The organism is Streptomyces toxytricini (assembly GCF_014649915.1).
Classification (GTDB): Bacteria; Actinomycetota; Actinomycetes; order Streptomycetales; family Streptomycetaceae; genus Streptomyces; species Streptomyces toxytricini.
This window is the reverse complement of record NZ_BMTY01000021.1, coordinates 1-57,671: the sequence shown is the minus strand read 5'-3', so window position 1 is coordinate 57,671 and position 57,671 is coordinate 1. Positions and strand designations below refer to the sequence as shown.

Here is a 57,671-nt window from a genome sequence, read left to right as displayed (position 1 = left end):
ACGCCAGCACGTCGAGCGGCCAGTGGAACCCGCGCAGGACGAGCCCCGCGGCGGTGGCGGCCGTCAGCACCAGCGCCGCGAGAACCGGCCACGGCCTGCGGGTGTACGGGCGCAGCAGCAGGGCCGCGGCCCCGTAGGCGACGGCGGCGGTGGCCGTGTGTCCGGAGGGGAAGTAGCCGGCGGCCCAGGGCTCCAGCGGTCCGGGGCGGGCGGTCCACGCCTTCAGCGGGACCACCAGGGCCGGCACCAGGGCGACGGCGAGGACGGCCGCCTGGGCGCCGGACCGGTTGCCGCGGCGCAGGGCGTACGCCGCGGCCAGGACGAGGGCGGGCACGGCGACGGGCACGTTGCCCAGGTCGGAGAGCCGCTCGGTGACGGCGTCGGGGACCGTGCGCACGAGCGCGGCACTGATCCGCTCGTCCGGACCGAGCAGCGGGCCCGGGGCCAGCACCTGCCAGGTCGCCAGGGCGAGCCCCAGGAGGGCCCCTGCGAGGAGGAGGACGGAGCGGAGGGAGAAGGAGGAGGTGGCCGGCCGTCCCGGAACAGGGGGGATGGTTCCGGGACGGCCGCCCGGACCGGGTTGCCGGGCGCCCCGGGGGGTGTGGGGCGGTCGGCTGTCCGATCGGTGAGGAGTGTGCGCGAACGCAGGCCCGGTGCGGCGCTGGGGAAGCCCGGTACCGGTGTCGCCCCCGGAATCCCGGGAGCGGGGTGTCTCACTCATCTGCAGAAACCGTACGGCAGCGGAAAGGGGACCGACAGCAGGAACGCGGTCCTGCCATCGGCCCCCCACATCTTCTTCACAGCGCCCGACCGTTACCGGCGGTACCCTCGCGAGCGCGTGTTCGGACGTTCGCTCAGACGGCCGCTCGGACGGCCGCCCGGACGACCGCTCAGAGGGTCGCGAACGCGGCCTCGATGACGTCCAGGCCCTCGTTCAGCAGGTCCTCGCCGATGACCAGCGGCGGCAGGAAGCGGAGCACGTTGCCGTAGGTGCCGCAGGTGAGGACGATGACGCCCTCGGCGTGGCAGGCCTTGGCGAGCGCCGCGGCGGCCTCCGGGTTCGGCGTCTTGGACGCGGGGTCCTTGACCAGCTCGATGGCGATCATGGCGCCGCGGCCGCGGATGTCGCCGATGATCTCGTACTTCTCCTGCATCGCGGACAGCCGCGCCTTCATGAGGGACTCGATCTCCTTCGCCTTGGCGTTGAGGTCGAGCTCCTTCATGGTCTCGATGGAGCCGAGCGCGCCGGCGCAGGCCACTGGGTTGCCGCCGTACGTGCCGCCCAGGCCGCCCGCGTGAGGGGCGTCCATGATCTCGGCGCGCCCGGTCACCGCGGCGAGCGGCAGACCGCCGGCGATGCCCTTGGCGGTGGTGATCAGGTCCGGGACGATGCCCTCGTCCTCACAGGCGAACCACTGGCCGGTGCGGCAGAAGCCGGACTGGATCTCGTCCGCGACGAAGACGATGCCGTTGTCGTTGGCGAACTTCACGATCGCGGGCAGGAAGCCCTTCGCGGGCTCGATGAAGCCGCCCTCGCCGAGGACCGGCTCGATGATGATCGCGGCGACGTTCTCGGCGCCGATCTGCTTGGTGATCTGGTCGATCGCCTGGGCGGCGGCCTCGGGGCCGCAGTTCTCGGCGCCGGTGGGCCAGCGGTAGCCGTACGCGACCGGCACGCGGTAGACCTCGGGGGCGAACGGACCGAAGCCGTGCTTGTACGGCATGTTCTTCGCCGTCAGGGCCATGGTGAGGTTGGTGCGGCCGTGGTAGCCGTGGTCGAAGACGACGACGGCCTGGCGCTTGGTGTACGCACGCGCGATCTTGACGGCGTTCTCGACGGCCTCGGCGCCGGAGTTGAACAGCGCGGACTTCTTCGCGTGGTCGCCCGGGGTCAGCTCGGCCAGCGCCTCGCAGACCTCCACGTAGCCCTCGTACGGGGTGACCATGAAACAGGTGTGGGTGAAGTCGGCGAGCTGCGCGCCGGCGCGGCGCACGACGGCCTCGGCGGAGCCGCCGACCGAGGTCACGGCGATGCCGGAGCCGAAGTCGATCAGGCGGTTGCCGTCGACGTCCTCGAGGATGCCGCCGTCCAGGCGCTTGGTGAAGACGGGGAGCACCGAACCCACGCCGCCGGCCACCGCACCGAGGCGGCGGGCCTGAAGCTCCTGCGACTTCGGGCCGGGGATCGCGGTGACGAGCTTGCGCTCCTGCGGGACAGCGGTCATGGGGGCTCCTGGGGGTGTTTTCGGACGCACTTGTGTCTTTGTCCGCAGGCTAGGCCCGGGGGAGGGGGTAAAGCATGCTCCGTTCGGGAGTGGTCCGGCCGTGTCCTTGTCCGCGGCGGCCATAGGAGGGAGGCGGCGCGGCGCGCCGGAACCCCGCCGCGACACCGGCCGGTACCGGCCCGCAGCCGCCCCCGGGCAACTACATTGAGCGGCGCAGCGCAGGGAAACGGGCAGGGGGCAGGGGTTTCATGGACACCGACGGCACGCCGCACGGCACCGGCGAGGGACGGGCGCCGCACACCGGCCACGCCCCGGGCAGGCAGGTGCCCAGGCCCGCCGGCCCGCCCCCGGCGCCGCCCGCCGCCCCGCCCGCCGCGCCGCCCCGGCCCGCTCACGCCCCCGGCGGCGGCCCCGCCCTCGCCGACTGGCTGCGCACCCCGCGCGTCTTCGACGGGCCCGGGGTGTGGGCGTACGGGCACGTGCCCCGCCCCGCCGAGGAGCCGGAGCGCACCCCGACCCGCCAGCTCGTCTCCGGGGCCCTGATCTCCCTCCTCGCCGGACTGCTGCTGTGGTCCCTGCTGTGGAACGGCTATCTGGGCGGCTTCTGGCTCTGGCCGCTCTACATGTTCACGCCCGACTCCTGGGCCGGCACCATGCCGGCCGTCGTCGCCGCCTACACCTGGTACACCGCCGTCGCCCTGATGCTGGCCACCGGATTCGGCCGGCTCGGCCGCTGGCCCGAACTCGTCCGCCGCCTCCTCACCGGGGGCGCGGCCCGCGCCGCCCGAGCCGACCGGACCCGGCTGCCCGACCGGCCCGAACCCGGTGGCCCCGACGACCCCGCCGGCTGGCCGGAGCTGCGCCGGGCCGGCCTCGGGGACCTCGCCGACCTGCTCGCCGCCGAAACCGCCTCCGGCCGGATGAACGACGTCGACCACAGCCGCATCCGGCGCGCCTGGGACTCCGTACGCGCCGACCCCGCGCGCGCCACCGCCTTCGCCGGAGCCGTCCGCGGCAAGGGCGCCGCCGCCTGCCTGCACCCCTCCGGGGCCCGCGACCTGCCCGTGCGCGCCGCCCGCCACGACCTCCTCGCCCGGCAGGTCCTGCTCGGCACCGCCGACCCCGGCACCCGCAACCCGTACGCCCGCCGCGGCACGCGGCTCGCCCTCGACCCCGCCGTGCTCGGCACCTCGCTGCTCGCCGTCGGCCCCTCCGGCGCGGGGAAGACCGCCCTGCTCGTCCGGCCCGTAGTGGAGTCCCTCGCCCTCCAGGCCCTCGCCGGCCAGGCCGCCGTCGTCGCCGTCGCCGCCGCCGGCACCCGGCTCGGCCCCGACGACGGGTTCGACGTGGTCGTCCGCATCGGCGACCCCGCCTCCGTCCACGACCTCGACCTGTACGGGGGCACCACCGACCCCGACGAGGCCGCAGGGCTGCTCGCCGAGGCCTTCACCGGCGACGTCCCGGGCCTGGAGGTCCGCCGCGCCGCCACCGCCCTCGCCCAGCTCCTCGGCCCCTTCCGTACCGCGTACGGCCGCTTCCCGGCCGTGCCAGAGCTGCGCGAACTGCTCGACCGGGTGCCCGCCCGCCTCGACGCCCTGCGCTCCGCCCTCGAAGCCGCCGGAGCGTCCGCCATGCTCCGCGAGCTCGACGCCCGCGACCGCCAGCACGGCAGCCACGGCGACCCCGGCCCCGTCCTCGCCGACCGCGTGGCGCTGCTGGACCGGCCCGCATTCGACGGGTTCTTCGACACCAGCGGCCGCAGCCGGCCCTTCTCGCTGCGCAGCCTGGAGCACCCGCTGCGCGTCCGCATCGACCTCCCCGAACGCGGGCACGCCGACGCGTCCCGCATCCTCGCCCGCCTGGTCCTCGCCCAGTTCACCGCCTGCGCGGAGGCCCGCACCGACCGGTCGCTGTTCGCGTTCCTCGCCGTCGACGACGCCTCCCACACCCTGACCCCGCAGAGCGTGCGCAGCCTCCAGCGGCTGCGCACCGCCAACGCCGGCGTCCTGCTGGCGCTGCGCACCCTCGACGACGTCCCCGAGGCGCTGCGGACCCCGCTGCTCGGGGCCGTCGGCTGCCGGATGGCCTTCTCCGGCGTCACCACCTGGGACGGCAGGCGCTTCGCCGAGGCGTGGGGCACCGAGTGGGTGGAGGCCCGGGACGTCACCCACCGCACCGTCTTCGCCGACCAGCCGCTGACCCGGGCCGTGCACGCCTTCCGCAAGCTCGTCACCGGCAAGGCCGTGACGACGGACGCGGTCACCGTCCGGCAGGTGGAGCGGGAGCGCTGGTCCGCCTCCGACCTGGCGCACTCCGTCCCGCCCGGGCACGCCGTGCTCTCGCTGACCACGGTCCGCGGGGAGCGGGCGGCCCCGCTGCTGGTCCGGCTGGAGGGAACGGGCTGAGCGGACCCGTACGGGGTGGCAGAATCAGAAGGGCCGTTCATACGGCGCGGCGAAATCCCGCGCGCCCCCATCGGCCCCGCCCCGCGCCGGCGGCGCGGCCGCGTCCCCGCCACCCCCCACCGCCTGGAACCCGATGCCGCTCACCCTCGCCTCCCTCGTCCAGCACTCGGCGCTCAAGCTCGGCGTCCGGGCCGGGGAGGGGCGCTTGGACACGCCCGTGCGCTGGGCGCACGTCAGCGAGCTCGCCGACCCCGTCCCCTACATGGAGGGCGGGGAGCTGCTGCTGACCACGGCGATGAAGCTCGACGCGGCGGACCCGCAGGAGATGCGCCGATACGTGCGCCGCCTCGCCGCGGCCGGCGTCGTCGGCATCGGCTTCGCCGTGGGAGTGAACCACGAGGAGATCCCGCAGGCGCTCGTCGACGCCGCCCGCGCCGAGGACCTGCCGCTGCTGGAGGTGCCGCGCAGGACCCCGTTCCTCGCCATCAGCAAGGCCGTCTCCGCGGCCCTCGCCGCCGACCAGTACCGGGCCGTCACCGCCGGCTTCGAGGCGCAGCGCGAGCTGACCCGGGCCGCGCTCACCGCGGACGGGCCCGCCGAGCTGCTGGCCCGGCTCGCCGCGCACGTGCACGGCTGGGCCGCCCTCTACGACACCTCGGGCGCCGTCGTCGCCGCCGCACCCGAGTGGGCCGCCCGGCGGGCCGCCCGCCTCACCCCCGACGTGGAGCGGCTGCGCGAGCGCCCCGCCCCGGCCAGCGCCGTCGTGGGCGGCGCGGAGGACCGCGTCGAGCTCCAGTCCCTCGGCACGGGCCGCCGCGCCCGCGGGGCGCTGGCCGTCGGCACGGGCGCCCCACTGGGCACGGCCGAGCGGTACGCCGTCCACTCGGCGGTCGCCCTGCTGACCCTGACCACCGAGCGGTCCCGGTCCCTGCACGACGCCGAATCCCGGCTGGGCGCCGCCGTGCTGCGGATGCTGCTGGCCGGGGAGGCGGACCACGCCCGCGCCGTCGCCGGCGACCTGTACGGGACGCTGCTGGACGCGCCGTTCAGGATCGTCGTCGCCGAGCCCGCCCTGCCCGGCACCGCCCAGCCCGAGGGGCTGGCCCTCCTCGCCGACACCGTGGAGTCCGCGGCCGCCCGCGCCGGCGAGTCGCTGCTGCTGGTGCCCGAGCCCGGCCGCCTCACCGTCCTCGCCGCCGACGGCGGGGCCGCCGTACAGGCCTGCACCGGGCACGCCGAGGCGCTCGAAGCCCGGCGCGGCCGGGACGCCGCCGGGCCCGAACCCGACGAGCTGGTGGTCGGGCTGTCCGCGCCCGCCGGCGCCGCTGCCGTCGCGGCCGCCCTCAAGCAGGCCGACCAGGCGCTGGCCGTCGCCCGGCGGCGCGGCCGCCCCCTCGTGGAGCACGAGGACCTCGCGGCCGGGTCGGTGCTGCCGCTGCTCGCCGACGAAGCCGTACGGGCCTTCGCCGACGGCACCCTGCGGGCCCTGCGCGAACACGACGAGAAGGGCCGCGGCGACCTGGTCGCCTCCCTGCAGGCCTGGCTCTCCCGGCACGGGCAGTGGGACGCCGCCGCCGCCGACCTCGGCGTGCACCGGCACACCCTGCGCTACCGGATGCGGCGCGTCGAGGAGATCCTCGGCCGCTCCCTCGACGACCCGGACGTCCGCATGGAGCTGTGGCTCGCCCTCAAGGCCGGCTCCGCCCCCGCGTAGCACCGGCCGGCCTGAAAACCGACAAAGCGGCGTGCCGCGGCAGCCGGGTACTCCACGGCGGACAAGCCGCGGATCGGGCCCCGACACCTACGGTGGTGTGGACAAGGATCCGCACACATCCGAAGGGCCGGGATTCGCATGACTTCCACCCACGCCTTCTGGCTCGCCGGCCGCCAGGCCACCGGCGAGGACAGCTTCGACGTCCACAACCCGTGGGACGGCCGCCTCGTCGGCACCGTCAGCGTCCCCACCGACGCTCAGGTCGAAGAGGCCGTGGCCGCGGCGTACGCCGTGACGGCGGAGTTCTCCGCGACCCCCGCCCACGTCCGGGCCGCCGCCCTGGACCACGTCTCGAAGCGCCTCGCCGAGCGGACCGAGGAGATCGCCCAGCTGATCTCCGCCGAGAACGGCAAGCCCGTCAAGTGGGCCCGCGGCGAGGTCGGCCGTGCGGTATCCGTCTTCCGCTTCGCCGCCGAGGAAGCCCGCCGCTTCAACGGCGGCGAGGCCCAGCGCCTCGACACCGACGCCGGCGGCACCGGCCGACTGGCCCTGACCCGCCGCTTCGTCAAGGGCCCGGTCCTCGGCATCGCCCCGTTCAACTTCCCGCTGAACCTGTGCGCCCACAAGGTCGCCCCGGCCATCGCCGTCGGCGCGCCGATCATCCTCAAGCCGGCCCCGGCCACCCCGCTGTCCGGCCTGATCCTCGGCGAGCTCCTCGCCGAGACCGACCTGCCGGCCGGCTCCTGGTCCGTGCTGCCCGTCGCCAACGACAAGATGCCGGCCCTGGTCCAGGACGACCGCCTGCCCGTCATCTCCTTCACCGGCTCCGACAAGGTCGGCTACGCCATCCAGCAGTCCGTGCCGCACAAGCACTGCACCCTGGAGCTCGGCGGCAACGCCGCGGCCGTCGTCCTCGCCGACTGGTCCTCCGACGCCGACCTCGACTGGGCCGCGACCCGTATCGCGACCTTCTCGAACTACCAGGCCGGCCAGTCCTGCATCTCCGTGCAGCGCGTCATCGCCGACGCCTCCGTCTACGACCGCCTCGTCGAGAAGGTCGTCGCCCAGGTCCAGGCGCAGGTCACCGGCGACCCGTCCGACGACGCCACCGACGTCGGCCCGCTCGTCTCCGAGGACGCCGCCAAGCGCGTCGAGTCCTGGGTCGACGAGGCCGTCGCCGCCGGCGCCAAGCTGCTCACCGGCGGCAAGCGCGAGGGCGCCTCGTACGAGCCGACCGTCCTGGCCGACCTGCCCGACGGCGTGACCCTCGCCTGCGAGGAGGTCTTCGGCCCGGTCCTGACCCTGCACCGCGTCGAGAACACCGACGAGGCCTTCGCCAAGGTCAACGACTCGAAGTTCGGCCTCCAGACGGGCGTCTTCACCCGCGACGTCCAGACCGCCTTCCGCGCCCACCGCGAGCTGGAGGTCGGCGGCGTGGTCATCGGCGACGCCCCGTCCTACCGCGCCGACCAGATGCCGTACGGCGGCGTCAAGCAGTCCGGCGTCGGCCGCGAGGGCGTCCGCTACGCGATGGACGACTACACCTACGAGCGCGTCCTGGTCCTGACGAACCTGGCCCTCTGACGCACCCCGGAACCGACGGCCGGAGCCCACTGTGCGGGGGCTCCGGCCGTCCCCCTATCCCCCGTTCTCACCTGCGAGAACGGGGGATTTTGCTTTGTCCGGCCCAAGGGTGTGCTCCACCCGGCACCGGCCGACGGCCATCTGTCAAGCCCCGAAATGCAGCGGCGTGACGCGACTCGGCAGCCCGGGGCTTAATTGAGGCATGGGAACACGCAGATCAGGTAACCGTAGAAATCGCCCTCACCAGTACCCCTGACGGCGACTTCGACGGGACCGTGTCCCGCTTTCCAAGGCCTGCAAAGGGAAAAGGCCGCGCAGGAACCCATCGCCACATCTCCGGAGGAGAATTATCATGCGAAACATCACTCAGCCCCGACGTCTCGCCATGCTCACCGCCTCGGCTGCCATGGTTGCTGGAGGGGTGCTAGTTCCGACCAGCGCCTTTGCTGCCTCGACGCCGCAGACCGCCTCGATCGTCACCATGACGCCTGAGGGCAACGGCCACAACAAGGGTGGGAAGCACACCAAGGGCAAGAGCCGCGGCAAGAACGGCAAGATTATCGTCGTTATCAATAACAACAACAACAACAACGGCGGTGGCGCCAACAATAACAACAATAACAACAACAACAACAACGGTGGCGGCGGCGCCAACAACAACAATAACAACAACAACGGTGGCGGCGGCGCCAACAACAATAACAACAACAACAACAATGGCGGCGGCGCCAACAATAACAATAACAACAACAACGGTGGCGGGGGCGCCAACAACAACAATAACAACAACAACGGTGGCGGCGGCGCCAACAACAACAATAACAACAACAACTGAATTCACCGGTCTGGCTGGGTGGTTGGCGAGCGGCCGCCCAGCAAGACCCGCGTCATATGTCAGTGCACCGCCGCCGTCCGGGCGGTGGGAGGCGGCCGTTCGGCGGGGGCATTCGCCCGGGTGGACCGTCCCGGCTTTTCCGCGGGGGCTTGCGGGGGTACGACTCACAGGTAGCACCCACCGGTAGCGTCCCCACTTCGGCGGCGAGGTGAGCCCCCGCATGTCCGCAACACAGCCCGCACAGCCCAAGGTGACCGAGCGCGAGGCCAGGCAGGTCGCGGAGGCGGCCAGGGAACAGGACTGGCGCAAACCGAGCTTCGCCAAGGAGCTCTTCCTCGGCAGGTTCCGCCTCGACCTGATCCATCCGCATCCGCAGCCCGCCGACGAGGACGTCAGGCGCGGCGAGGCCTTCCTCGCCCGGCTGCGGACCTTCTGCGAGACCCGCATCGACGGCGCCCGCATCGAGCGCGAGGCGAAGATCCCCGACGAGACCGTGCGCGGCCTCAAGGAGCTCGGCGCCCTCGGCATGAAGATCGACCCCAAGTACGGGGGCCTCGGCCTGACCCAGGTGTACTACAACAAGGCCCTCGCCCTCGTCGGCACCGCCAGCCCCGCGATCGGCGCGCTGCTCTCCGCGCACCAGTCCATCGGCGTGCCCCAGCCGCTCAAGATGTTCGGCACCCAGGAGCAGAAGGACGCCTTCCTGCCGCGCTGCGCCACCACCGCGATCAGCGCGTTCCTCCTCACCGAGCCCGACGTCGGCTCCGACCCGGCGCGCCTGGCCACCACCGCCGTCCCGGACGGCGACGACGCGTACGTCCTCGACGGCGTGAAGCTGTGGACCACCAACGGCGTCGTCGCCGACCTCCTGGTCGTCATGGCCCGCGTTCCGAAGTCGGAGAACCACCGCGGCGGCATCACCGCCTTCGTCGTCGAGGCCGACTCGCCCGGCATCACCGTCGAGCACCGCAACGCGTTCATGGGGCTGCGCGGCCTGGAGAACGGCGTCACCCGCTTCCACCGGGTCCGCGTACCCGCCGCCAACCGCATCGGCGCCGAGGGCTCCGGCCTGAAGATCGCGCTGACCACCCTCAACACCGGGCGGCTGTCCCTGCCCGCCATGTGCGTCGGCGCCGGCAAGTGGTGCCTGAAGATCGCCCGCGAGTGGTCCGGCGTACGCGAGCAGTGGGGCCGGCCCGTCGGCCGCCACGAGGCCGTCGGCTCCAAGATCGCCTTCATCGCGGCGACCACCTTCGCGCTGGAGGCCGTCGTCGACCTCGCCTCCCAGATGGCCGACGAGGACCGCAACGACATCCGCATCGAAGCCGCCCTCGCCAAGCTCTACGGCTCCGAGATGGCCTGCCTCATGGCCGACGAGCTGGTCCAGATCCGCGGCGGCCGCGGCTTCGAGACCGCCGACTCCCTCGCCGCACGCGGCGAGCGCGCCGTCCCCGCCGAGCAGATGCTGCGGGACCTGCGCATCAACCGGATCTTCGAGGGTTCCACCGAGATCATGCACCTCCTCATCGCCCGCGAGGCCGTCGACGCCCACCTCTCCGTCGCCGGAGACCTCATCGACCCCGACAAGGACATCGGCGACAAGGCCAAGGCCGGCGCCCGCGCGGCCGGCTTCTACGCCCGCTGGCTGCCCCGGCTCGCCGCCGGCGCCGGACAGGTCCCCGGCACCTACCGCGAGTTCCACCCCTCCGGCCACCCGGACCTCGCCACCCACCTGCGCTACGTCGAGCGCAGCGCCCGCAAACTCGCCCGCTCCACCTTCTACGCCATGTCGCGCTGGCAGGGCCGCATGGAGACCAAGCAGGGCTTCCTCGGCCGCGTCGTCGACATCGGCGCCGAGCTGTTCGCCATGAGCGCGGCCTGCGTCCGCGCCGAGCACCTGCGCGCCGGCGGCGACCACGGCCGCGAGGCCTACCAGCTCGCCGACGCCTTCTGCCGGCAGTCCCGGATCCGCGTCGAGGAGCTCTTCGGCCGCCTGTGGAGCAACACGGACGACCTCGACCGCAAGGTCGTCGCCGGCGTCCTCTCCGGCACCTACACCTGGCTTGAGGACGGCGCGTACGACCCCTCCGGCGACGGCCCCTGGATCGCCGACGCCTCCCCCGGCCCCTCCACCCGCGAGAACGTGCACCGCCCCTTCCGCTGACCTGCGATCATCGCCGGACGCCGCAGCAGGCGTACACCACCGGCGAGGGGGAATCGGATGCATGTGAACGCCGGCCGCGCGGACAGGGAGAGCCGGCGGCTCGCCTGGTGCGTGGCGCTCCTGCTGCGCCACGCACCGGACGCGGTCGCCCCGGCCCTGTGGGCGCGCCTCGACGCGCCCGCGCGCCGCTTCCTGTGCCGCGACGAGCGCCTCCCGGCCTCCGCCGTCACCCTGCTGCTGCGCGGCGGCGGCGAGGAGGACCGCCGCACCGTCGCACGCAACCCGCACGTCCTGGGCCGCCCCCTGCCGGGCCTGCCGGGACCCGCCCGCTACGCCGCCCGCCCCGCCCCCGCCCCCGCGCTCCTCGCGACCCTCGGCTCCGAACTCGGACGGCCGGTGCAGCCTCCGCTCGAAGACGCCGACACCGTCGCCCTGCTGCGCCGGCACGGCAGCCGCCGGCCCCGGATACCGCTGGACGTCCTGCGGCTGGGCCGGCCGCCGGGGTCCGCGCTGCTGCTGCGCGAGCACGCCCGCGAACCGCTGCCGCCCGGCTCCGTCGAAGCCCTCCTGCTCGCCGGCGGCCTGGACGCCGCCACCGCCCTGGCCCTCCTCGACACCCGCACTGCCACCGCGTACGGGCCCGACTGGCACCGGCCCGCCGTCCGCGCCGTCCGCGCCGGCCTCCTCACCTTCGACGAGCTCGCCGCCGCCGTCGCCCCCGCCCACCGCACGCTGCTCCTCGGCCGCGCCCACACCGCCGGCCGGCTCGGCTGGAACCTCGCCGAGCAGGCCGGCATGCGCGCCGCCCTGATTCGCGTCCTGCGCCCGCACCTCGGCGACGACCCGCGCCTGTGGGCCGAGCTGGAGCGCCACGCGCCCGTCTTCCCGGGCACCCTGCCCGAGCTCGCGGCCGCGGCCGCCGCCGGCACCGCCGCGGACGCCGCCCCCGGCCCGTTCCCGCCGGAGGCGACATCCGGGCTCGCGGAGGCCGTCGCCGACCTCGCCCCCGGCCCGCAACCGGCAGACGGCGGGGTCCACCGCGAGCTGGCCCTGGCCAGCCTCGCCGTCCCCAACGCCATGGGCGACCTCCGCGAGGACGTCCGCTGGGTCCGCGCCTGCCTGGACCGCGGCCTCCTCACCGGCGCCGACGTCATCCGCCACAAGGCCCCCGCCGCCTGGGCGCTGGACGAGGACCTCTGGCTCGGCGAGGTGGACGGCCCCGACCGGCACGACCGCCCGGGCGCCTTCCTCGCCGCCCGCGCCGAGGCCGAACGCCTCCTCGACGCCGCGCTCGGCACCGACCCCGGCGCCTGGTGGGACACCGCCCGCGCCCTGCCGGACTTCGCGGGGACACTGCCCGAACTGCTCGCCGCCGTCGTCAGCGGCGACTACCGGGAGGGCGTGTCCCACCGCTCGTGACTTGCCGCGACAATGGGGGGATGAGCGACAGTCCAGCCCCCCTTGCCGATCCGCACCTCCTCTTCGACGCCGCGGACGGCCGACGGGACATCGTCATCCTCGGCTCCACCGGGTCCATCGGGACCCAGGCCATCGACCTCGCCCTGCGCAACCCGGACCGGTTCCGGGTGACCGCGCTGTCGGCCGCCGGCGGGCGCCCCGGGCTGCTGGCCGAGCAGGCCCGGCGGCTGCGCGCCAAGGCCGTGGCCGTGGCCCGGGAGGACGCCGTACCGGCCCTGAAGGAGGCGCTGGCCGAGCAGTACGGTGCGTCCGAGCCGCTGCCCGAGATCCTCGCCGGACCGGACGCGGCAGCCGAGCTCGCCGCCTCCGAGTGCCACACCGTCCTCAACGGCATCACCGGCTCGATCGGCCTCGCGCCGACCCTGGCCGCGCTCCGGGCGGGCCGCACCCTCGCCCTGGCCAACAAGGAGTCGCTGATCGTCGGCGGGCCGCTGGTCAAGGAGCTCGCGCAGCCCGGCCAGATCATCCCCGTCGACTCCGAGCACGCGGCCCTCTTCCAGGCCCTCGCCGCCGGCACCCGGGCCGACGTCCGCAAGCTCGTCGTCACCGCCTCCGGGGGGCCCTTCCGCGGCCGCACCCGCGCCGAGCTGGCCTCCGTCACCGTCGAGGACGCCCTCGCGCACCCCACCTGGGCGATGGGTCCCGTCATCACCGTCAACTCGGCGACCCTGGTCAACAAGGGGCTGGAGGTCATCGAGGCGCACCTGCTCTACGACATCCCCTTCGACCGCATCGAGGTCGTCGTCCACCCGCAGTCCTACGTCCACTCGATGGTGGAGTTCTCCGACGGCTCCACCCTCGCCCAGGCCACCCCGCCGGACATGCGCGGCCCCATCGCGATCGGCCTCGGGTGGCCGCAGCGCGTCCCCGACGCCGCCCCCGCCTTCGACTGGACCAAGGCGTCGACCTGGGAGTTCTTCCCGCTCGACACCGAGGCGTTCCCCGCCGTGGACCTCGCCCGGCACGTGGGCACCCTGGGCTCCACCGCACCCGCCGTCTTCAATGCGGCGAACGAGGAGTGCGTGGACGCCTTCCTGGCCGGTCGGCTGCCGTTCACGGCAATCATGGATACGGTCTCTGCCGTGGTCGATGAGCACGGGACGCCGGACGCGGGAACTTCCCTCACCGTCGCGGACGTCCTCGAAGCGGAGACCTGGGCCAGGGCCCGGGCACGGGAGATGGCGGCCGGAGCCGCCGTGGAGGCGCGCGCATGACAGCACTCATGACGGTGCTCGGCATACTCATCTTCGTGGTCGGGCTGCTCGTCTCCATCGCCTGGCACGAGCTCGGCCACCTCTCCACGGCCAAGCTCTTCGGCATCCGCGTGCCCCAGTACATGGTCGGCTTCGGGCCGACCATCTGGTCCCGGCACAAGGGCGAGACGGAGTACGGCATCAAGGCCATCCCGATGGGCGGATACATCCGCATGATCGGGATGTTCCCGCCGGGGGAGGACGGCAAGGTCAGCTCCCGCTCGACCTCGCCGGTCCGCTCGATGATCGAGGACGCCCGCTCCGCCGCCTACGAGGAGCTCCAGCCCGGCGACGAGACGCGGCTCTTCTACACGCGCAAGCCGTGGAAGCGCGTGATCGTCATGTTCGCCGGGCCGTTCATGAACCTCGTGCTCGCGCTCGCGGTCTTCTTCGGCGTCTGGATGACCTTCGGGATCAACCGCACGACCACCGAGGTCGCCTCCGTCTCGCCCTGCGTCATCCAGCAGAGCGAGAGGCGGGACGTCTGCAAGGAGGGCGACCCGGTCGCCCCCGCGAAGGCCGCCGGCCTGCTCCCCGAGGACCGGATCGTCGCATTCAACGGCCGCGCCGTCTCCGACTGGGCGGTCCTGCAGCAGCGCATCCGCGACACCATCGGCCCCGCCACCGTCACCGTCGAGCGGGCCGGACAGCGCCTGACGCTGCCCGTCACCCTCATCGAGAACAAGGTCGCGAAGACCGACGGCCACGGCGGCTACGTCAAGGGCCAGTACGTCACCGCCGGCTGGCTCGGCTTCAGCCCGAAGAACGAGACCGCGGCCCTCGGCTTCGGCGAGTCCGTCGAGCACATGGGCCAGGAGGTCGCCCGCAGCGTCGACGGCCTGCTCGCCCTGCCCAGCAAGATCCCGGCCCTGTGGAACGCCGCCTTCGACGGCGGCGAGCGCGAGGCCGACTCCCCGATGGGCATCGTCGGCGCCGCCCGCATCAGCGGCGAGATCGCCACCCTCGACATCCCCGCCGAGCAGCGGCTGGTCTTCTTCCTCGGCCTCGTCGGCTACTTCAACCTCTCGCTCTTCCTGTTCAACATGCTCCCGCTGCTCCCGCTCGACGGCGGGCACATCGCCGGAGCCCTGTGGGAGTCCCTCCGGCGGAACGTGGCCCGCCTCTTCCGCCGCCCCGACCCCGGCCCCTTCGACGTGGCGAAGCTGATGCCCGCCGCGTACGTCGTCGCCGGTGTCTTCGTCTGTTTCACGCTGCTGGTGCTCGTCGCCGACGTCGTGAATCCCATCCGCATCACCTGACCCGCACGCACCGCGTACGGACGCACGCGCGTACGGACGCCGAGCGTGAGGAGCCGGGTACGAACAGTGCCCGGCTCCCCGCGTTCGGGTGTCTGCGGCCCTCGGATGCGGGGGCCGCCGCCTCGTTGGCGTAATCTCGAAGACCGGAGCCCGCCGATCTCGGGACCTCGATCCACACCTTGGGGTTGCACAGCAGATGACTGCCATCTCACTCGGAATGCCGTCCGTGCCGACGAAGCTCGCCGACCGCAGGGTCAGCCGCAAGATCCAGGTCGGCACGGTGGCCGTCGGCGGTGACGCGCCCATCTCGGTGCAGTCCATGACCACCACCCGCACCTCCGACATCGGCGCCACCCTCCAGCAGATCGCCGAGCTGACCGCGTCCGGCTGCGAGATCGTCCGCGTCGCCTGCCCGACGCAGGACGACGCCGACGCCCTCGCCGTCATCGCGAAGAAGTCGCAGATCCCCGTGATCGCCGACATCCACTTCCAGCCCAAGTACGTCTTCGCCGCGATCGACGCCGGCTGCGCCGCCGTCCGCGTCAACCCGGGCAACATCAAGCAGTTCGACGACAAGGTCAAGGAGATCGCCAAGGCCGCCGGCGACGCCGGCACCCCGATCCGCATCGGCGTCAACGCCGGCTCCCTCGACCGCCGCCTGCTCCAGAAGTACGGCAAGGCCACCCCCGAGGCACTCGTCGAGTCCGCGCTGTGGGAGGCCTCCCTCTTCGAGGAGCACGGCTTCCGCGACATCAAGATCTCGGTCAAACACAACGACCCGGTCGTCATGGTCAACGCCTACCGCCAGCTGGCCGCCCAGTGCGACTACCCGCTGCACCTCGGCGTCACCGAGGCCGGCCCCGCCTTCCAGGGCACCATCAAGTCGGCCGTCGCCTTCGGCGCCCTCCTCTCCGAGGGCATCGGCGACACCATCCGCGTCTCCCTCTCCGCCCCGCCGGTCGAGGAGGTCAAGGTCGGCCGCCAGATCCTGGAGTCCCTGAACCTCAAGCCGCGCCGCCTGGAGATCGTCTCCTGCCCCTCCTGCGGCCGCGCCCAGGTCGACGTCTACAAGCTGGCCGAGGAGGTCACCGCCGGCCTGACGGGCATGGAGGTCCCGCTGCGCGTCGCCGTCATGGGCTGCGTCGTCAACGGCCCCGGCGAGGCCCGCGAGGCCGACCTCGGCGTCGCCTCCGGCAACGGCAAGGGCCAGATCTTCGTCAAGGGCGAGGTCATCAAGACCGTCCCCGAATCCAAGATCGTCGAGACCCTCATCGAAGAGGCCATGAAGATCGCCGAGCAGATGGAGAAGGACGGCGTCGCCTCCGGCGAGCCCACCGTCGCCATCGGCGCCTGACCACCGGCAACACCCCCCCGGCATCCGGCCCCGGCCCCGTCCCCGCAGCTCGCGGACGGGGCCGGCGGCATTCCGGCACCCGGCCGGACCAGGCGGCCCCGACCCGCGGCGGGTACAGTTCGGAGATCAGCAGCCCTGCATGTGAGGCCCCAGTGTTGACGCAGACCACCACCCGGGTCCTTGGGCCCGGCGACCTCGACGCCGCCCTCGCCGTCCTCGGACGCGAGCCGGTCGAGAACGCCTTCGTCACCTCCCGCGTCCAGGTCGCCGGCCTCGACCCCTGGCGCCTCGGCGGCGAGATGTGGGGCTACTACACCGACGGGCAGCTCCGCTCCCTCTGCTACGCCGGAGCCAACCTCGTCCCCGTCTGCGCCGGGCCGGACGCCGTCCGCGCCTTCGCCGACCGCGCCCGCCGCACCGGCCGCCGCTGCTCCTCCATCGTCGGCCCCGCCGAAGCCACGTCACTGCTGTGGCGGCTCCTCGAACCCGCCTGGGGACCCGCCCGCGAGGTCCGCGCCCACCAGCCGCTCATGGTCACCGAGCAGCCCTCCGCCGACGTCCGCCCCGACCCGCTCGTCCGCCGCATCCGCAAGGACGAGATGGACCTGATCATGCCCGCCTGCGTCGCCATGTTCACCGAAGAGGTCGGCGTCTCCCCGCTCGCCGGGGACGGCGGCCTCCTCTACCAGGCCCGCGTCGCCGAGCTCGTCGGATCCGGCCGCTCCTTCGCCCGCATCGAGGACGGCAAGGTCGTCTTCAAGGCCGAGATCGGCGCCGCCACCCCCGCCGCCTGCCAGATCCAGGGCGTCTGGGTCGCCCCCGAATTCCGCGGCCGAGGACACTCCGAGACGGGCATGGCCGCCGTCGTCGCGTACGCGCTGCGCGACGTCGCCCCCGTGGTCAGCCTGTACGTCAACGACTACAACACCGCGGCCCGCGCCGCCTACCGCCGCGTCGGCTTCCGCGAGGTCGGCGCGTTCATGAGCGTCCTGTTCTAGCTCCCGGTCGTACCGGCCCGCCGCGACCGCCGAGTAAGGTCACCGCATGCTGCCTACCCCCGCGGGCGACGGCCCCGCCCGGCCCGCCGGCCTGACCATCGGCCCCCTCGACCTCGCCGCCCGCGTGGACGAGGCCCTGCGCGTGCAGGCGGTGGCCTTCGGCCTCAGCGAGGAGGAGGTCGGCATCCGCCGGTACATCGTCCAGCGCCACATGACCTGCCCCGGCGCCCGCGCCCTCGGCGCCTACACCGACGACGGGGCGCTCGCCGCGTTCGTCTACGGCATGCCGAACGACCGCTCCTACTGGTGGTCCTCCATCGTCGAGCCCTACCTGCGCGCCGAGGGCCGCGACGGCTGGCTCGACGGCTCCTTCGTCATCACCGAGCTGCACGTCCACCCCGGATTCCAGGGCCGCGGCGTCGGCCGCGCCCTCATCACCCGCATCACCGACAGCGCCGCCGAGCCCCGCTCGATCCTCTCCGCCATCGACGCCGAGAGCCCCGCCCGCCGGCTCTACCGCTCCCTCGGCTACACCGACCTCGCACGCCAGGTCCACTTCCCGAGCGCGAGCCTCCCCTACGCCGTCATGGGCGCCCCCCTGCCGCTGCTGCGGCCCTGAAATCCCTTCGGCCGCCCGGCCGCCGCCCGGTAGCCTCGCCGCATGGCAACGCAACACGTGCAGCGCATGTCCCGGCTGATGGCGCGGACCCTCCGCGAGGACCCGGCCGACGCCGAAACCCTCAGCCACCGCCTCCTCGTCCGCGCCGGATACGTCCGCCGCAGCTCCGCCGGCGTGTGGACGTGGCTGCCGCTCGGCAAGCGGGTCCTGGAGAACGTCTCGCGCATCGTCCGCGAGGAGATGGACGCCATCGGCGGCCAGGAAGTGCTGCTGCCCGCGCTGCTGCCGAGGGAGCCGTACGAGACCAGCGGACGCTGGTCGGAGTACGGCGACCTGCTCTTCCGGCTCAAGGACCGCAAGGGCGCCGACTACCTCCTCGGGCCCACCCACGAGGAGATCTTCACCCTCGTGGTGAAGGACCAGTGCACCTCCTACAAGGACCTGCCGGTCATCCTCTACCAGATCCAGACGAAGTACCGCGACGAGGCCCGGCCCCGCTCCGGCGTGCTGCGCGGGCGCGAGTTCCAGATGAAGGACTCGTACTCGTTCGACGTCGACGACGCGGGACTCGCCGAGTCGTACGCCCTGCACAGGGCCGCCTACCAGCGGATCTTCACCCGGCTGGGGCTCGACCACCGGATCGTCTCGGCGGTGTCCGGGGCGATGGGCGGCTCCGCGTCCGAGGAGTTCCTCGCACCCGCGGCCGCCGGCGAGGACACGTTCGCCGACTGCCCGGGCTGCGGGTACGCGGCGAACACCGAGGCGGTGACGTTCCCCCTGACAGGGGAGGGGGCGGGGGCGGCCGCGGACCACCCGCCGCTGGAGGAGATCCCCACCCCCGACACCCCCACCATCGAGACGCTCGCCGCCCACCTGGGCGTGCCGGCGTCCGCGACGCTGAAGAACCTCCTCGTCAAGGTGGACGGCGAGATCACCGCGGTCGGCGTGCCCGGCGACCGGGAAGTCGACCTCGGCAAGCTGGCCGAGCACCTCGCGCCCGCCGTTGTCGAACTCGTCACCGCCGAGGACTTCGCCGACCGGCCCGACCTGGTGCGCGGGTACGTCGGCCCGCAGGGCCTCGGCAAGGTCCGCTACCTCGCCGACCCGCGGGTCGCACCCGGCACGGCCTGGGTGACCGGCGCGAACAAGCCCGACACGCACGCCCGGAACGTGGTCTGCGGCCGCGACTTCCAGGTCGACCGCCACCTCGACGTCGCCGTCGTGGAACCCGGCGACCCCTGCCCGCACTGCGGGGCCGGACTGCGGCTCGACCGCGCGATCGAGGTCGGCCACATCTTCCAGCTCGGCCGCAAGTACGCCGACGCCTTCGGGCTCGACGTGCTGGGGCGCGAGGGCAAGCCGGTGCGGGTCACCATGGGCAGCTACGGCATCGGCGTCTCGCGCGCGGTCGCCGCCCTCGCCGAGCAGACCGCCGACGAGCGGGGCCTGTCCTGGCCGGAGGAAGTCGCCCCCGCCGACGTGCACGTCGTCGCGGCCGGCAAGGCCGTGCAGCTCGCGCTCGCCGAACAGGCCGCGGAGGCGCTGGCCGCCGCCGGGCGGCGGGTCCTGCTGGACGACCGGGCCGGGCTCTCGCCGGGGGTCAAGCTGACCGACGCGGAGCTGATCGGCGTGCCGTGGATCCTGGTGGCGGGGCGCCGGGCCGGGGAGTCCGTGGTCGAACTCCAGCACCGGGCCACGGGCACCCGCGAGGAACTCCCCCTCGCGGAGGCCCTGACCCGCCTGACGCCCTGACCCCGTCCCCTGCGGGGCGGCCGGGGCGGCCACGGGTTCCGCGTGGCTGCGCCCCGCGGCGCCTCAATCGCCGGCGGGGCTGGGTGTGCCGCTGCGCGGCACCGGGGCCGGGTGGGGCGGCGGCCTGGTGCTGCGCGCGGGCGGTGGTGTGGTTTCCGCGTGGCTGCGCCCCGCGGCGCCTCAATCGCCGGCGGGGCTGAATTCGTGCCGCTGCGCGGCACCGGGGCAGTCGGCGTGGACGGGGCGTGCCGCTGCGCGGCACTGTGGCGCCCGGCGTGGACGGAGTGCGCCCCGCGGCTTCGTGCGGGTGCGGTTCCGCGTGCGTTGCCGCCTCGCCGTCAGGAGGGCTGCGCTCGCCGGGACTTCGTCATGCGGTCAGTCTGCGGGGTGCGGGGGTGAGCCGTTCACCTGTGGGGGCGGTCCCGGTGGGGGTTGCTCGGTGGTTTCGGGGCGGGGGGAGGCGCCGTTCTCTTCGGGCTGCGGTGCTTGTGCCGGGGCTTCGAGAGCCCGGTCGGGGTGTGCCGGTGTTCCGGCCGGTTCCACTGCGCGCGGTGCGCGTGTGGGCGGTTCGAGCGGTGGGGTGGCTTCCGCCGTCGGGGTCGGGGGTGCGGGTGGCGGCTCGGGCTCCGGGTGCGTCCCCTCCGCCGGTGCGGGCTGCGGTGGGGCGTCCGGGGTCGCGCGTTCCAGGAAGCGGAGGAGCTCCACCGGGAACGGGAGGACCAGGGTGGAGTTCTTCTCCGCCGCCACCGCCACAACCGTCTGGAGGAGGCGGAGTTGCAGGGCCGCCGGCTGGTCCGACATGACGGCGGCCGCTTCGGCGAGTTTGCGGGAGGCCTGGAGTTCCGCGTCCGCGTTGATGACGCGTGCGCGGCGCTCGCGGTCGGCTTCGGCCTGGCGGGCCATCGAGCGCTTCATCGTCTCGGGGAGGGACACGTCCTTGATCTCGACGCGGTCGATCTGGACGCCCCAGCCCACCGCCGGGCTGTCGATCATCAGCTCCAGGCCCTCGTTGAGCTTCTCCCGGTTGGAGAGGAGGTCGTCGAGGTCGGACTTGCCGATGATGGAGCGGAGTGAGGTCTGGGCCATCTGGGAGACGGCGAAGCGGTAGTCCTCGACCTCGATGATCGCGCTCGCCGGGTCGACGACCTTGAAGTAGACGACGGCGTCGACGCGGACCGTGACGTTGTCCCTGGTGATGCCTTCCTGCGCGGGCACGGGCATCGTCACGATCTGCATGTTGACCTTGTGGAGCCGGTCCACCACCGGGATGACCATGGTGAATCCGGGCTGTCGCACGCCCTCCCGCAGGCGGCCGAAGCGGAGTACGACACCGCGTTCGTACTGCCTGACGACGCGGGCGGCGGAGGCGGCGGCGACCGCGAGGCATGCGCCCGCCGCGATCGCCGCGGTCAGCAGTTCCTGGAACATGGCGGCCTCCCTGCGGGCTGCCCGTGGCAGATCCGTACATCGGTACGTCAGGACATCGGTACATCCTTTTATGTACCGGTATGCCCTAAAGCCAGGTGGCGAACTCCAGCAGCAGCTCCGCATCGCGCCGGCGTCCCGCAGCCAGGGCGCGGGTGCCCGACTCGACCGCCCGGAAGAGGGTCCAGCCGCGCAGCCGGTCCCGGTCCACCTCCAGGCTGTCGGCCAGCTTGTTCACCCTGCGCCGGGCGCCCGCCGCCCCCGCCGACGAGGCGACCTGGTCCTCCGGCCGGTCCCGGACCAGCCGCGCCAGGTCGTAGGCGCGCTCGCCGACCACCGGCTCCGGGCCCACGGCCAGCCACGGCGCGCGGTCGCCGGCCAGCACCTTGCCCTGACGGAAGTTGCCGTGCAGGAGCAGCTGTTCCTCGGCCGGTGCGGCCGTCAGCTCCTCCCGGGCCGCGAGCGCCGCCTCCACCAGGGCCGCGGAGTCCGCTCCCGCCCCCGCGCCGCCCTCCTCCGCGGCCGCGCGCAGCGCCCCCGCCTGCCGGGACGTCCGCTCGGCCACCGTTTCGAAGGGGTGCCCGTCGGGCGGCTTCACCCACAGCCGCCGCAGCGTCCCGCAGGCCTCCAGCAGCGCCTTCGCCTCGGGCAGGGAGCGCAGGGACACTTCCGGCTGCAGCCGTTCCAGCAGCAGCGCCCCGTCCTCGCCGTGGTGGCGGGTGTCGAGGACCCGCACGGCCCCGAAGCCGCCCCAGTGGGCGAGCGCGGCCAGCTCGCGGTCGGGCCGCGCCTGCGGGGGAGCCAGCTTCAGCACGGCCGGCGTGCCGTCCTCGTACTGCACCAGCACCACCAGGCTGCTGCGCCCGCCGGGGGCCTGGACCCGCTGGGCGCGTACCGCACGCCGGTCCAGTGCCGCCTCGGCCAGCCGGGGGAGCCGCTCCAGCCAGTCGGCCGTGCTTCCGTCCCCGTCCGGCGTCTCGCCGAGCGCCCGTACGAGCCGCTGCGGCGGTTCGAAAGCCATGCGTGCGTGTTCCCCTTCAGCTGTTCCCGGCGGGCCGTGCGTGTTCCGCGAGCCCAGGGAAGGCTACGCCGCCGCCGCGCCAGCGCGCCGCGCGGACCGCCGCGGCGCTCAGCGCGTCGGCCGCCTCGCGGCGCAGCGGGCCGTCGGCCGCCCGCACCAGGTCGGCGTACGCGCCGGCCACCCGGTCCTCGACCTCCGCGGCCAGCCGCTCGGCGTCGCCGGCGGTGCGCACCTCGTACGGGAGCGCGTACGCCGGATCGGAGGGGCGGGGGGAGCCGCCCAGGTCGCGGACGGCGCGCGCCAGCGCGTCACGGCGCGCGAGGTGGGTGCCGTGCGCCTCGCGGGCCTCGGCCGCGCGCTCGCCGGCGCGGGCGCCGACGACCCCGTACCCGTACACGGCGGCGTGTTCGGCGGCGAGCGCCGCCTGGGCGGCATCGAGGGCGCGCCCGGCGGGGGAGGGGGAGGAGGGCGAGGGCTTCACGAGGCGGCTCCCGGGGCGGGGGTCAGCAGGTGGACGTGGACGGCGCCGCACGCGGCGACCGAGGCCAGCATGCGGGCCAGCTCGCCGGGGGCTGCGGCCAGGGCTGCGGTGCGGGCCTCGGCGAGGGCCTGCTCGGCGTCCGCGAGGGCGGCCAGGGCCTTCTCCGGCTCCGGCGGGACCTGCACCCCGCCGGCCGGGGGCGTCCCGCCCGGGGACGGCGCGCCCGACGGTGCGGCCGGGCCGGACGCAGCCCCCGCCGCCTTTCCCGCGGCCCCGCCCGCACCGCCGACCCCGCCCGGCCACGCCAGCGCCCCCGCGTGCGCGGCGACGGCGGAGCGCAGCGGGGCGAGGCGGCCGGCCAGGGCCGGGTGGGCGGCGGCGGTGGCGTCGTAACGTTCCAGCAGCCGTTCGCTGTCACGAACGGCCGACGCGCGCATCCGCCGTTCGAGTGCAACACCGCTGGGCGGGGCCGGCGGGCGGGAGCCGCCGGAGCACCCGGTGGCCAGGGCCGCGCCGGCCGTGGCGGCCGCGCCGGCGAGCAGGCTCCTGCGCGAGGGTCCGGTGGGAGGGGTCCAGGGCACGGCGACGTCCTCGGGGGTGGGGAAGGGCAGGGTGTGATCACGGTACCCGGGGGCTTGTCCACAGGACGGACGGCAACACCCTCCGCGACCGGATACCCTTTGGTCTGACACGCGACGTAACCCACAACAGCACACGCGGCCGAGGAGTCACCCGGATGAGCACCACCCAGAGCGACAGGCTGCGCGGATTGCTGGAGCCGCTCGTCGCCGCCAGGGGCCTTGATCTCGAGGACATCGAGCTGTCGAAGGCCGGCAAGCGGCGGATGCTGCGCATCATCGTGGATTCCGACGAGGGCGTGGAACTGGACGCGTGTGCCGAGCTGAGCCGCGAGGTCTCCGACAGGCTGGACGAGACCGACGCGATGGGCGAGGGCGAGTACGTCCTGGAGGTGAGCTCGCCGGGCGCGGACCGCCCGCTGACCGAGCACCGCCACTACGTCCGGGCGATCGGCCGCCTGGTGAAGTTCCAGCTGTCCGAGGGCGGGGAACTGATCGCCCGCATTCTCGACGTCGACGACGAGGGCATGGACCTCGAGGTCCCCGGTGTGAAGGGCCGCAAGGCGACCGCGCGCCGCATCGCGTTCGCGGACGTCGCCAGGGCGCGTGTCGAGATCGAGTTCAACCGCAAGGACAAGAAGGAAGAGGAGGCGTAGCCGTGGACATCGACATGAGTGCCCTGCGGGGTCTGGTCCGGGAGAAGGAGATCTCCTTCGACCTGCTCGTCGAGGCGATCGAGTCGGCCCTCCTCATCGCGTACCACCGCACCGAGGGCAGCTTCCGCCGGGCGCGCGTGGAGCTGGACCGCACCAATGGGCACGTCGTCGTGTGGGCGATGGAGGACCCGCGGGACCTGGAGGAGGGGCAGGAGCCCAAGGAGTTCGACGACACGCCGTCGGACTTCGGGCGGATCGCCGCGACGACCGCCAAGCAGGTGATCCTGCAGCGTCTGCGCGACGCCGAGGACGACCTGACGTTCGGCGAGTTCGCCGGTCGCGAGGGCGACGTCATGACGGGCGTCGTCCAGCAGGGCAAGGACCCCAAGAACGTCCTGGTCGACATCGGCAAGCTGGAGGCCATCCTGCCGGTGCAGGAGCAGGTCCCCGGCGAGGAGTACCCGCACGGACTGCGCCTCAAGGCGTACGTCGTCCGGGTCGCGAAGGGCGTGCGCGGCCCGTCCGTGACGCTGTCGCGGACCCACCCCAACCTGGTGAAGAAGCTGTTCGCGCTGGAGGTCCCGGAGATCGCGGACGGCAGCGTCGAGATCGCGGCGATCGCCCGCGAGGCCGGCCACCGCACGAAGATCGCCGTTCGGTCGACGCGTTCGGGCCTCAACCCGAAGGGCGCCTGCATCGGCCCGATGGGCGCCCGCGTGCGCAACGTCATGGCCGAGCTCCACGGCGAGAAGATCGACATCGTCGACTGGTCGGACGACCCGGCGGAGATGGTGGCGAACGCCCTGTCACCCGCTCGGGTGAGCAAGGTCGAGGTCGTCGACTGGGACTCGCGCTCCGCGCGGGTGACCGTCCCCGACTACCAGCTGTCGCTGGCCATCGGCAAGGAGGGCCAGAACGCCCGCCTCGCCGCGCGGCTGACCGGCTGGCGCATCGACATCCGCCCCGACACGGAGGCGTCCCCGGACGCCGGCCGGGCCCGGGACGGGGAATAAAACCGCTACCCGCGGGCGCTGCCCTGCGGGTACACAGTTCAAGACAGCAGATCGCGACAACGTCCGTTCGATTTTGCGCCCGAAGGGGTGAGGTCGGTACGGGGAGGTAGACTTAGGCGTGTCTGGCCGGACGCAAGCCCGCGCATGCCCCGAACGCACCTGTGTGGGGTGCCGGGCGCGAGCGGCCAAGAGCGAACTGTTGCGCATCGTGGCGGTCGGGGACGCATGCGTCCCCGATCCTCGCGGTACGCTGCCCGGCCGGGGTGCCTATGTGCACCCCGCCGCGGTCTGCGTCGACAAGGCGGTCCGCCGCAGGGCGTTCCCCCGGGCCCTCAGGTCCCCGGGAGCGCTCGACACGGCCGGACTGAGCGACGCCGTGGCCGCAGTGGCCGCGGCGACACCGTAAGAAGTAGTACGGCACGGACACCCCGTGCGGTCAGGTACCTCGCGAGTTGGAAGTAGGTCGAGATTGCGATGAGCACTCGATGAGTACGCGATGAGTACGCCCATGAAGTAGCGACGGTCCGGCGCAACCCGGACCTCAAAGGAGCGAAGTGGCTAAGGTCCGGGTATACGAACTCGCCAAGGAGTTCGGTGTGGAGAGCAAGGTCGTCATGGCCAAGCTCCAGGAACTCGGTGAGTTCGTCCGTTCGGCGTCCTCGACGATCGAGGCGCCGGTTGTGCGCAAGTTGACTGACGCACTGCAGGGGCCCGGCGGCAACGCCGGCAAGTCCGCTGCCAAGCCGGGAGCGCCCCGCAAGGCCGCCCCCGCCAAGCCCGGGGTCCCGACCCCTGGCGCCATTGCACGTCCCGCCGCCCCGAAGCCCGGCGCACCGGCCCCCAAGCCGGCCGCAGCCGAGGCTCCGGCCGCGCCGGCCCCGGTGACCCCGGCCTCTCCCGGCCCGCGTCCCGGTCCGAAGGCTCCGGCCGCCCCGAAGCCCGCTCCGGCGGCGCCCGTGGCGACCGAGTTCACCGCGCCCCCGGCCGCCCCCGCGCGTCCGGCCCAGGGTGCGACCCCCGGCCCGCGCCCGACGCAGCAGCGTCCCGCGGCCGGCGGCCAGGGCGGTGCCCGTCCCGGCGCCCCGCGCCCCGGCGCGACCCCGGGTGCCCAGGCCCCGCGCCCCGGCGCGGCCCCCGGCCCCCGTCCGGGTGGTGCCCGTCCCGCGGGTCCCCGTCCGGGCAACAACCCGTTCACCTCCGGCGGCTCCACCGGCATGGCGCGCCCGCAGGCGCCCCGTCCCGGCGGCGCGCCGCGCCCCGGCGCCCCCGGTGCCGGCGGCTCCGGCGCCCCGCGCCCGCAGGCCGGTCCCGGCGGCGGCCCGCGTCCGCAGGCCCCCGGCGGTCCCCGTCCCACCCCGGGCGGCATGCCCCGTCCGCAGGGCCCGCGCCCGACGCCGGGCGGCAACCGCCCGAACCCGGGCATGATGCCGCAGCGTCCCGCGGCCGGCGGTCCCGGCCCGCGTCCCGGCGGCGGCCCCGGCCGTCCCGGTGCCGGCGGTCCCCGTCCGGGCGGCGCCGGCCGTCCCGGCGGCGGCGGCTTCGCCGGCCGTCCGGCCGGTCCGGGCTCGCGCCCGGCGGGCGGCGGCTTCGGCGGCCCGCGTCCGGGTGGCGGCGGCTTCGGCGGCGGCCCGGGTGGCGGCGGCGGCCGTCCCGGCTTCGGCGGCCGTCCCGGCGGCCCCGGTGCCCGCGGCGGCACGCAGGGCGCCTTCGGCCGTCCCGGCGGCCCGGCCCGTCGCGGCCGCAAGTCGAAGCGGCAGCGGCGCCAGGAGTACGAGGCCATGCAGGCCCCGTCCGTCGGCGGCGTGATGCTGCCCCGCGGCAACGGCGAGACCGTTCGCCTGTCGCGCGGTGCGTCCCTCACCGACTTCGCGGAGAAGATCAACGCCAACCCGGCGTCGCTCGTCGCGGTCATGATGAACCTCGGCGAGATGGTCACGGCCACGCAGTCCGTCTCCGACGCGACCCTCCAGCTCCTCGCCGACGAGATGAACTACACGGTTCAGATCGTCAGCCCGGAGGAGGAGGACCGCGAGCTGCTCGAGTCCTTCGACATCGAGTTCGGCGAGGACGAGGGCGGCGAGGAGTTCCTCGTGGCGCGTCCGCCGGTCGTCACCGTCATGGGCCACGTCGACCACGGCAAGACCCGCCTCCTCGACGCCATCCGCAAGACCAACGTGGTCGCGGGCGAGGCCGGCGGCATCACCCAGCACATCGGTGCCTACCAGGTCGCGACCCAGGTCAACGACGAGGACCGCAAGATCACCTTCATCGACACCCCGGGTCACGAGGCGTTCACCGCCATGCGTGCCCGCGGTGCGAAGTCGACCGACATCGCGATCCTCGTGGTGGCGGCCAACGACGGTGTCATGCCGCAGACGATCGAGGCCCTGAACCACGCCAAGGCGGCCGACGTGCCGATCGTGGTCGCGGTCAACAAGATCGACGTCGAGGGCGCCGACCCGACGAAGGTGCGCGGCCAGCTCACCGAGTACGGCCTGGTCGCCGAGGAGTACGGCGGCGACACGATGTTCGTCGACATCTCCGCCAAGCAGGGCCTGAACATCGACAAGCTGCTCGAGGCCGTGGTCCTGACCGCGGACGCCGCGCTCGACCTGCGCGCCAACCCCGAGCAGGACGCCCAGGGCATCGCGATCGAGTCCCACCTCGACCGCGGCCGCGGTGCCGTCTCGACCGTCCTCGTCCAGCGCGGAACGCTGCGCATCGGCGACACGATGGTCGTGGGCGACGCGTACGGCCGTGTCCGCGCCATGCTCGACGACAAGGGCAACAACGTCGAGCAGGCGGGTCCGTCGACCCCCGTCCTGGTCCTGGGTCTCACCAACGTCCCCGGCGCCGGCGACAACTTCCTCGTCGTCGACGAGGACCGTACGGCCCGCCAGATCGCCGAGAAGCGCGCGGCGCGCGAGCGCAACGCCAACTTCGCCAAGCGCGTCCGTCGCGTGTCCCTCGAGGACCTCGACTCCGTGCTCAAGGCCGGTCTGGTCCAGGAACTCAACCTCATCATCAAGGGCGACGCGTCCGGTGCGGTCGAGGCCCTGGAGTCCTCGCTGCTCCAGCTCGACGTCGGCGAAGAGGTCGACATCCGCGTCCTGCACCGCGGTGTGGGTGCGGTCACCGAGTCCGACATCGACCTGGCGATGGGCTCCGACGCCATCGTCATCGGCTACAACGTCCGTGCGGCCGGCCGTGCCGCGCAGATGGCGGAGCGCGAGGGCGTCGACGTCCGGTACTACTCGGTGATCTACCAGGCCATCGAGGAGATCGAGGCGGCCCTGAAGGGTCTCCTCAAGCCGGAGTACGAAGAGGTCGAGCTCGGTACCGCGGAGGTCCGCGAGGTCTTCCGCTCGTCCAAGCTGGGCAACATCGCGGGTGTCCTCATCCGCTCCGGCGAGGTCAAGCGCAACACCAAGGCGCGCCTGCTCCGCGACGGCAAGGTCGTCGCAGAGAACCTCACGATCACCGGTCTGCGCCGCTTCAAGGACGATGTCACCGAGATCCGCGAAGGCTTCGAGGGCGGTATCAACCTCGGCAACTTCAACGACATCAAGATCGACGACATCATCGCGACGTACGAGATGCGCGAGAAGCCCCGCGCGTAAGCGCGAGGCGGTTCGTACCGTGTCGTGACCGGGGCCGGTCGGCGGAGTATTTCCGTCGATCGGCCCCGGCCGTTGCGTGTACGGTTCTGGTGACCCTGCCGCGCGTCGGCCGGCAGGCCACCGAACCCGGACCGGCGGGACATCCGGAACTGCATGTACGTGGGGACTCTGTCCTTCGACCTGCTCCTCGGCGACGTCCACTCGCTGAAGGAGAAACGCTCCGTCGTCAGGCCCATCGTCGCCGAGCTCCAGCGGAAGTTCTCCGTGAGCGCGGCCGAAGTGGGCGACCAGGATCTGCACCGCCGGGCCCGCATCGGGGTCGCGCTGGTGAGCGGCGACACGGGGTACCTCTCGGACGTACTGGACCGCTGCGAGCGGCTGGTCGCGGCGCGTCCGGAAGTGGAGCTGCTGTCGGTGCGCAGGCGGCTCCACGGTGATGAAGACTGAATGCAAGGAAAGAAGGAGACGGACCAGTGGCCGACAATGCGCGGGCGAAGAAGCTGGCGGACCTCATCCGGGAGGTGGTGGCCGAGAAGCTGCAGCGAGGTGTCAAGGACCCCCGCCTCGGGACCCACGTGACCATCACGGACACCCGGGTCACCGGCGACCTGCGGGAGGCGACGGTCTTCTACACGGTCTACGGCGACGACGAGGACCGCGCCAGCGCGGCGGCGGGCCTGGAGAGCGCCAAGGGCGTCCTGCGCTCGGCGGTCGGCCGGGCGGCGGGCACCAAGTTCACGCCCACCCTGACGTTCGTCGCGGACGCCCTGCCGGAGAACGCGCGCACCATCGAGGACCTCCTCGACAAGGCGCGCGCCTCCGACGCCCACGTCCGGGAGGTGTCCTCCGGCGCCGAGTACGCCGGCGGCGCCGACCCGTACAAGAAGTCCGGCGACGACGAGGACGCAACCGCGTAATGAGCACCAACGCAGGGAAGACTCCGGACGGCCTCGTCATCGTCGACAAGCCGTCCGGCTTCACTTCGCACGACGTGGTCGCGAAGATGCGCGGGATCGCCAGGACCCGCCGCGTCGGCCACGCGGGCACGCTCGACCCGATGGCGACGGGCGTGCTCGTCCTGGGCGTCGAGAAGGCCACCAAGCTCCTCGGCCACCTCGCGCTCACGGAGAAGGAGTACCTCGGCACCATCCGCCTCGGCCAGAACACCCTGACCGACGACGCCGAGGGCGAGACCACCTCCTCCGCGGACGCCTCCGGGGTCACCCGCGAGGCCGTCGACGCGGGCGTCGCCAAGCTGACGGGCGAGATCATGCAGGTCCCGTCGAAGGTCAGCGCCATCAAGATCAAGGGCGTGCGCTCCTACAAGCGCGCCCGCGACGGGGAGGACTTCGACATCCCGGCCCGCCCGGTCACCATCTCGTCGTTCCGGGTGTACGACATGCGCGAGGCCGAGGCGGAGGACGGCACCAAGGTCGTCGACCTGGTCGTCTCCGTCGTCTGCTCCAGCGGTACGTACATCCGCGCCCTCGCCCGGGACCTCGGCGCCGACCTCGGCACCGGCGGCCACCTGACCGCGCTGCGTCGCACCCGCGTCGGCCCGTACAAGCTGGACCGGGCGCGGACGCTGGACCAGCTCCAGGAGGAGCTGACCGTCATGCCGATCGGCGACGCGGCCGCCGCGGCGTTCCCCCGCTGGGACCTGGACGCCCGCCGGGCCTCCCTGCTCGGCAACGGCGTCAGGATCGAGATGCCGGAGGAGTACGCGGACCGCGGGCCGATCGCGGTCTTCGGGCCGCAGGGGCAGCTGCTCGGCCTCGTGGAGAGCAAGGGCGGCAAGGCGAAGTCGCTCGCGGTCTTCGCCTGACCCCGGCCCCCGGCCCTCCGGCGCCCCCGCGGCGGCGGCGTTGACGTGGAGCGGCGAGCGCACACCGGCTGCTGCTCACCGCTCCACGACCCCCCTCGGTCAGTCTCTCTCCACCGGGGCCCCTTTGTTCACCCGTCCGAGCAGGCGCGCGGAGTGACTGGACGGAGCACACGGGGGCGCTTTTCGCCGGGCACCCGCCGGCCGGCGGCGGGCGGACGCCCGCGTGCCTCCCACGCGAGGTGACACAGAGCGCGGCCCGGCCCGACACCGATGCGGGACGCCGGGCGGGGGCATGGCAGTCTTAGACCTGGTATCGGCAGGACACAGGACAGGGCCTACACGGTTCGGGCGAGGAGCGGTCACAGTGCAGCGCTGGCGTGGCTTGGAGGACATCCCCCAGGACTGGGGGCGCAGCGTCGTCACCATCGGCTCGTACGACGGTGTGCACCGGGGCCACCAGCTGATCATCGGGCGCGCCGTCGCCAAGGCGCGCGAGCTCGGCGTGCCGTCCGTCGTGGTCACCTTCGACCCGCACCCCAGCGAGGTCGTCCGCCCCGGCAGCCACCCGCCGATCCTGGCCCCGTACGACCGGCGCGCCGAGCTGATGGCGGGGCTGGGCGTGGACGCGCTGCTGATCCTGCCGTTCACGGCGGAGTTCTCGCAGCTCTCCCCGTCCGACTTCATCGTCAAGGTGCTCGTCGACAAGCTGCACGCGCGCGCCGTCATCGAGGGCCCGAACTTCCGCTTCGGCCACCGCGCCGCCGGCAACGTCGACTTCCTGCGCGAGCTGGGCGCCACCTACGACTACGAGGTCGAGGTCGTCGACCTCTTCGAGCGCGGCACGGCGGGCGGCGGCGTGCCGTTCTCCTCCACGCTGGCCCGCAGGCTGGTCGCCGAGGGCGACATGGAGGGCGCGGCCGAGGTGCTGGGCCGCCCGCACCGCGTCGAGGGCGTCGTCGTGCGCGGCGCGCAGCGCGGGCGCGAGCTGGGCTACCCCACGGCCAACGTCGAGACCCCGCCGCACACCGCGGTCCCCGCGGACGGCGTGTACGCGGGCTGGCTGACCGCGAACGGCGAGCGGATGCCGGCGGCGATCTCGGTGGGGACGAACCTCCAGTTCGACGCCACCGAGCGGACCGTGGAGGCGTACGCGATCGACCGGATCGGCCTCGACCTGTACGGGCTGCACGTCACCGTGGACTTCCTCGCCTACGTGCGGGGCATGGCCAGGTTCGAGTCGCTGGACGGGCTGCTGGAGGCCATCGCGGACGACGTGAAGCGGGCGCGGTCGCTGACCCAGGAGTACGACGCGCAGCACGCGCGGCACTGAGCGCGCGGAGCCACGGCGAAGGGCCCGGGCGCTCGTCAGCCGAGGCGCGGGTCGCGCGGGGGCTGCGGGCCGGGGTGCTGCCCCGGCTGCGGCTGCTGCTGCGGCCAGGGCTGCCCCGGCTGGGCGGCGTACGGCTGCGCGGGCTGCGCGTACGGCTGCGGGTGGCCTGCCGGAGCGCCCTGGGGGTGGGCCTGCGGGTGCGGCTGGGCGTACGGCTGCCCCGGGGCCGCCGGCTGTTGCGGGGCACCCCACTGCTGCCGGGGCGCCTGCTGGGCGGCGCGGACGAAGTCCTCGGCCACCAGGGAGGCGAGGTGGAAGTACGCCTCGCGGGTCTTCGGCCGCATCAGGTCGAGGTCGACCTCGGCGCCGGCGGCGAGGTGCTCGTCGAAGGGCACGACGACGACGCCGCGGCAGCGGGTCTCGAAGTGCTGCACGATGTCCTCGGTCTTGATCATCTTGCTGGTCTCGCGGACCCCGGAGATGACGGTGAGGGAGCGCGAGACCAGGTCGCCGTACCCGTGCGCGGAGAGCCAGTCGAGCGTGGTGCTGGCGCTGCTCGCGCCGTCCACGGACGGCGTCGAGATGATGATCAGCTGATCGGCGAGGTCCAGGACGCCGCGCATCGCCGAGTAGAGCAGGCCGGTGCCGGAGTCGGTGAGGATGATCGGGTACTGGCGGCCGAGGGTGTCGATGACGCGGCGGTAGTCCTCGTCGTTGAACGTGGTCGACACGGCCGGGTCGACGTCGTTCGCGATGATCTCCAGGCCGGAGGGCGCCTGCGAGGTGAACCGCCGGATGTCCATGTACGAGTTCAGGTACGGGATCGCCTGGACCAGGTCCCGGATCGTCGCACCGGTCTCGCGCCGGACGCGGCGGCCGAGGGTGCCGGCGTCCGGGTTCGCGTCGATGGCCAGGATCTTGTCCTGGCGCTCGCTGGCCAGGGTCGCGCCGAGCGCGGTGGTCGTCGTGGTCTTGCCGACGCCGCCCTTGAGGCTGATCACGGCGATCCGGTAGCAGGACATCACCGGGGTGCGGATCAGCTCCAGCTTGCGCAGGCGCTCGGCCTCGGCCGCCTTGCCGCCGAAGCGGAAGCCCGCGCGCTGCGGCTTGGGCTTCTGCTTGCCGCGCAGCAGCCGGTCGGAGGACAGCTCGACCGCGGCCGTGTAGCCCAGCGGGGCGCCGCCCGCGGCAGGGCCGGGCTGGTAGTGCGGGTCGTGCGGCTGCGGACCGGGCTGCGGGCCGGACGGCCACTGGGCGCCGGTCCGCGGGTCGATCTGCGGCTGCGGGTGCTGCGGGTGCTGCGGCTGGGCGGGGGCCTGCTGGGGCACGGCTTCCGCGGCCGGTGCCGGTGCCTGTACCGGTGCCGAGGGCGGGTAGGCGTAGCCGCCGGCGTTGGCCGGGGCCTGGGGCGGGAAGCCGTAGCCCTGCGGTGCCGCCGGGGCCTGCGCGGCGGGCGGATAGGCGTACCCGCCGGCCGAGGGCGCGGGCGCGTAGGGGTGGCCACCCGCCCCGGCGGGGGCCTGCGGCGGGAAGCCGTAGCTCTGCGGGGCGTACGGGGAAGGGGCCGGCTGCTGCGGGGGAGCGTCGGCCGGCGCCGGAGCGGCGGGGAACGCCTGGGGCGCGGCCGGGGCTTCGGGGGAGGGCGCGTACCCGGCGGGCACCGCATCGGCCGGCGCCGGCTCGGGTGCCGCCGGGGGCAGGGCCGTCCCCTCGGCCGGCGTGGCCGGGCGCGGGACCGCGCCGGAGTCCCCGGTCGGCTTGCCCAGCACGATGCCCCGCCCGGACGAAGCGGTCTCGGGCGCCTGGAGCTGCGGCACGCCGAAGGAGGGCGTCCCGGATCCCGGTGCCCCCGCGGCGGGCGCGGGCAGGGCCGGGACCGCGCTGTCGGACGGCGCCGGTACGGGCGCGAGCGCCGGGGGCGCGGCCGCGTCGGCCGGAGCAGGCGTCGGCGCGGCCGGTGCGGCCGCATCCGGGCCCGCCGGGAAGTCCTGCGGCGCTTCGGCCGATGCCGCCGGGAAGACCGGTACGGGCGCCGGCGCGCCTTCGGCCGGGCCTGCGGTGAAGTGCTGCCCGGGCTGTGGGGCGTCGGTGGGTGCCGCCGCCTCGGGGAAGGCCGGTACGGGCGCGCCTTCGGCCGGGCTTCCCGTGGAGGGCCCGGGCTGCGGTGCGTCGGAGGGTGCCGGCGTTTGGGGGAAGGCCCGAACGGGCGCGGGCGCGCCTTCGGCCGGGCCTGCCGTGGACGGCTGCCCGGGCTGCGGTGCGTCGGTGGTTGCCGGCGTCTCGGGGAAGGCGGCTCCCGGCGCGGACGCGCCTTCCGCCGGGCCGGTGAAGCGCTGCCCGGCCTGCGCCGCGTCGGCGGGCTCCGAGGTGTCGGGGAAGGCCGGTACAGGCGCGGGCGCGCCCTCGGGCAGGCCTGCCGGGAACGGCTGCGCGGGCTGCGGCGCGTCGGTGGCCACCGGGAAGGCCGGTGCGGGCGCGGGGGCGCCTTCGGCCGGGCTTGCCGTGAACGGCTGTCCGGACTGCGGTGCGTCGGCGGGTACGGGCGTCGCCGTGCCCTCGGCCGGCGTGAACGGCTGCGGCGGGCCGGTCGGAGCCGGCGCCTCCGGGAAGGCCCCGGCGGGGGCGTCGGCAGGGCCGGCGGTGAGGGGCCGCGGCGCCTCGGCCGGGGTCGGGGCGTGCGGGGCGGCATCCGCCGTCGGCGCGGGCGCCGACGCCCGGTCAGGAGCGGCCGCGTCAGCGGGGTCCGCAGCCGGCGCGGCCGGGTCCGGGGTGCGCGCCGGGGGCGCGATGCGCATCGTCGGGGGCGAGGCGAGCTCCGACGGCCGGTGCGGTTCGAAGCCGCTGCCCTCGGGCAGCGCGGGGACGGGCGAGGCCGGGGCCGCGCTCTGCGTGTACCAGGCGGGCGGCGTGTAGTCGATGGTGAACTCGCCCGTCACCTCGGGCTCCGCGTCGGACTGATCGTCCGTCGGGACGTCCCACGCCCCGCCGCGCCTCTCGTTCCGATCGCCGCTCACTCGTCCTCCTGGTCTGTCGAACACTGGTCCGGCGCCGCTCGGCGCCACGCCCACGCCCAGCCTAATCGGGCGCCGACGCCGGTGTCCGCCCCCGTCGGGCGACGCCCCCGCCCCCTGCCGGTTCCCGCGCCGACGGCCCTGTACCGCGCTGCTTCCGAGGTCTGCCCTTCCCGGCAGGGCCGCTGAGCGGGCGTCACCGAGCCGGCCGGGCGGGGCGGCGTGCGCACGCCGTCAGTCGATGCGGCGGCAGGGTCCGAGGAGGGAGGACTCCTGCTCCGTGCCCTGCGTCATGACGAACTGCCGGTCCCGCGGCGTGCACCACAGCGTCACGCCGTCGCCCAGCGTCGGCAGCGACTCCACCGTCTGCCGGGGCAGGCCCATCAGGCGGCCGATCTGCTCCGCCTCGTCCGGGGAGACCCGCTGGACGCCGACGAGCGCCGAGTTCTGCAGCAGCCGCGGCGCCGTCGGGCTCAGGTACGGCAGCAGCGTCACCACGGACTGCCACGGGCCCGCCACCACCCGCCCGCGCGGCGGCCGCATCCCGCAGTCGCGGATCACCAGCACCGGGCTGCCCGCGGAGGCGCCCTGCGGCGGCACGCGGCCCACGTCGTGCAGCGTCACGCACTGCTGACCGCCGCCGGCCGCCTGCGCCAGCCCGGCCCACGCCTGGGCGCGGCCGGTCTCCACCGCGACGCGCGCCCCGGTGGCGGCCGCGCGCAGCGCGAGCACCTGGGCCGTCCACAGGCCGCCGATCAGCGTCACCTCGTACGGCGTGGGCCGGTTGATGCCGAGCACGGCGGGCCTGCCGTGGGCGTCGACGCCGATGACGACGCCGTCGTCGCCGACCGGCAGGGCCAGCGCGTCGAGGTCCGCCACCGGCACGGTGTGCCGTTCGCGACGCGGGCCGACCAGCCCGAAGCCGCCCCTGACCGTGCTCTTCATCGCGCGCCTCCCAACGGCAGCGAGGCCAGCAGCCCCGGCACCTGTTCGCGGTCGAGCCGTACGAGGCCGGTGCGCACGCCGCGGGCGGTGCGCTCCAGTTCCCGGCGTGCGGCGACCAGTTCCTCGTCGCTGCGGCCCGTCACCCGTACGTGGCCGGTCAGGGTGACGCTCTGCCGCTCGCCCGGCGCCATGGTCAGGCTGAAGTTCGTCGCCAGTGCCTGGAGGGAGGTCAGCAGCGCCACGAACTGCGGCAGGGATGCCGTCCCCGAGCCGCCGAGCTGCGGCCAGCGGCCGATCCAGTACGTGGTGTGGCGCCGGTCGTCGCAGCGCCAGGTGCGGGCCGTCTCCTCGGTGCGCCGTCCGGTGCTCGCCGAGCGGCCCGCCTGCGTGATCGCCCGCGGGTTGGCGCAGGAGGAGGTGGCCAGGGCCGCCGTCAGCTCCTGCTCGGTGAGGACGGTCGCCCGGAACCCGGCCCCCGCGAGCCGGCTCGCCAGCTGGTCCGCGGCGCGGACCACGCAGCGCTGGGCGCCGGCGAGGCCGCCGCCGCGGGCGGCGACCGCCTCGGGGCACAGCTCCGGGTCCAGCTTGAGCGCGATCCACGTCAGCCGTACCGCGGGGGTTCCCGTCTGGGCCTGGAGCGGCGCGTAGTTGCGGGTGGCGGTCGACTGCGCCGGCAGGTGCGGGGCCGGGGCGGGCTGGGTGTGCTGCACGAGCTGCGCCGACTCCAGCCGGATGCCGTCCACGTCGAGGACGTCCCGGACGAGCGAGAGCGGCAGCGGCCGCTCGCCGCGGTCGGGGCGCAGCGCGGTGGCGTCGGTGTCGACCTGGACGACGGCGGTCAGGAAGGTCCCGTCGCCGACCATGCCGACGGGCCGCCGGTCGCGGTCGCTGAACGTCATGGTCCGCAGTGCCGGGTCGGCCTCGACGAGCGGGGCGAGGCCCGGCTCGGTGCCCGCGGGCACCGTGAACGCGGCGGCGCGCCGGCGCCGGGCGCGCAGGGCGAGGGCGCTGCCGATCCACTCGGGCAGGGAGCGCTGGTGGCGGCGTACGACGGCCAGCACGGCCAGGACCAGGGCGAGGACACCCGCGGGCGCCAGCAGCAGGGGCTCGACGACCCAGGCCACCAGCAGTGCGGCAGCGGCCACTTGGAGCAGGACGAGTTGTTGCAATCGGAACGGGCCGAAACGCCCCGGGGTCGACTGCGGATACGGTGTCACCCCGCTGCGTGCGGGTGCCGGAGCACTCGTCTGCGGCTGCGTCGCGGTGGCCATCAGTGGCCCACCTCCCCTTTCCGGGCCGAGACCCCCGTGAGTGCCGGAGCCGCGCGCTGCCCGCCGCATGCCTCCGGAAACCTCCTCAATCCACCCCAACAGGCCCTGTTTACCCCGGTGCGGAAGGCGCTGAGCGGCTGCCTCACCCTACCCGGCCCCTGCGTGTCCTCGGTCAAGAGGCATAGTAGGTCCCCGGTCCGACCATCAAGGCCCGGGGACCGCAGTCGCCGACCGGGCCGTTCGGGGAGAAGCAGACGGTCATGGCATCACGGCGTGATGAACTCAACGCGTACACCTTTGCGAAGCGGCGGACGGTGGCCGCGTTCCTGCAGCCGTCCGCGACGGGCTCCGAGGAAGGCGCCCCCCGTCCGCTGCGGGCGGTCCTGCCCGGCCTGATCGCGGGAGCCGTAGTCCTCGCCGGGTTCGGCGCCTGGGGCATGTTCAAGCCGCAGGCGCCGAAGGGCTGGGACGAGCCGGGCACGAAGGTGCTGGTCGGCAAGCAGTCCACGACCCGGTACGTGGTGCTCAAGACGAAGGTGAACGGCAAGGACCAGACCCGCCTGCACCCGGTGCTGAACCTGGCGTCGGCCCGACTCCTCCTGGACCCGCAGAAGTTCAAGGTCCTCCAGGTCGACGACAAGGTCCTGGACGCGGGCAAGCCGCCCCGCGGCCCGATCATCGGCATCCCCTACGCCCCCGACCGGCTGCCGTCGCCGAAGGACGCGGGCAAGGCCAAGCGGTGGGCGGTCTGCCAGGCGCCCGGCGGCAACGGCAAGAGCGTCCAGACGGCGACCTTCGTCCTCGCCGACCGCGAGGCTGGGATCATGGACGACGAGCGCCGGCTGACGGACGCGCAGATGCTGTACGTGCAGAGCACCGGCGGGTCCAAGGAGCGCTACCTGGTCGACGCGGCGGGCACCAAGTACAAGTTCCCCGAGGGCACCGCCGACGCGGCCAAGATGACGAACGCCCTGGTCGGCACGACGGGCGGCAGCCCGCAGCAGGTCTCCGAGCAGTGGCTTGCCACCCTCAACTCCGGCGACGACCTGGCCTTCCCGCAGCTGCCCGCCCCGGCCGGCACGAAGGCCGACGTACCGGGCCTGGGCACCGGCGACAACAAGGTCGGCATGGTGCTGCGGGCGCAGACCGGCTCCGGCGCGCAGCACTACGTCGTGCTGCCGGGGAAGGTGGCCCCCGTCTCCGACTTCACCGCGTGGCTGCTCATCTCGGCGCCCGCGACCGACGGCCTCAACATGCACGGCAAGGCCCGCGAGGTCGACCTGCAGTCCTTGAACCCCGACCCGGGGGTCTTCAAGGGCGAGACGCGCTGGCCGCAGAGGAAGACCGGCCGCATCAACCAGGCCGGCTCCGGCCAGGGCGCCGCACGCGACACCGTGTGCAACGTGCTGCGCTCGGTCGACGGCCAGGGCGGGCAGACGCTGAGCACCTGGGCGGGCACCGGCTTCCCCGTCGACATCACCGCCAGCGGCACCAGCGCCTACGTCACGCCCGGCTCGGGCCTGCTGTACACGCAGGTGCAGGGCAAGCAGACCACCGCGGGCGGCTCGACGTTCCTGGTCACCGACACGGGGCTGCGCTACGCCGTCCAGGCCAACGGCGACAGCGACGCCGAGAAGTCCAAGATCGGCGCGGCGGACCCGCAGGGGCAGAGCGGCGCCGCGGACGGCCGCCCCGAGGCCAGCCAGGCGCAGATCCGGCTCGGCTACGGCGGCGTGGTGCCGGCGATGGTGCCCATCGCGTGGTCCGAGTTCCTCTCGAAGGGGCCGCGCCTGGACACCAACTCGGCCCGCCAGCCGCAGGGTTCGTGAGGAGGCCGCCGATGACCGCCCACCCCTACCGGCGCAGCGCCCTGCTCGCCCCCGCCCTCGCGCTGGCCGGCCTGTGCTGCGCGGCGGGCCCCGCCGCGGCCGTGGACGCCCCGCCCGCCGCCCCGCCCGCCCCCGTGCTGGGCCTGGCCGGGGCGGGGGAGTGCACGTTCCCGATGAAGAAGCAGATCGCCGACCGGCCCTGGGCCCTGCAGCGGCTGCTGCTCGACGAGCTGTGGGCCCAGACCAAGGGCAAGGACAAGGACGGCAAGCCGGTCCGGGTCGCCGTCATCGACACCGGCGTCGACCGGGTCAACCCGCAGCTCGCGGGGGCCCTCGACGTCGGCGCCGGGAAGGACTTCCTCGACCCCAAGGGCGACGGGACGGCAGACACGGTCGGCCACGGCACCAAGGTGGCCGGGCTGATCGCGGCCCGCCCGCAGAGCGGCACCGGCTTCGTCGGCCTGGCTCCCGAATCGGTCGTCATCCCGATCCGGCAGAACGACGGGCAGGGCAAGGGCAACGCCCTGTCCCTCGCCCAGGCCATCGACCACGCCGTCGCCAAGGGCGCGCACGTCGTCAACATCTCCCAGGACACCGACGCCGCCCTGACCGCCGACTCCGAGCTGGCCAAGGCGGTGCAGCGGGCCCTCGACGCGAAGGTCGTCGTCGTCGCCTCGGCCGGCAACGACGGCATGAGCGGCGAGAAGCGCAAGACCTACCCGGCGGCGTTCCCGGGCGTCCTCGCGGTCGCCTCCTCGGACCGCAACAACGAGCGCGCCGCGTTCTCCCAGCCCGGCGACTTCGTCGGGGTCGCCGCACCGGGCGTCGACATGGTCTCCACCGTCCCCGGCTTCGGCCAGTGCATCGACAACGGAACGAGCTTCTCCGCGCCGTACGTCGCCGGCGTGGCCGCGCTCCTGAAGGCCAAGCACCCGGACTGGACGCCGCAGGAGATCGTCTGGCAGATCCAGGGCACCGCCGAACGGACCGTCAAGGGTCGCGACGACTACGTGGGTTGGGGAGTGATCGACCCGGTGCGCGCCCTCACCCAGGACCACGACCGCCCCAAGGCACCCGTACCGGACCCGGGGCCGCCGCCGGCGGCCGCACCGCAGGCCGCGGCGCTGCACCTGGCGGAGACGGCGCAGGAGCGCCAGGAGCGCCTCGGCACGTACGCTCTGGGCATCGGCGCCGTGCTGGTCGCCGTGACCGCGGCGACGGCGACCGTCGTGCGCGACGCCCGCAGGCGCCGGCGCCGTTTGCAGTGAACGGTCACAGTTCATCGACAGAAGCAGGCCACCGGTGTTGGGGCTGTGACATGAACTGGCTAGAGTGACACCAGGCTTCACGACTGTGATCGGGGGATCGCGTGAGGCGGAGGGGGATTCCCGGGGCGCGCGGCTCGCATCCGCGCCCGGCTCCCCTGCTCCGCCGCCGCGCAGTCCGCCGGTTCTGCCGGCGAATTGAGAAGTGAGGAGCTTCGGATGAGCAACAATTTCGGTCTTGCAGACGATCCGATCGTCCAGGCGAAGAACAAGATCCAGACGACGGCCACCGCCGTCACCAAGCAGGCCCGTGAACTGGCCGACATCCTCGCCACGGTGAGCGCCGGCTGGACCGGTGTCGGTGCGTCCGGGTTCGTCTCCGCCCAGACGGTCGTCAACGAGGACCACGACGAGATCCGCCGCCTCCTCGGCATCCTGCACAACGCGGTCGCCCAGACCAAGAACCTCAGCAACGCGCAGGACGACGACGTGCGCGCCGCGTTCAAGGCCGTCCAGGCGTCCGCCGGCAACACCTCGGGCCTCAACGGCGTCTGACCGCCGCGTCGTCCCCACCAGCTCAAGCCCACCGCGAAGGAGAACACCATGGCGTCCAACGACGGGGCAACCCGGGTACGGTACGAGAGCGTCCAGGAGATGGCCAACCGCATCCGGACCGTCTCCAAGAACATCGTCGACGACCTGGCGGAGATGGACCAGGCCCTCAAGGTCGTCACCGACACCTGGGACGGTGAGGCCCACAAGGAGTACGTCACGCTCCAGGGCAAGTACAAGCAGAAGGCCGACCACATGAAGGACCAGCTGGAGAAGGTCGCCCAGCTGATCGAGCGCGGCAAGGGCGACTACCGCGCCACCGACGTGAAGGCCTCCCGCCTGTTCACCGAGGCCTACTGAGCCTCCCGAGCCCTCCGGCTCACCCGTGAGCCACCCGGCTCCCGATCACACGGAAGGGGCGCGCCCGCAGCGGGCGCGCCCCTTCCGCGCGCATGCCGGCCGGGCCGGCGGCACCGGCGCGCGCGGCTGGTGTCAGTGCGGTCCCCGGTCGAGGTCGAACTCCCCGTCGCGGGCGCCGAGCACGAAGGCCTCCCACTCGGCCGCGGTGTAGCGCAGCACCGTGTCCCGGTCGAGGGAGGACCGCATGGCCACCGCGCCCTCGGGGAGCCGGGCGATCTCCACCCGCTCCTCGTCCGGGCTCGTCCCGGGCGGGCCCTCCCACTCCACGCCGCTGATGTCGAGCGCGTACAGCTCGTCCTTCTCCTGCTGGGTGCCCATTGCGCGGCCTTTCCGTCGGCTCCTCGGCCATCTTCCGCTGCCGATTATCGGTGCCCGCGGGGGCCCCGGGGACCCTTTCCGGCCGATCTTCCCCCGCCGGGACCGCGAGGACGGGGCCGCAGCGCAGCGGGGCCGGGCCCCGCAGGTGCGGAACCCGGCCCCGGCGTACGGCAGCGCTACGCCCCCGGCATCCGGCCCAGCTGGACCAGCGAGGTGCCGCGCTTGCGGGAGGAGAAGTACGCCCGGCCCGGCGGCATCGGCCGCGGCCGCACGTTCCCGATCAGGTCGCCCTCGGACGGGTCGCCCGACAGGACGACGCCCTGCGCGCCCAGCTCCTTGATGCGCTGCATGAACGGCTCGTACAGCGAGCGGGAGGCGCCCGCCGAGTTCCGCGCGATGATGAAGCGCACGCCCGTGTCGCGGGCGAACGGCAGGAAGTCCACGAGCGGGGCGAGCGGGTTGCCCTGGCTGGTGGCCACCAGGTCGAAGTCGTCGATGATGATGAACACGTCGGGCCCGGTCCACCAGCTGCGGTCCCGCAGCTGCTGCGGGGTGACGTCGTCCGGCGGCTGCCGCCGCGAGAACACCCCGCCCAGTGCCTCCATGTGCATCTGGAGGGAGCCCGCCATCGGCGCGTACTCCAGCAGGTGCTCCTCCGGCAGCGCCCCCAGCAGGGTGCGCCGGTAGTCGCCGACCACGAGCCGCGCCTGGTCCGGGGTGTACCGCTGGGCGATCTGCTGCGCGATCAGCCGCAGCAGGTTCGTCTTGCCCGACTCGCTCTCGCCGAAGACGAGGAAGAACGGGTCGGTCTCGAAGTCGACGAACACCGGCTCCAGGGCGGTCTCGTCGATGCCGATGGCGATCCCGCGCCCGGGGAACTCCGCGCCGCCCGGCAGCTGGTCCGCGTGCAGCAGCCGCGGCAGCAGCCGCACGCCCGGCGCGGCCTGCCCGGCCCAGTGCTGCTTGACCGCCGAGACGAAGGCCGCCGTGGCGTCCGAGAGGGTCTCCGGGTCGTGCGAGCCGTCGATCCGCGGCAGCGCGCCCAGGAAGTGCAGCTTCTCCGGGACCTGTCCGCGGCCGGGCATCCCCGTCGGCACGTTCGCGGCGACCTTCCGGTCGAACTCGGAGTCCATGACGTCGCCGAGCCGCAGCTCCAGCCGGCCCAGCATCTGGTCCTTCAGCGCGGCCCGCACCTCCATGTAGCGGGCCGCGGTGATGACGACGTGGATGCCGTAGCCCAGACCGCGCGAGGCGATGTCCGTGACCACCTGCTCCAGGCCCTCGTACTCCCCGCGGAAGCCGCCCCAGCCGTCGATGACGAGGAAGACGTCGCCCCACGGCTCGCCGGGCAGCTCGCCCGCGGCCCGCTTGCGCCGGTAGGTGCCGATCGAGTCGATGTTGTGCGCGCGGAAGAACTCCTCCCGGCGGTTGAGGATCCCGCCGACCTCGGCGACCGTGCGGCGCACCCGCTCCGGGTCCAGGCGCGAGGCGATCCCGCCGACGTGCGGCAGCTCCGCCACCGCCGACATGCCGCCGCCGCCGAAGTCGAGCCCGTAGAACTGCACCTCGCGCGGGGTGTGGGTCAGCGCGAACGAGGAGATGAGGGTCCGCATCAGGGTCGACTTGCCCGACTGGGGGCCGCCGACGACCATCATGTGGCCCGCCGCACCCGAGAAGTCCCGGTACAGCACCTCGCGCCGCTGCTCGAACGGCTTGTCGATGAGCCCGAGCGGCACGACGAGCCCGCCCGGCCGCGTGTACCCCTCCGCGTGCAGGCCCCGCTCCGCCGACGGCGCGAGCGCCGGCAGCAGCTGGTCGAGCGGCGGGGCCTGGTCCAGCGGCGGCAGCCACACCTGGTGGGCCGGCACGCCCTGTCCCTCCAGCCGGCTCACGATGACGTCGAGCACCGTGTCGGCGAGGGCGTCGTCCTCCCGCTCCGGCTGCTCCGCCAGGTACGCCGGGTCCGGCGCCGCGTACACCACCGGCACCGGGGCCGCCGTGAACAGCGCGGGCCGCCTCTCCACCGGGAACCGGCCCACCGACAGGTCGGGCCCGCCCGAGCGGTAGGTGCCCGAGACGTACGCCGCCTTGAACCGCACCATCTCGTCGGTGCCGAACTTCAGGTAGCCCGAACCGGGCACCGACGGCAGGTGGTAGGCGTCCGGCACGCCGATCGCCGTGCGCGACTCGGCCGCCGAGAACGTCCGCAGGCCGATGCGGTACGACAGGTAGGTGTCCAGCCCGCGCAGCTTGCCCTCCTCCAGGCGCTGCGAGGCCAGCAGCAGGTGCACGCCCAGCGACCGGCCGATGCGGCCGATCTGGATGAACATGTCGATGAAGTCGGGCTTCGCCGTCAGCAGCTCGCTGAACTCGTCGATGACGAGCACCAGCGAGGCCAGCGGCTCCAGCGGGGCGCCCGCGGCGCGCGCCTTCTCGTAGTCGTGGATGTTGGCGTAGTTGCCCGCCGCGCGCAGCAGCTCCTGGCGGCGCTGCAGCTCGCCGCGGATCGAGTCGCCCATGCGGTCGACGAGGGTCAGGTCGTCCGCCAGGTTGGTGATGACCGCCGCCACGTGCGGCATCTGGCCCATGCCGGTGAACGTCGCACCGCCCTTGAAGTCCGCGAGGACGAAGTTCAGCGTCTCCGAGGTGTGCGTGACCGCCAGGCCCAGCACCAGCGTGCGCAGCAGCTCCGACTTGCCGGAACCGGTCGCACCGACGCACAGGCCGTGCGGGCCCATGCCCTCCTGCGCGGCCTCCTTCAGGTCCAGCATGACGGGCGCACCGTCCTCGCCGACGCCGATCGGCACACGCAGCCGCTCGCCGGCCGACCGCGGCCGCCAGGTCCGCGCCACGTCGATGGAGGCGGCGTCGCCCAGGTTCAGCAGGTCGGTGAAGTCCAGGTTCGCCAGCAGCGGTTCGTCGTCGTCCCCGCCGCCCGTGCGCATCGGGGCCAGCTGCCGCGCCAGCGCCTCCGCCGCCGGCAGCGACAGGGTGTCCGGGACGCCCTCGTAGGCGATGCCGCCGCCCGACTCCAGCCGCAGCTTCCCCGGCCGCACCGTGACCGACAGCCCGCCGCGCGGCTCGTCCAGCTCGCCCGCGACGACCTCGACGATGGTGACGCCCTGCAGGCCCTCGGGCGCGGCGAACGCGGAGTCCGGCGGGACGAGCCCGCCGCGCGAGTCGGCGTCGAGGACGATGACCAGGTGCGGCTGGTCCAGTACGGGGGAGACGTCCCGGCTGAACCGCGGCCGGCCGTCCAGGCGCGGCGCCAGCAGCTGCTCGACCTCGGTGATGTCGTCGCCGAACAGCCGCTTGTTGCCCGCCCCGTCGACCTGCCCGGGGACCTGGGTGTGCGGCAGCCACTTCACCCAGTCCCACGCCTTGACGGCGCCCGGCGCGGCCACCACGGCCACCACCATGTCGTCGGGGGAGTGCAGCGTCGCCAGCTGCGCCACCATCGCGCGGGCCGTACCGCGCGCCGACTCGGGCTCGCCGGACACCGTCACGTGGTAGAACGCCCGCATCGAGACCGCCACCGGCAGCCCTTCCAGCGAGGAGTGCACCTTCAGGAAGCGCTGCATCGCGCCCGCCGTCAGCGGCTCCAGCTCGTCCACCGGCGCCGTGTCCGGCGCGATCAGCGGCGTCGCCAGGCGCTGCGCGCCCAGCCCCAGCCGGGCCTGCGCGAAGTCCTCGTCGCCCACGCGCCGCTCCCACAGCCGCGATCCCTCCGCGACCACCGACCACAACTGCTCGGGCGCCGGGTGCAGGTAGAGCTGAGCGTCGCGCTGCAGCCGCCCGGTGCGCCGCACCTGACGGCGAGTCTGCGCCAGGTACTTGAGGTAGTCGCGCCGGACATCGGCCATTTGCCCCTGCGTACCGCGCCGGTGGCGCACCAGCTGTGCCACCACCATGGCCACCGTCGAGACCAGCATCAGCACGCCCATGATGCGCATGAACGGCGCGGCGCCCGGCATGAAGAAGAAGACGACGGACGAGCCCATGCCGAGCATCGGCAGGAGCTGCATCAGCATGCCCTCCTGCTGGCCCCGGGGGAGTTCCGGCGGAGCCTCCAGCCTCAGCTCGTCCGAGGGGACTTCGGGCGGCAGGGACCGCGGCGGGCGTTTGACGACGATCTGACTCACCGGAGCATCAATCCCTCGAAAACGGACGGGACGCTGCTGCCGGCGCCCCAAGTCCCGGGCGCGAAGGGGCTCTCCCCCGCGCGACGGTGATCCTACTTGCCGACTGTCGTACGCACTCCCGGTAGGGTGGCCCGCGCAGTATGCGCATCCGCGAATCCGCCAGGGCAGCGGGTCGCTCCCGCTCCGCCAACCAGGGGGTCCCACAGGTGAGTACGGCCGCAACGACGGGCTTCTGCAGGGTCACCGTCGTGGCTCCCGACAGCCGCATCGACGTCGCCCTCCCCGAGGACATAGCCGTCGCCGACGTCTACCCGGAGCTGCTGCGCCTCACCGGCCAGACGCAGCCCGTCGGCGCCCCCACCGGCTTCCACCTCGTCCGCCGCGACGGCACCGTCCTCGACGGCGCCCGCACCCTCGCCGCCCAGCAGGTCCTCGACGGCGAGGTGCTGAGCCTGCGCCCCTTCGCCGAGTCGCTGCCGCCCGCCGTCTTCGACGACGTCTCCGACGCCGTCGCCTCCGCCGTGGTGCGCGACCGCCACCGCTGGCACGACGACATGCTGCGCGGCGCGGGCCTCGCCGGCGCCGCCGTCCTGCTCGTCCTGCTCGGCTTCGTCCTCTGGTACGCCGACCCGGTCCGCCACGACATGCACGGCCTGCCCGGCATCATCGCCGGCGCCGCCGGCCTCCTGCTGACCGCCGCGGCCGGCGTCCGCGCCCGGGTCTACGGCGACCGCGGTTCCGCGGTCGCCCTCGGCCTCGGCGCCCTGCCGCACCTGCTGATCGCCGGCTCCGGCATCATCGCCCCCGCGGCCGGCCAGGGCCCCGGGCGCCTGCAGTTCCTGCTCGGCTGCGTCTGCGTCCTCGTCGCCTCCGTCGCCCTGGTCGCCCTCACGCCCAACGGCGACGCCCCGTTCGTCGCGGCGACCTTCCTCGCCGCCACCGGCACCCTCGCCACCTTCGGCGCGATCCTCGCCGAGGCCTCGGCCACCGCCACCGCAGCCGTCTGCGCGCCCGTCGCCATCGGCCTCGTCGCCTTCCTGCCCGGCCTCTCCGCCCGCTTCGCCCGCCTGCCCGTCGGCTACGCCGCCCCGCAGAGCGCCGTGGAGGTCTACGAGAGCCCCGACCGCTACGACACCGAGCCGTACGGCGACCCGGCCGGCCCCGACCAGGGCGAGCCCGCCGCCGCCCCCCTCGACGCCGACGCCATCGCCACCCAGGCCCGCCGCGGCCACGAGATGCTCCTCGGCCTCGTCGGCGGCTGCTCCGCCGTCGTCGTCGGCGCAGCCGTCGTCCTCGGCTTCTCCGACAACACCTGGGGCCGCCTCCTGGCCCTGGCCGCCGGGCTCGCCATGCTGCTGCGCGCCCGCCTCTTCCGCTACACCTCCCAGGTGGTGTGCGCCCTGGCCGCCGGCCTCGCCGCGATCTCCCTGCTGATCCTCGGCATGGCCCTGAACCCGCCGGCCGACCTCGTCATGGAGCTCACCCGCTTCCACGACCGCGGCGGCCTGGACCTCCGTACGATCTGGCTTTCGGCCGCCGTCGCCGCCGGCGCGGCACTCCTCGCCGGAATTGCACTGGTCATCCCCCGCAAGGGTCTGTCACCCTTCTGGGGGCGCACCCTGGACCTCACCGAGGCCGCCGTCCTGCTCAGCCTGGTCCCGCTGGCCCTGGCCGTCCTGGACGTCTACGCCCGGGCCCGCTCGCTCACCAGCTGAGACCGGCCCGGACGGCACCTGGTACGCTGTGTGACGGCCGTTTGTGTACGCGTCCGCCGGATCCCCCGGGATCTGCGGACTGCGCCCAGCGGACCCCGCCTCCCGAGTTACGGAAGATCCCCAGAGACTACGACCTGGGGCACTCGGTGGCCACGAAAACCAAGGAGAACGCGTGCCGCTCGACGCCGCTACGAAGAAGCAGATCATCGCTGAGTTTGGTACCAAGGAGGGCGACACCGGCTCCCCCGAGGTCCAGGTGGCGATGCTCTCGAAGCGCATCTCGGACCTCACCGAGCACCTGAAGTCCCACAAGCACGACCACCACTCCCGCCGTGGTCTGCTGATCCTGGTCGGCCAGCGCCGCCGCCTGCTGCAGTACCTGGCCAAGAAGGACATCCAGCGCTTCCGTACGCTGGTCGACCGCCTCGGCATCCGCCGCGGTGCGGCCGGCGCCAAGTAAGTCGCTGTGAGGGGAGCGGTTCCCGCCTTTCGGGGGACCGCTCCCTTTGCTGTACGCGCCGCTGTGCGTGCGCGCCGTACCGGACGCTTTGTAGTCTGGACACAGCCGCTCAGTGCACCTGCGCACAACTGAAGAGGAGGAGCGCCCTCCCAGGCCGCCGGTCCTCGGTAGTGGTACCCGGAACGCCCGCCGGGCGCCGAACCGGGTACTTCGATCGAAGACCGGCCCGCACGCAAGGAGCGCTTCTCCACAACCGTCCGCAGCCACACGGGCCACGGACGGAGACGACGAAAATGGAGAAAACGCTAGTGGAGAACGAGACCCACTACGCCGAGGCCGTCATCGACAACGGCACCTTCGGCACCCGCACCATCCGCTTCGAGACGGGCCGCCTGGCCCGCCAGGCCGCCGGCTCCGCCGTCGCCTACCTGGACGACGACACGATGGTGCTGTCCGCCACCACCGCGTCGAAGAAGCCCAAGGACCAGCTCGACTTCTTCCCCCTCACGGTGGACGTCGAGGAGCGCCAGTACGCGGCCGGCAAGATCCCCGGCTCCTTCTTCCGCCGCGAGGGCCGCCCCTCCGAGGACGCGATCCTCACCTGCCGCCTGATCGACCGCCCGCTGCGCCCCTCCTTCAAGAAGGGCCTGCGCAACGAGATCCAGGTCGTCGCCACGGTCATGGCGCTCAACCCGGACCACCTCTACGACGTCGTCGCGATCAACGCCGCGTCCGCGTCGACCCAGCTGGCCGGCCTGCCCTTCTCCGGCCCGATCGGCGGCGTCCGCGTCGCGCTGATCAAGGGCCAGTGGGTCGCGTTCCCGACCCACAGCGAGCTCGAGGACGCCGTCTTCGACATGGTCGTCGCGGGCCGCGTCCTGGAGGACGGCGACGTGGCGATCATGATGGTCGAGGCCGAGGCCACCGAGAAGACCATCGCGCTGGTCAAGGGCGGCGCCGAGGCGCCGACCGAGGAGGTCGTCGCGGCCGGCCTGGAGGCCTCCAAGCCGTTCATCAAGACCCTGTGCAAGGCCCAGGCCGACCTCGCCGCCAAGGCCGCCAAGCCCGAGGGCGAGTTCCCGGTCTTCCTGGACTACCAGGACGACGTCTACGAGGCCCTCGCCGCCGCGGTCAAGGGCGAGCTCGCCCAGGCCCTGACCATCGCGGGCAAGCAGGACCGCGAGGCCGAGCTGGACCGCGTCAAGGAGCTCGCCGCCGAGAAGCTCCTCCCGGCCTTCGAGGGCCGCGAGAAGGAGATCTCCGCCGCGTACCGCAGCCTGACCAAGGCCCTGGTCCGCGAGCGCGTCATCAAGGACAAGGTCCGCATCGACGGCCGCGGGATCACGGACATCCGCACCCTCGCCGCCGAGGTCGAGGCCATCCCGCGCGTGCACGGCTCGGCGCTGTTCGAGCGTGGCGAGACCCAGATCCTGGGCGTCACCACCCTCAACATGCTCCGCATGGAGCAGCAGCTGGACACCCTCTCCCCGGTGACCCGCAAGCGCTACATGCACAACTACAACTTCCCGCCGTACTCCGTCGGCGAGACCGGCCGCGTCGGTTCCCCGAAGCGCCGCGAGATCGGCCACGGCGCGCTCGCCGAGCGCGCGATCGTGCCGGTCCTGCCGACCCGCGAGGAGTTCCCCTACGCGATCCGCCAGGTGTCCGAGGCCCTCGGCTCCAACGGCTCGACGTCGATGGGCTCGGTCTGCGCCTCCACCATGTCGCTGCTGAACGCCGGTGTGCCCCTGAAGGCCCCCGTCGCCGGCATCGCCATGGGCCTGATCTCCCAGGAGATCGACGGCAAGACGCACTACGTCGCCCTCACCGACATCCTCGGTGCGGAGGACGCCTTCGGCGACATGGACTTCAAGGTCGCCGGCACCAAGGAGTTCGTCACCGCCCTCCAGCTCGACACCAAGCTGGACGGCATCCCGGCCTCCGTCCTGGCCGCGGCCCTCAAGCAGGCCCGCGACGCCCGCCTCCACATCCTCGACGTGATGATGGAAGCGATCGACACCCCGGACGAGATGTCCCCCAACGCCCCGCGGATCATCACCGTCAAGATCCCCGTGGACAAGATCGGCGAGGTCATCGGCCCCAAGGGCAAGATGATCAACCAGATCCAGGAGGACACCGGCGCCGAGATCACGATCGAGGACGACGGCACCATCTACATCGGTGCCGCCGACGGCCCGGCCGCCGAGGCCGCCCGCGCCACGATCAACGGCATCGCCAACCCGACCATGCCGGAGGTCGGCGAGCGCTACCTGGGCACGGTCGTGAAGACCACCACCTTCGGTGCCTTCGTCTCCCTGCTCCCGGGCAAGGACGGCCTGCTGCACATCTCGCAGATCCGCAAGCTCGCCGGCGGCAAGCGCGTGGAGAACGTCGAGGACGTGCTCGCGGTCGGCGCCAAGGTCCAGGTCGAGATCGCCGAGATCGACCAGCGCGGCAAGCTCTCCCTGATCCCCGTGATCGAGGGCGAGGACGCCGCCGACGACGCCGACAAGGACGACTCCGACAAGTGACGTCGCGTAGTTCCCGTGCGACGGCCCGCCCCTCCTCGGAGGGGCGGGCCGTCGCCCGTACCCAAACCCTCCTCAAGGGCGACAACGGCATCGGCACCGTCCGGCGCACCGTCCTCCCCGGCGGACTCCGCATCGTCACCGAGACGCTGCCCTCCGTCCGCTCCGCCACCTTCGGCATCTGGGCGCACGTCGGCTCGCGCGACGAGACGCCCGCCCTGAACGGCGCCACCCACTACCTGGAGCACCTCCTCTTCAAGGGCACCCGCAAGCGGACCGCCCTCGACATCTCCTCCGCGATCGACGCTGTCGGCGGGGAGATGAACGCCTTCACGGCGAAGGAGTACACCTGCTACTACGCACGGGTGCTCGACACCGACCTGCCGCTCGCGATCGACGTCGTCTGCGACATGCTGACCGGCTCGCTGATCCGCGAGGAGGACGTCGACGCCGAGCGCGGCGTCATCCTCGAAGAGATCGCCATGACCGAGGACGACCCGGGCGACTGCGTGCACGACCTGTTCGCGCAGACCATGTACGGGGACACCCCGCTCGGCCGCCCCGTCCTCGGCACCGTCGACACGATCAACGCCCTCGGCGCCGACCGGATCCGCCGCTTCTACAAGAAGCACTACGACCCCACCCACCTGGTGGTGGCCGCCGCCGGCAACGTCGACCACAACAAGGTCGTCCGCCAGGTCCGCGCCGCCTTCGAGAAGGCCGGGGCACTCGGACGCACCGACGCCGAGCCGATCGGCCCGCGCGGCGGCGCCCGCCGGATCCGCACCGCCGGCCGCGTCGACCTCGTCGGCCGCAAGACCGAGCAGGCCCACGTCGTCCTCGGCATGCCCGGCCTCGCCCGCACCGACGAGCGCCGCTGGGCGCTCGGCGTGCTCAACACCGCCCTCGGCGGCGGCATGTCCTCCCGCCTCTTCCAGGAGGTCCGGGAGAAGCGCGGCCTGGCCTACAGCGTCTACTCGTACACCTCCGGCTTCGCCGACAGCGGCCTCTTCGGCGTGTACGCCGGCTGCCGGCCCAGCCAGGTCCACGACGTGCTGGGCATCTGCCGCGCCGAGCTCGACAAGGTCGTCGCGGAGGGGCTGACGGACGAGGAGATCAAGCGGGCCGTCGGCCAGCTGTCCGGCTCCACCGTCCTCGGCCTGGAGGACACCGGCGCGATCATGAACCGGATCGGCAAGAGCGAGCTGTGCTGGGGCGACCAGATGTCGGTCGACGAGATGCTGGGCCGGATCGCCGCCGTGACCCCGGACGACGTGCGCGCCGTCGCGCAGGACGTCCTGGCCCAGCGGCCGTCGCTCGCGGTGATAGGACCGCTGAAGGAGAAGCAGGCCGCCCGCCTCGACGAAGCGGTGGCCTGAGACGTGCGCGGCGGGGACGCCGGCCGCAGCAGCCCCGCCCGGGGCGGCCGGCCGGCGCCCCGCCCGCAGCCACGGCGGCCCGGCCGCCACGACCAGGGGAAGCGAAGGAAGCACGCATGAGCAGCAAGCTGCGGGTCGCCGTACTCGGCGCACAGGGCCGCATCGGGTCCGAGGCCGTCCGCGCCGTCGAGGCCGCCGAGGACATGGAACTGGTCGCCGCGCTCACCCGGGGCGACAAGCTGGAGACGCTGGCCGAGACGGGCGCCCAGGTCGCCGTCGAGCTGACCACCCCGGCCTCCGTGATGGGCAACCTCGACTTCTGCATCCGCCACGGCATCCACGCCGTCGTCGGCACCACCGGCTGGACCGACGACCGCCTCGCCCAGCTCCGCGGCTGGCTGGCGGGCTCGCCCGAGACCGGCGTCCTGATCGCCCCGAACTTCTCCATCGGCGCCGTCCTGACCATGAAGTTCGCCGCCCAGGCCGCCCGCTACTTCGAATCCGTCGAGGTCGTCGAGCTGCACCACCCGAACAAGGTCGACGCCCCCTCCGGCACGGCCACCAGGACGGCCCAGCTCATCGCCGCCGCCCGCGCCGAGGCCGGCTGCGCCCCGCAGCCGGACGCCACCGCCACCGCCCTGGACGGGGCGCGCGGCGCGGACGTCGAGGGCGTCCCGGTGCACGCCGTCCGCCTGCGCGGGCTCCTCGCCCACCAGGAGGTGCTCCTCGGCGGCGAGGGCGAGACCCTGACCATCCGCCACGACTCCCTGCACCACAGCAGCTTCATGCCGGGCATCCTGCTCGGCGCGCGGCGCGTGGCGACCACCCCGGGCCTGACCTTCGGCCTGGAAAACTTCCTCGACCTCGGCTGACGAGCAGGCAACACCCATGCGCGCGAAGATCACCTACCTCATCACGGCCGCCGTGCTGGCCGTCTACTTCGTCCTGGTCGGCAGCCGGGGCCTGCTGCTGATCCGGCAGGGCACCTGGCTGACCGTCGCCTTCGGTGCGGCCGTGCTCGTCCTGCCGGTCATCGGCGTGTGGTTCCTTTGGATGAACACGCGCTTCGTGACCCGGGCCAACCGGCTTGCGGCCGAGCTGGAGGCCGAGGGCGGCCTGCCCGTGGACGAGCTGGAGCGGGACGAGTACGGGCGGATCCGGCGGGACTCCGCGGACGAGGTCTTCGCGCGCCGCAGGGCCGAGACGGAGGACGAGCCGGGGGACTGGCGCAACTGGTTCCGCCTCGCGGTCGCCTACCACGACGCCCGCGACACCCCGCGGGCCCGCAAGGCCATGCAGCGAGCCATCGCCCTGCACGACAAGAAGCCCGTGGGGGCCTCCCAGCGGTAGCTGGGGGAGGGCCTGACCCGTACGGGCTCCGGCCCTGCGTGCGCGGCGGCTCAGGCGGGCACGGCCCGGGACTCGTCGGCCCAGGCGGCGACCATGTCGGCGGCCCGGTCGAAGGCCTCCCCACGGGAGAGGAAGTCCGCGTTCCGGTCGGTCGTCAGGACCACGGCGGCGCCGTCCCGCACGCCCGCCGTCAGGGCCTGGCCCTGCACCGTCCGCGGCAGCCCCAGCCAGCGCACGGGCTGCTGCACCGTCCGGATCTCCGTGATGTCGCCCCAGGCGAGGGTGCGGGTCGTGAGGAGCCCGACCCGGCGCAGCCCGGTCCGGCTCACCCGGACGCCGGCCATCAGGATCCGCAGGGCGAGCGCGATCACGCCGAGTGCCGCCGCGAGGCACACGGCCGCGCCGCCCCAGGTACCCGCGAACGCGATGATCATCGTGGCGAGCAGCATGAACGCCGACAGCAGGAGCAGCACCGCCGAGCCGGCCACCCGCCAGGGCCCGGGCCGGTAGGGCCGCCGCCACCTGTCGCGGTCGTCGTGCGCGAGGGGGGCGTCGTGGTCGTCGTCTTGCGCGTCGAACGCGCCGTCGGCCGTCAGGAAGGGCAGGGGCACGGCGGGACCTCACTCACATGCACGTTCGGGTTGGGCTTGTCCGTGAGGCTACCGCCCCGCGGAGGACCCGGACTGCTGCGACGTGGCGGACGCGTGCTCCGGCCGGAGCGCCTCGGCGCCCGGCAGCAGCGGGGCGGCGAGCCCGGCCGCGCTACCGCCGGCCCGAGGCCCCCGCTCGTGGTCCGGGCGCCCGCCGCCGCGCCGTAGAGTGGTCGCGCCCCCTGGAAATCCCGCGACCTGGAAGGACCTCGTGAGCGAGACCTCCGAGCTGAAGATCGACTTCCGAAGCGATGTGACCGTCGATCTGGTGAAGCACGCCGCCTCGGACTCGGACGTGCTGTGGGCCGCCCGCGTGTCCACGGCCGGCGAGCAGTCCCTGGAAGAGCTGCAGAAGGACCCGGAGCGGTCCAAGGGCCTGATCAACTACCTGATGCGGGACCGCCACGGCAGCCCCTTCGAGCACAACTCGATGACGTTCTTCATCAGCGCCCCGATCTTCGTCTTCCGCGAGTTCATGCGGCACCGCGTGGGCTGGTCCTACAACGAGGAGTCCGGCCGCTACCGCGAGCTCCAGCCGGTCTTCTACGTGCCGGACGCCGAGCGGAAGCTGGTCCAGGAGGGCCGTCCGGGCAAGTACGTGTTCGTCGAGGGCACCGAGGAGCAGCTGGCGCTGACGGGCCGGGTCATGGAGGACTCGTACCGCCGGGCCTACGAGGCGTACCGGGAGATGCTGGCCGCGGGCGTGGCCCGCGAGGTCGCCCGCTCGGTCCTGCCGGTCGGACTGTTCTCGTCGATGTACGCCACGTGCAACGCGCGCTCCCTGATGCACTTCCTGGGCCTGCGCACGCAGCACGAGCTGGCGACCGTGCCGTCGTTCCCCCAGCGGGAGATCGAGATGGTCGGCGAGAAGATGGAGCAGCACTGGGCCGCTTTGATGCCGCTGACGTACGCCGCGTTCAACGCCAACGGCCGGGTCGCCCCGTAGCGGAGCCGCCTCCGCACAGGGCAGATGGGCTGATGCGCACACATGTGCCAGCTCAAGTCCGAAGTGTCCGTATTGCGACGTTTCGGAAAGTTCATCTAGGCTGATCAAACGGACCCGGCACTGCTTGAACCCCCGAGCAGGCAGTGCCGGGCTCCTCCACGCACCTCCCGGCCGCCGCCGGAGGCGCGCACCCCCTTCACGTCCCCCGAGGGGACACCGCGACCATGGCAGCGAGTAGCGTGTTACCCATGGCTCCGATCTCGACTCCGCAGACCCCCTTCGGGCGGGTCCTCACCGCCATGATCACGCCGTTCACGGCCGATGGCGCACTCGACCTCGACGGCGCGCAGCAGCTCGCCGTCCACCTGGTGGACGCAGGCAACGACGGCCTCGTCGTCAACGGGACCACCGGCGAGTCCCCCACCACCACCGACGCGGAGAAAAACGACCTCGTACGAGCCGTCCTGGAGGCCGTCGGAGACCGGGCCCACGTCGTCGCCGGCATCGGCACCAACGACACCCGCCACACCGTGGAGCTGGCCCGCCAGGCCGAGCGCACCGGAGCCCACGGCCTGCTGGCCGTGACCCCGTACTACAACAAGCCGCCGCAGGAGGGCCTCCACCGGCACTTCACGGCCGTCGCCGACGCGACGGGCCTCCCGGTGATGCTCTACGACATCCCCGGCCGCAGCGGCGTCCCGATCGACACCGAAACCCTGGTGCGCCTGGCAGAGCACCCCCGCATCGTCGCCAACAAGGACGCCAAGGGCGACCTGGCCGCCGCAAGCTGGGCCATCGCCCGCAGCGGCCTCGCCTGGTACTCCGGCGACGACATGCTGAACCTGCCGCTGCTCTCCGTGGGCGCCGTCGGCTTCGTCTCCGTCGTCGGCCATGTCGTCGCACCCGAGCTCCGGGCCATGCTGGAGGCCCACACCGCGGGCGACGTCCAGAAGGCGACCGAGATCCACCAGAAGCTGCTCCCGGTCTTCACCGGTATGTTCCGCACCCAGGGCGTGATCACCACCAAGGGCGCGCTGAACCTCCGGGGACTGCCCGCCGGCCCGCTGCGCCTCCCGCTGGTCGAGCTGACCGCCGAGGAGACGGCCCGGCTCAAGATCGATCTTGCCGCCGGCGGGGTACAGCTCTGACAACGGACTTCACAACTGAATAGCAAGACCGGAAACAGACACAGACACATGCACGTGCACGCCTGCACGACTGACATGCCCGCCACGCGCCTGACGAGACGGCCCGTGGCGCGCGTGGTGAGGAGAGACTTTTGAGCCATCCGCACCCTGAGCTCGGCCCGCCGCCGAAGCTTCCCCAGGGCGGCCTGCGCGTCACCCCGCTGGGCGGCCTCGGCGAGATCGGCCGCAACATGACCGTCTTCGAGTTCGACGGCCGGCTGCTGATCGTCGACTGCGGCGTGCTCTTCCCCGAGGAGGAGCAGCCGGGCATCGACCTGATCCTGCCGGACTTCACGTCCATCCGGGACCGCCTGGACGACATCGAGGGCATCGTCCTCACGCACGGCCACGAGGACCACATCGGCGCGGTGCCCTACCTCCTGCGGGAGAAGCCGGACATTCCGCTGATCGGTTCGAAGCTGACGCTCGCGCTGATCGAGGCGAAGCTGCAGGAGCACCGCATCCGCCCCTACACCCTGGAGGTGAAGGAGGGGGACCGGGAGAACCTGGGCGTCTTCGACTGCGAGTTCATCGCGGTGAACCACTCCATCCCGGACGCGCTGGCCGTCGCCATCCGCACGCCCGCGGGCCTGGTCGTCGCCACCGGCGACTTCAAGATGGACCAGCTCCCGATGGACAACCGGCTGACGGACCTGCACGCGTTCGCGCGGCTGAGCGAGGAGGGCATCGACCTCCTCCTGTCGGACTCGACGAACGCCGAGGTCCCGGGCTTCGTCCCGCCGGAGCGCGACATCTCGAACGTGATCCGCGGCGTCTTCGCGGGCGCGCAGCGGCGGATCATCGTGGCGAGCTTCGCGAGCCACGTCCACCGCATCCAGCAGGTCCTGGACGCCGCGCACGAGTACGGCCGCCGGGTCGCGTTCGTGGGCCGCTCGATGGTCCGCAACATGGGCATCGCCCGCGACCTGGGCTACCTGCGCGTTCCGCAGGGCCTCGTCGTGGACGTCAAGACGCTGGACGACCTGCCGGACGACGAGGTCGTGCTCGTCTGTACGGGCTCGCAGGGCGAGCCGATGGCCGCCCTGTCCCGCATGGCGAACCGCGATCACCAGATCCGGATCGTCCCCGGCGACACGGTGATCCTCGCGTCGTCCCTGATCCCCGGCAACGAGAACGCGGTCTACCGCGTGATCAACGGCCTGACCCGCTGGGGCGCCAACGTCGTGCACAAGGGCAACGCCAAGGTGCACGTCTCGGGCCACGCCTCGGCCGGCGAGCTGCTGTACTTCTACAACATCTGCAAGCCGAAGAACCTCATGCCGGTCCACGGCGAGTGGCGCCACCTGCGCGCCAACGCCGAGCTCGGCGCGATGACGGGCGTCCCGAAGGACCGCATCGTCATCGCCGAGGACGGCGTGGTCGTCGACCTGATCGACGGCAAGGCCCGGATCTCCGGCAAGGTCCAGGCGGGCTACGTGTACGTGGACGGCCTCTCGGTCGGCGACGTCACGGAGACCTCCCTGAAGGACCGCCGCATCCTCGGTGAAGAGGGCATCATCTCGGTCTACGTCGTGGTGGACAGCACCACGGGCAAGGTCGTGAGCGGCCCGAACATCCAGGCGCGCGGCTCCGGCATCGAGGACTCCGCGTTCACCGCGGTGCTCCCGAAGATCGAGGAGGCCATCGCGCGCGCCGCCGCCGACGGCGTCGCCGAGCCGCACCAGATCCAGCAGCTCATCCGCCGCACCGTCGGCAAGTGGGTCTCGGACGGCTACCGCCGCCGGCCGATGATCCTCCCGGTCGTGGTCGAGGTCTGACGCCCGGACCAGCACAATCACCGGAGCGGGGCAACCGATTTGCATCGGGGGCCCCGCTCCAGTACGTTTACGGCTCCACCCCGCACCGAACCGCGGCACACACCTGTGCCCGGACGGGCATGCGGGCGGGTGGGAATCAGCACCGGGGAAACCTGATAAAGTCTGACCCGCCCGAAAGGGAAAGGCCCTCCAACGGCCACAGAATTCGAATCCGATCCGGAAACGGCGCGGAAATGATCTGGTAAGGTTGGAATCGCTGGAAAGGGAAAGCGCGAAAGCGAAAACCCCGGAAAGCGAAGCGCGAAAGACTCTGATAGAGTCGGAAACGCAAGAAC

The 57,671-nt window shown here is 73.3% G+C and carries 45 protein-coding genes (1 of these 45 running past the window's edge); 33 read left to right on the top strand and 12 right to left on the bottom strand.

The genetic code is table 11. The features are described from left to right. Together IE170_RS24695 and gabT are read right to left on the bottom strand one after the other, a co-directional pair. Nucleotides 1-721, bottom strand: the 5' portion of a protein-coding gene (locus IE170_RS24695) for a phosphatase PAP2 family protein (protein ID WP_189811643.1). 146 nt of this gene lie to the left of the window's left edge; the window shows 721 of its 867 coding nt (coding positions 1-721); it begins with the start codon at nt 719-721; its stop codon lies beyond the left edge, outside the window. 169 nt (nt 722-890) lie between these two features. Then, a complete protein-coding gene (gene gabT, locus IE170_RS24690) occupies nt 891-2,225 on the bottom strand; it encodes a 4-aminobutyrate--2-oxoglutarate transaminase (RefSeq protein ID WP_189811642.1) in 1,335 nt (444 codons plus the stop codon). Nucleotides 2,226-2,473: 248 nt separating this feature from the next. Between gabT and IE170_RS24685 the strand changes: the two genes are divergently transcribed. The 12 genes from IE170_RS24685 to IE170_RS24630 all read left to right on the top strand — a co-directional run bounded on the left by IE170_RS24685 (nt 2,474) and on the right by IE170_RS24630 (nt 19,641). Continuing rightward, nucleotides 2,474-4,630 (top strand): ATP-binding protein, encoded by a 2,157-nt coding sequence (locus IE170_RS24685; RefSeq protein WP_189811641.1) that lies wholly within the window; start codon nt 2,474-2,476, stop codon nt 4,628-4,630. Between the two features lie 133 nt (nt 4,631-4,763). After that, on the top strand, nt 4,764-6,344 hold the full coding sequence (locus tag IE170_RS24680) for a PucR family transcriptional regulator (protein WP_189811640.1): 1,581 nt from the start codon (nt 4,764-4,766) through the stop codon (nt 6,342-6,344). Between the two features lie 138 nt (nt 6,345-6,482). Continuing rightward, complete coding sequence (locus IE170_RS24675) at nt 6,483-7,928, top strand: aldehyde dehydrogenase family protein (protein ID WP_114054416.1); 1,446 nt, start codon at nt 6,483-6,485, stop codon at nt 7,926-7,928. Between the two features lie 352 nt (nt 7,929-8,280). Further along, a complete protein-coding gene (locus IE170_RS24670) occupies nt 8,281-8,763 on the top strand; it encodes a hypothetical protein (RefSeq protein WP_189811639.1) in 483 nt (160 codons plus the stop codon). 220 nt (nt 8,764-8,983) lie between these two features. Continuing rightward, nucleotides 8,984-10,927 carry an acyl-CoA dehydrogenase family protein gene (locus IE170_RS24665; protein WP_189811638.1) on the top strand — a complete coding sequence of 648 codons (1,944 nt, stop codon included), beginning with the start codon at nt 8,984-8,986 and terminating at the stop codon, nt 10,925-10,927. 57 nt (nt 10,928-10,984) lie between these two features. Continuing rightward, nucleotides 10,985-12,346 (top strand): hypothetical protein, encoded by a 1,362-nt coding sequence (locus IE170_RS33230; protein WP_189811637.1) that lies wholly within the window; start codon nt 10,985-10,987, stop codon nt 12,344-12,346. A gap of 20 nt (nt 12,347-12,366) precedes the next feature. Beyond that, the gene (gene dxr, locus IE170_RS24655) at nt 12,367-13,620 is read left to right on the top strand and encodes a 1-deoxy-D-xylulose-5-phosphate reductoisomerase (RefSeq protein WP_189811636.1); all 1,254 of its coding nucleotides are present in this window, start codon (nt 12,367-12,369) and stop codon (nt 13,618-13,620) included. Then, nucleotides 13,617-14,918 (top strand): M50 family metallopeptidase, encoded by a 1,302-nt coding sequence (locus IE170_RS24650; RefSeq protein ID WP_189811635.1) that lies wholly within the window; start codon nt 13,617-13,619, stop codon nt 14,916-14,918. Before dxr ends, IE170_RS24650 begins: the two co-directional genes overlap by 4 nt. Nucleotides 14,919-15,114: 196 nt before the next feature. Next, a complete protein-coding gene (ispG, locus tag IE170_RS24645; protein ID WP_114054427.1) occupies nt 15,115-16,272 on the top strand; it encodes a flavodoxin-dependent (E)-4-hydroxy-3-methylbut-2-enyl-diphosphate synthase in 1,158 nt (385 codons plus the stop codon). 152 nt (nt 16,273-16,424) lie between these two features. Then, nucleotides 16,425-17,270, top strand: a complete 846-nt coding sequence (locus tag IE170_RS24640) for a GNAT family N-acetyltransferase (protein ID WP_189811634.1) — start codon at nt 16,425-16,427, stop codon at nt 17,268-17,270. Between the two features lie 46 nt (nt 17,271-17,316). Beyond that, nucleotides 17,317-17,889, top strand: coding sequence for a GNAT family N-acetyltransferase (locus IE170_RS24635; protein WP_189811633.1), 573 nt, complete (start codon nt 17,317-17,319; stop codon nt 17,887-17,889). 42 nt (nt 17,890-17,931) lie between these two features. Then, a complete protein-coding gene (locus IE170_RS24630) occupies nt 17,932-19,641 on the top strand; it encodes a proline--tRNA ligase (RefSeq protein WP_189811632.1) in 1,710 nt (569 codons plus the stop codon). Between the two features lie 375 nt (nt 19,642-20,016). On the opposite strand, the gene IE170_RS24625 is transcribed toward IE170_RS24630, so the two are convergent. From IE170_RS24625 to IE170_RS24610, 4 genes are all read right to left on the bottom strand, one after another. Further along, nucleotides 20,017-21,069 (bottom strand): slipin family protein, encoded by a 1,053-nt coding sequence (locus IE170_RS24625; protein ID WP_223856548.1) that lies wholly within the window; start codon nt 21,067-21,069, stop codon nt 20,017-20,019. 85 nt (nt 21,070-21,154) lie between these two features. Next, the gene (locus tag IE170_RS24620) at nt 21,155-22,087 is read right to left on the bottom strand and encodes an aminoglycoside phosphotransferase family protein (RefSeq protein WP_189811631.1); all 933 of its coding nucleotides are present in this window, start codon (nt 22,085-22,087) and stop codon (nt 21,155-21,157) included. A 16-nt stretch (nt 22,088-22,103) separates the two neighbouring features. Continuing rightward, a complete protein-coding gene (locus IE170_RS24615; RefSeq protein ID WP_229885136.1) occupies nt 22,104-22,568 on the bottom strand; it encodes a DUF4439 domain-containing protein in 465 nt (154 codons plus the stop codon). Continuing rightward, nucleotides 22,565-23,149: a hypothetical protein gene (locus IE170_RS24610; RefSeq protein WP_229885125.1), complete on the bottom strand. Its 585-nt coding sequence runs from the start codon at nt 23,147-23,149 to the stop codon at nt 22,565-22,567. Before IE170_RS24610 ends, IE170_RS24615 begins: the two co-directional genes overlap by 4 nt. 155 nt (nt 23,150-23,304) lie before the next feature. Here IE170_RS24610 and rimP point away from each other — a divergent pair, with 155 nt between their 5' ends. From rimP to IE170_RS24570, 8 genes are all read left to right on the top strand, one after another. Beyond that, complete coding sequence (rimP, locus tag IE170_RS24605) at nt 23,305-23,802, top strand: ribosome maturation factor RimP (protein ID WP_125548336.1); 498 nt, start codon at nt 23,305-23,307, stop codon at nt 23,800-23,802. Between the two features lie 2 nt (nt 23,803-23,804). Then, the gene (gene nusA / locus IE170_RS24600; RefSeq protein ID WP_189811629.1) at nt 23,805-24,815 is read left to right on the top strand and encodes a transcription termination factor NusA; all 1,011 of its coding nucleotides are present in this window, start codon (nt 23,805-23,807) and stop codon (nt 24,813-24,815) included. 118 nt (nt 24,816-24,933) lie between these two features. Then, a complete protein-coding gene (locus IE170_RS24595) occupies nt 24,934-25,221 on the top strand; it encodes a YlxR family protein (RefSeq protein ID WP_125548334.1) in 288 nt (95 codons plus the stop codon). A gap of 148 nt (nt 25,222-25,369) precedes the next feature. Continuing rightward, nucleotides 25,370-28,435, top strand: a complete 3,066-nt coding sequence (infB, locus tag IE170_RS24590; protein WP_189811628.1) for a translation initiation factor IF-2 — start codon at nt 25,370-25,372, stop codon at nt 28,433-28,435. Nucleotides 28,436-28,588: 153 nt separating this feature from the next. Beyond that, nucleotides 28,589-28,882 (top strand): DUF503 domain-containing protein, encoded by a 294-nt coding sequence (locus tag IE170_RS24585; protein WP_054223643.1) that lies wholly within the window; start codon nt 28,589-28,591, stop codon nt 28,880-28,882. Nucleotides 28,883-28,908: 26 nt separating this feature from the next. Continuing rightward, nucleotides 28,909-29,352 (top strand): 30S ribosome-binding factor RbfA, encoded by a 444-nt coding sequence (gene rbfA, locus IE170_RS24580; protein ID WP_189811627.1) that lies wholly within the window; start codon nt 28,909-28,911, stop codon nt 29,350-29,352. Beyond that, nucleotides 29,352-30,260, top strand: a complete 909-nt coding sequence (truB, locus tag IE170_RS24575) for a tRNA pseudouridine(55) synthase TruB (protein WP_189811626.1) — start codon at nt 29,352-29,354, stop codon at nt 30,258-30,260. Before rbfA ends, truB begins: the two co-directional genes overlap by 1 nt. A gap of 364 nt (nt 30,261-30,624) precedes the next feature. After that, on the top strand, nt 30,625-31,590 hold the full coding sequence (locus tag IE170_RS24570) for a bifunctional riboflavin kinase/FAD synthetase (RefSeq protein ID WP_189811625.1): 966 nt from the start codon (nt 30,625-30,627) through the stop codon (nt 31,588-31,590). Nucleotides 31,591-31,625: 35 nt separating this feature from the next. Here the strand turns inward: IE170_RS24570 and IE170_RS24565 are convergent, their stop codons facing one another. From IE170_RS24565 to eccE, 3 genes are all read right to left on the bottom strand, one after another. Beyond that, entirely contained in the window at nt 31,626-34,604 is a 2,979-nt protein-coding gene (locus tag IE170_RS24565; RefSeq protein WP_189811624.1) for an SCO5717 family growth-regulating ATPase, read from the bottom strand. Nucleotides 34,605-34,835: 231 nt separating this feature from the next. After that, on the bottom strand, nt 34,836-35,546 hold the full coding sequence (locus IE170_RS24560) for a hypothetical protein (protein WP_189811623.1): 711 nt from the start codon (nt 35,544-35,546) through the stop codon (nt 34,836-34,838). After that, nucleotides 35,543-36,820 (bottom strand): type VII secretion protein EccE, encoded by a 1,278-nt coding sequence (gene eccE, locus IE170_RS24555; protein ID WP_373299053.1) that lies wholly within the window; start codon nt 36,818-36,820, stop codon nt 35,543-35,545. Before eccE ends, IE170_RS24560 begins: the two co-directional genes overlap by 4 nt. A 257-nt stretch (nt 36,821-37,077) precedes the next feature. Here eccE and eccB point away from each other — a divergent pair, with 257 nt between their 5' ends. The 4 genes from eccB (at nt 37,078) to IE170_RS24535 (ending at nt 40,823) form a co-directional block, all read left to right on the top strand. Beyond that, the gene (eccB, locus tag IE170_RS24550) at nt 37,078-38,646 is read left to right on the top strand and encodes a type VII secretion protein EccB (protein ID WP_189811621.1); all 1,569 of its coding nucleotides are present in this window, start codon (nt 37,078-37,080) and stop codon (nt 38,644-38,646) included. Between the two features lie 11 nt (nt 38,647-38,657). After that, nucleotides 38,658-39,914: a type VII secretion-associated serine protease mycosin gene (mycP, locus tag IE170_RS24545; RefSeq protein ID WP_189811620.1), complete on the top strand. Its 1,257-nt coding sequence runs from the start codon at nt 38,658-38,660 to the stop codon at nt 39,912-39,914. Between the two features lie 216 nt (nt 39,915-40,130). Then, the gene (locus tag IE170_RS24540) at nt 40,131-40,466 is read left to right on the top strand and encodes a WXG100 family type VII secretion target (protein WP_125544564.1); all 336 of its coding nucleotides are present in this window, start codon (nt 40,131-40,133) and stop codon (nt 40,464-40,466) included. Nucleotides 40,467-40,514: 48 nt separating this feature from the next. Beyond that, nucleotides 40,515-40,823 carry a WXG100 family type VII secretion target gene (locus IE170_RS24535; protein ID WP_125544562.1) on the top strand — a complete coding sequence of 103 codons (309 nt, stop codon included), beginning with the start codon at nt 40,515-40,517 and terminating at the stop codon, nt 40,821-40,823. 132 nt (nt 40,824-40,955) lie between these two features. On the opposite strand, the gene IE170_RS24530 is transcribed toward IE170_RS24535, so the two are convergent. Both IE170_RS24530 and eccCa read right to left on the bottom strand, forming a co-directional pair. Then, entirely contained in the window at nt 40,956-41,201 is a 246-nt protein-coding gene (locus tag IE170_RS24530) for a DUF397 domain-containing protein (RefSeq protein WP_125544560.1), read from the bottom strand. Between the two features lie 176 nt (nt 41,202-41,377). Next, on the bottom strand, nt 41,378-45,343 hold the full coding sequence (gene eccCa, locus IE170_RS24525) for a type VII secretion protein EccCa (protein ID WP_189811619.1): 3,966 nt from the start codon (nt 45,341-45,343) through the stop codon (nt 41,378-41,380). A gap of 140 nt (nt 45,344-45,483) precedes the next feature. Here eccCa and eccD point away from each other — a divergent pair, with 140 nt between their 5' ends. The 6 genes from eccD to IE170_RS24495 all read left to right on the top strand — a co-directional run bounded on the left by eccD (nt 45,484) and on the right by IE170_RS24495 (nt 52,775). Then, nucleotides 45,484-47,058 carry a type VII secretion integral membrane protein EccD gene (gene eccD / locus IE170_RS24520; protein ID WP_189811618.1) on the top strand — a complete coding sequence of 525 codons (1,575 nt, stop codon included), beginning with the start codon at nt 45,484-45,486 and terminating at the stop codon, nt 47,056-47,058. Nucleotides 47,059-47,230: 172 nt separating this feature from the next. Further along, nucleotides 47,231-47,518 (top strand): 30S ribosomal protein S15, encoded by a 288-nt coding sequence (gene rpsO / locus IE170_RS24515; protein WP_114054450.1) that lies wholly within the window; start codon nt 47,231-47,233, stop codon nt 47,516-47,518. A 308-nt stretch (nt 47,519-47,826) separates the two neighbouring features. After that, a complete protein-coding gene (locus tag IE170_RS24510; RefSeq protein ID WP_189811712.1) occupies nt 47,827-50,049 on the top strand; it encodes a polyribonucleotide nucleotidyltransferase in 2,223 nt (740 codons plus the stop codon). Then, entirely contained in the window at nt 50,046-51,425 is a 1,380-nt protein-coding gene (locus IE170_RS24505) for a M16 family metallopeptidase (protein WP_189811617.1), read from the top strand. The genes IE170_RS24510 and IE170_RS24505 overlap by 4 nt, the downstream gene beginning before the upstream one ends. A 116-nt stretch (nt 51,426-51,541) precedes the next feature. Further along, complete coding sequence (gene dapB / locus IE170_RS24500; RefSeq protein ID WP_189811616.1) at nt 51,542-52,297, top strand: 4-hydroxy-tetrahydrodipicolinate reductase; 756 nt, start codon at nt 51,542-51,544, stop codon at nt 52,295-52,297. A gap of 16 nt (nt 52,298-52,313) precedes the next feature. Next, nucleotides 52,314-52,775 carry a tetratricopeptide repeat protein gene (locus IE170_RS24495; protein WP_189811615.1) on the top strand — a complete coding sequence of 154 codons (462 nt, stop codon included), beginning with the start codon at nt 52,314-52,316 and terminating at the stop codon, nt 52,773-52,775. Between the two features lie 50 nt (nt 52,776-52,825). Here the strand turns inward: IE170_RS24495 and IE170_RS24490 are convergent, their stop codons facing one another. After that, complete coding sequence (locus IE170_RS24490) at nt 52,826-53,386, bottom strand: SCO5741 family PH domain-containing membrane protein (RefSeq protein WP_189811614.1); 561 nt, start codon at nt 53,384-53,386, stop codon at nt 52,826-52,828. A 250-nt stretch (nt 53,387-53,636) separates the two neighbouring features. Here IE170_RS24490 and thyX point away from each other — a divergent pair, with 250 nt between their 5' ends. From thyX to IE170_RS24475, 3 genes are all read left to right on the top strand, one after another. After that, nucleotides 53,637-54,371, top strand: coding sequence for an FAD-dependent thymidylate synthase (thyX, locus tag IE170_RS24485; RefSeq protein WP_189811613.1), 735 nt, complete (start codon nt 53,637-53,639; stop codon nt 54,369-54,371). Nucleotides 54,372-54,619: 248 nt separating this feature from the next. Then, nucleotides 54,620-55,519, top strand: a complete 900-nt coding sequence (gene dapA, locus IE170_RS24480; protein ID WP_189811612.1) for a 4-hydroxy-tetrahydrodipicolinate synthase — start codon at nt 54,620-54,622, stop codon at nt 55,517-55,519. Between the two features lie 131 nt (nt 55,520-55,650). Beyond that, nucleotides 55,651-57,336 carry a ribonuclease J gene (locus tag IE170_RS24475; protein ID WP_189811611.1) on the top strand — a complete coding sequence of 562 codons (1,686 nt, stop codon included), beginning with the start codon at nt 55,651-55,653 and terminating at the stop codon, nt 57,334-57,336. The last annotated feature ends 335 nt before the right edge of the window (nt 57,337-57,671 follow it).

Coding starts and splice junctions, on each gene's coding strand:
- gabT (WP_189811642.1), bottom strand. CDS start 2,225: ATGACCGCTGTCCCGCAGGAGCGCAAGCTCGTCACCGCGATCCCCGGC.
- IE170_RS24685 (WP_189811641.1), top strand. CDS start 2,474: ATGGACACCGACGGCACGCCGCACGGCACCGGCGAGGGACGGGCGCCG.
- IE170_RS24680 (WP_189811640.1), top strand. CDS start 4,764: ATGCCGCTCACCCTCGCCTCCCTCGTCCAGCACTCGGCGCTCAAGCTC.
- IE170_RS24675 (WP_114054416.1), top strand. CDS start 6,483: ATGACTTCCACCCACGCCTTCTGGCTCGCCGGCCGCCAGGCCACCGGC.
- IE170_RS24670 (WP_189811639.1), top strand. CDS start 8,281: ATGCGAAACATCACTCAGCCCCGACGTCTCGCCATGCTCACCGCCTCG.
- IE170_RS24665 (WP_189811638.1), top strand. CDS start 8,984: ATGTCCGCAACACAGCCCGCACAGCCCAAGGTGACCGAGCGCGAGGCC.
- IE170_RS33230 (WP_189811637.1), top strand. CDS start 10,985: ATGCATGTGAACGCCGGCCGCGCGGACAGGGAGAGCCGGCGGCTCGCC.
- dxr (WP_189811636.1), top strand. CDS start 12,367: ATGAGCGACAGTCCAGCCCCCCTTGCCGATCCGCACCTCCTCTTCGAC.
- IE170_RS24650 (WP_189811635.1), top strand. CDS start 13,617: ATGACAGCACTCATGACGGTGCTCGGCATACTCATCTTCGTGGTCGGG.
- ispG (WP_114054427.1), top strand. CDS start 15,115: ATGACTGCCATCTCACTCGGAATGCCGTCCGTGCCGACGAAGCTCGCC.
- IE170_RS24635 (WP_189811633.1), top strand. CDS start 17,317: ATGCTGCCTACCCCCGCGGGCGACGGCCCCGCCCGGCCCGCCGGCCTG.
- IE170_RS24630 (WP_189811632.1), top strand. CDS start 17,932: ATGGCAACGCAACACGTGCAGCGCATGTCCCGGCTGATGGCGCGGACC.
- IE170_RS24625 (WP_223856548.1), bottom strand. CDS start 21,069: ATGTTCCAGGAACTGCTGACCGCGGCGATCGCGGCGGGCGCATGCCTC.
- IE170_RS24620 (WP_189811631.1), bottom strand. CDS start 22,087: ATGGCTTTCGAACCGCCGCAGCGGCTCGTACGGGCGCTCGGCGAGACG.
- rimP (WP_125548336.1), top strand. CDS start 23,305: ATGAGCACCACCCAGAGCGACAGGCTGCGCGGATTGCTGGAGCCGCTC.
- IE170_RS24585 (WP_054223643.1), top strand. CDS start 28,589: ATGTACGTGGGGACTCTGTCCTTCGACCTGCTCCTCGGCGACGTCCAC.
- truB (WP_189811626.1), top strand. CDS start 29,352: ATGAGCACCAACGCAGGGAAGACTCCGGACGGCCTCGTCATCGTCGAC.
- IE170_RS24560 (WP_189811623.1), bottom strand. CDS start 35,546: ATGAAGAGCACGGTCAGGGGCGGCTTCGGGCTGGTCGGCCCGCGTCGC.
- eccB (WP_189811621.1), top strand. CDS start 37,078: ATGGCATCACGGCGTGATGAACTCAACGCGTACACCTTTGCGAAGCGG.
- mycP (WP_189811620.1), top strand. CDS start 38,658: ATGACCGCCCACCCCTACCGGCGCAGCGCCCTGCTCGCCCCCGCCCTC.
- IE170_RS24540 (WP_125544564.1), top strand. CDS start 40,131: ATGAGCAACAATTTCGGTCTTGCAGACGATCCGATCGTCCAGGCGAAG.
- IE170_RS24535 (WP_125544562.1), top strand. CDS start 40,515: ATGGCGTCCAACGACGGGGCAACCCGGGTACGGTACGAGAGCGTCCAG.
- IE170_RS24530 (WP_125544560.1), bottom strand. CDS start 41,201: ATGGGCACCCAGCAGGAGAAGGACGAGCTGTACGCGCTCGACATCAGC.
- eccD (WP_189811618.1), top strand. CDS start 45,484: ATGCGCATCCGCGAATCCGCCAGGGCAGCGGGTCGCTCCCGCTCCGCC.
- dapB (WP_189811616.1), top strand. CDS start 51,542: ATGAGCAGCAAGCTGCGGGTCGCCGTACTCGGCGCACAGGGCCGCATC.
- IE170_RS24495 (WP_189811615.1), top strand. CDS start 52,314: ATGCGCGCGAAGATCACCTACCTCATCACGGCCGCCGTGCTGGCCGTC.
- dapA (WP_189811612.1), top strand. CDS start 54,620: ATGGCTCCGATCTCGACTCCGCAGACCCCCTTCGGGCGGGTCCTCACC.